The following is a 56798-nucleotide window of genomic DNA, read 5'->3' on the forward strand; positions in this document are numbered from 1 at the left end:
GTTGCTGGCGGCGCGGAACGTCCCGATGGCGGTGGCGTCGGGCTCCTCCCCTGAGGCCATCCGGGCGATCCTGGCGGGCACCGGACTGGGCGCCCTCCTGCGCACGGTGGTCTCGGCCGACGAGGTCCCGCACGGAAAGCCGGCGCCCGACGTCTTCCTGGAGGCGGCCCGCCGGCTCGGCGTGGACCCGGCCGACTGCGTGGTCCTGGAGGACGCGGCCCCCGGGGCCGCCGCCGCCCACGCGGCCGGCATGCGCTGCCTGGCCGTCCCGTACGTCCCCGCGCAGGCCGACGCGCCCGGATTCGGCACCGCGACCCTGCTGCTGCGAGGCGGCCAGGCGGAGTTCACGGCACGGTCGGCGTACGCGTGGCTGCGGGACACGGCCCGCTGAACCGCCCGCTCCGCACCGGCCCGGCCGGCCCGATCGGCCACGGCGCCGCGCCCCGTCCCCCGGACGGCGCACCCGGGGTCCGGAGCGGCGGACGCGGGTGAGCCTCGCGTCCCCGGTCTCCGCCCGGGAGGGCGCCGCGGGTCATCCGGGAGGGCACGGCCCGGGTCACCGCCCCGTTCGACGCCGTGTGGGCGGGAACGCCCTTTCGGAGCAAGGGCAGACCACTCGTCCCCGGGACGACCGCGGGCGTCCGGGCTGCCCGGGGACGGCCGGACGGCGAGACGCGGTGAGGCAACCGGTGGCCAGTAAGGCGCCGTTCGACGGGGTGCGCGCGGCCGGTCCCGGCGTGCGCGCGCGGCCATGACTGCATAGCGTGACCCCATGAGCACAGAACAGGCCCGGACCGCCCCCGACGAGCGGCGGTGGCAGGCGCTCGGGGTCTGTCTGGCAGCGGGTTTCATCTCGCTCCTCGACACCTCGATCGTGAATGTGGCGCTGCCCTCGCTGGAGCGAGGGCTCGGGGCCTCGGAGGCCACCCAGGCATGGGTGGTCTCCGGGTACGCCCTCACCTTCGGACTGGCGCTGGTCCCGGCCGGCCGGCTGGGCGACATGCGGGGCCGGCGCGAGGCCTTCCTCTTCGGGCTCGCCCTGTTCACGGTGGCCTCGGCGGCCTGCGGGTTCGCGCCCACTACCGGCTGGCTGGTGGTGTTCCGGCTGATCCAGGGCACCGCGGCGGGCATCGTCGCGCCGCAGACCTCGGGGCTGATCCAGCAGATGTTCCACAGCTCCGAGCGGGCCAAGGCCTTCGGGGTGCTCGGCACCGTCATCGGGGTGTCCACGGCGGCGGGCCCGCTGGCGGGCGGCCTGCTCATCGACGCCGCCGGCACCGACGACGGCTGGCGCTGGGTGTTCTTCGTCAATCTGCCGATCGGGGTGGCCGCCTTCGTCGCGGGCCTGCGGCTGCTGCCGCGTCTCCCGGCGACGGGGAAGCACGAGGAGTTCGACCTGTTCGGGGTCTTCCTCCTCGGGTCGGGCGTGCTCGCGCTCATGCTGCCCCTGGTCCAGGAGCAGCAGTGGACCGGCCGGGAGAAGTGGGCGCTGATGCCGCTCGCCCTCGTGCTGCTGGGCGCGTTCTGGGCGTGGGAGAGACGGCAGGGCCGGCTGGGCCGGGCCCCGCTGGTCGACCTGGCGCTGTTCTCGCTGCGCTCCTTCACGCTCGGCGCCCTGATCAGCCTCAGCTACTTCGCGGGCTTCACGACCGTCTTCTTCCTCTACGCCCTGTACCTGCAAAACGGCGTGGGGTACAGCGCGCTGGCCTCCGGACTGACGGTCCTGCCCTTCGCGGCGGCCTCGGCGGTCGGCGCGGCCATCGGCGGCCGGCTGGTGGTGCGCTTCGGCCGCAAGCTGGTCGTGATGGGGCTGGCCGGAGTGGCCCTGGGCGTGCTCGGGGTGGTCGCGGCGGTGGAGCTGGTGCCCGGCCGGAACGTGGGGTGGGCGTCGGCGCTGCCCCTGCTTGTCGGCGGTATCGGCTCCGGTCTGACGGTCTCCCCGAACACCACCCTCACCCTCACCCGCGTCCCCGTGCACCGGGCGGGTGCGGCCGGTGGCGTCCTCCAGACGGGCCAGCGCGTCGGCTCGGCGGCCGGGATCGCGGTGGTGGGCGCGGTGTACTTCGCCCACCTCGCCAATCACGGCCGCGCGGACACGGCACTCCAGCTGGGGCTCCTCACCGTCGCGGGGATCATCCTGGTCGCACTCGTGCTCGCGGTCGCCGATCTGCGTGAACGCCAGACGCGTCCGGAACCCGGGAAGGCCGGGGAGCCCGTCGGGCGGAGCTGGGAGGAAGGCGGCGCCGTCGAGGGGCTGCGGCCGGGTCCGTGAGACCTCACGACCTGCGGCGCGGCTTCCCCCGCTTGGCCGGCTTGCCCCCGCCGCCCGTACGGGCGTGTGCCGCACGGCCGCCCGGCTTGCCCGAGGACTTCGCGGACGGCTTCCCGGAGGACTTGGCCTGCGACTTGGCCCCCTGCGCCTGGCGGGTGCCGCCCTGGTCGGAGCGCTTGCGCTGCTCGTCGGCCGAGGTCCGCACCGCCGTACGGCCCCTGGTGCTGTTGACCGTGCGTCCGCGCACGATGCCGATGAACTCCTCCACCAGATCGGTGGTGGCCTCCTCCGGCCAGGACAGGGCGACGCTGGACTGCGGGGCGTCGACGACCGGGCGGTAGGTGAGGTCCCGGCGGTGGTGGAGGCGGGCCAGGGACTGCGGGACGACCAGGAGGCCGACGTTCGCCGCCACCAGCTCGATGGCGTCCGAAGTGGTGGCGGGCCGCTCGAAGGCCGGTTCACCGGGCGGGGCGTCCCAGTCGAAGACGTCGTCCAGAGGGTGGAAGAGCACCTCGTCGGCGAGGTCGGCCAGGGTCACCTCGTCCGCCGCCGTGATCAGGTGGTCCTTGGGGACGACGACCACCGTGGTCTCGGTGTAGAGCGGGATCGCGCTGAAGAACGTACGGTCGACCGGCAGCCGGACGAAGCCCGCGTCGGCCTCCCCCGCGCGCAGCGCCTCGGCCGCCTCGGTGGCCGGGACCTGGACCAGGGTGAGCGGGACGCCGGGCAGGCGCTCGTTCCAGATCCTCACCCACTTGGCGGGCGTCACTCCGGGAACGTACGCGAGCCGGAACGACGATGAATCCTCCGAGCCTGTCATCAGGCCAGGTTACCGGCCCGCCCGAACCCCTCGGCCACGGACCGCCCGCGGCTCTCCCCCGCGCCGCGGGCAGGCACCCGGCTCCGCTCCGGCACACCCTGCCGGCCAGGCGTTCGTCACCGGCCGTGGTCGGCCCTCCCCCACACGGCCGATACCCTGGACGGCATGAAGTCGCAGCAGAGCACCCAGACGATGAAGCCCGCGACCGCGGCGAAGAAGCTGGGTGTGTACCTCCCCGCCACCCCCGCCTCCTTCCAGGAGGGTGTGGTCACGCGCGCCGAGCTGAACGAGTTGCAGGCCAACCCGCCGGAGTGGCTGCGCGAGCTGCGGACCAACGGTCCCCACCCGCGTCCGGTGGTGGCCGCCAGGCTGGGCGTGTCCATCGCGGGTCTCGCCCGGGGCGGCGTCACCGAGGCGCTGACCACCGAGCAGATCGAGGCGCTCAGGCAGGAGCGGCCCGACTGGCTGGAGAAGGAGCGCGCCACCCAGGCGGAGGTCCGCAAGGAGGCCGCGCGGCTGAAGGACCTGAAGCAGGCGAAGGCGGAGAAGAGGGAGGGCGGCGCCGAGCGCGGCTGATCCCGGCGCCCGTCCCGACGCCCTCCGGCTCCGCCGGGGGGCGTTGCCCGTTGCCGGCCGGGGCACCGGTCAGGCGCGGAAGAGGCACGTGGGGGGCGACACCGGACGGGCCGCCGTTCCCCCGTGCCGGCGGCCCCTCGGACACGCCGTGTCCGAGCAGGCCGGTGTCGCCGGGTTGAAGTGTGCGACAGCCGGGGACCGCAGCGGTATGCGTAGAACTACGTACGCCGACGGGAGGGCGGGTACGCGAGGCAACCGGAGAGGAACCGTGCGGCTGGAGAAGGCCTACGAGCGCATGACGGCCGTCGCCGTCGCGGCACTGCACGAACGGGAACCCGAGCGGCTGTGGCCGATGCTGGCCGGCACGCTGGCGGACGTGTGCGGCGGCGAGGCGGTCATCCACAAGCTGGACGAGTGGAGCGAGAGCGAGGGCACGCTCGGCACGGTGCCGGATGCCGCCGCCGCTGAGCTGGCCCGGCTCGGGGAGGCCGACCTCGGCCTGCTGCGGGCCGGCTACCCCTTCGCCGGTCACTACGCGCCCGGAACGGACCGGACGCCGGTCAGCGCGCACCGGGCGGCGGGCCGCGCGTGGCGCTCCAGTCCGACGGCCCGCATGCTCCGCGAGGCACTGGACGTCGACCACGTGCTGGGCGTGCCACTCCCGGGAAGCGCCGCCCCGATCACCGGGTGCCTGGTGTACCGCGCCGGTACGGATTTCAGCGACGACCATCTGACCGTCGCCGAGCGCGCCCAGCCGCTGCTGGCGGCGGTCGAGCGGCAGCGGCAACTGCTGGTGGAGTGGCGGCGCGCGCTCGGCCCGGCCGGCGCGCCGGACGAGCGGGCGGCGGACTGCGCGCTGACCCCCCGCGAGACCGCCGTCCTGCTGCTGCTCACGGACGCGCTCACCGCCGACGCGATCGGCCGCCGTCTCGGCATCTCGGCCCGCACGGTGCACAAGCACGTGGAGAACATCTACCGCAAGCTGGGCACCCGCGACCGCGTCGGCACGGTGCTGCGGGCGCAGCGGCTCGGCCTGGTGCCGACGCCGGGCCGGGCGGAGGCCACGCGGTCTCGCCCCTTCTGAGCCGGCACCAGGCCTTCCGATGAGCCGGCGAGGCTCGCTCCGGTGAGCCGGCGGGGCTCGATGGCCGGCGGGGCTCAGCCGAGGAAGCTCAGCCGCACCTTGCGGTCGGGATTGTCCTTGTTGGTGTCCACCAGACACACCGACTGCCAGGTGCCGAGCTCCAGGCGTCCGCCGATCACCGGGAGGGTCGCGTGCGGCGGAACGATGGCGGGCAGGACGTGGTCACGGCCGTGGCCGGGGCTGCCGTGCCGGTGCTGCCAGCGGTCGTCGGCGGGGAGCAGGGTGTGCAGGGCGGCGAGGAGGTCGTCGTCGCTCCCGGCGCCCGTCTCGATCACGGCGATCCCGGCGGTGGCGTGCGGGACGAAGATGTTGAGCAGACCGTCGCGCCCGGCCGCCGCCTCCCGCAGGAATTCCTCGCAGTCGGCGGTGAGGTCGACGACGCGTTCCCGGCTGCCGGTGGAGACGTTCAGCACGCGTGTGGTGAAGGCATCGGACATGCCTTCATCCTGACCCGTACGCCGATTCCCACACCCCGGGCACCCCGCGTTCCCCCTTGCGGATCCTTAAGCGCGCAGCGCCACGAAGCTGGTCCCGGCGAAGGCCGGCCCGGCCGTGCGGCGGGGAAGATCCGCGCGCGGCTCGCTGTTGCCCAGGCGTGGACGAAGTGCGTGAGATCGAGGTCGTCGTCATCGGTGCCGGCCAGGCGGGTCTGGCCGCCGCGTATCACCTGCGGCGCACCGGCTTCGAGCCGGACCGCGGCTTCGTGGTCCTCGACCACTCCCCCGGCCCGGGCGGCGCCTGGCAGTTCCGCTGGCCCTCGCTGACCTTCGGCAAGGTGCACGGCATGCACGCGCTGCCCGGCATGGAACTGACCGACGCCGACCCGGCGCGGCCCTCGGCCGAGGTCGTCCGGGAGTACTTCGACCGGTACGAGCGCACGTTCGACCTGCGGGTGCGCCGGCCGGTGGACGTGCGCGCGGTGCGCGAGGGCCCCGGGGGGCGGCTGCTCGTGGAGACGTCCGGCGGCACCTGGTCGACACGGGCGCTGATCAATGCGACCGGCACCTGGGACCGCCCGTTCTGGCCGCGCTACCCCGGGCAGGAGACCTTCCGCGGCCGGCAGTTGCACACCGCGCAGTACGCCGGTCCGCAGGAGTTCGCCGGGCAGCGGGTCGTGGTGGTGGGCGGGGGTGCCTCGGGCACCCAGCACCTGCTGGAACTCGCTCCGTACGCCGCCGCGACCACCTGGGTCACCCGGCGGCCCCCGGTCTTCCGTGAGGGCCCGTTCGACGAGGGGGCGGGGCGCGCGGCCGTCGCGCTGGTGGAGGAGCGGGTGCGTCAAGGGCTGCCGCCGCGCAGCGTGGTCTCGGTCACCGGACTGCCGCTGAACGACGCCGTCCGGCAGGGCCTGGCGAACGGCGTCCTGGACCGGCAGCCGATGTTCGACCGGATCACACCGGACGGCGTGGCATGGCGGGACGGCCGGCAGGTGTCCGCCGATGTGATCCTGTGGGCGACCGGGTTCCGGGCCGCGCTCGACCACCTCGCTCCGCTGCGGCTGCGCGAGCCGGGTGGCGGTGTCCAGGTGGAGGGCACGCGCGTGGTCGCCGACCCGCGCGTCCACCTCGTCGGCTACGGCCCCTCGGCCAGCACCATCGGTGCCAACCGGGCCGGGCGCGCGGCCGTCCGGGACATCAGGCGGCTGCTCGCCGGGGAACCCGTCGCCGCGTGACGTCCCGCAGGCTCACCGGAGCGCGGGCTGCGGTCCGTCGGGTTCGGACGAAGGCCCCGGCGGACCCTCACCGGTCGGCTGTGCCGTCCCCGCGTTCTGGTGGAGGGCGTTGTACTCGGCCACGTTCCGCAGGTGCGTGTTGTAGTCCGCGGTGAAGCGGGTGTCCCCGGGGGCGATGGTGACGAAGTACAGCCAGTCGCCCGGCGTCGGGTTGAGCGCGGCGCGCATCGCGTCCTCGCCGGGGTTGTCGATCGGCGTGGGCGGCAGGCCCGTGCGCTGGTGGGAGTTGTACGGGTTCTCCCCCTGGGTGTCGCTCTGGCCGGCGTCGGCGGTGCCGCGGTTCAGCGCGTAGTGCAGGGTCGAGTCCATCTGCAGCGGCATTCCGCTGTTGAGCCGGTTGAAGATGACCCGGGCGACCTTGCCCATGTCCGCCTTCGTCGAGGCCTCGGCCTGGACGATGCTCGCGATGGTGACCGTCTGGTAGACGTTCATGGCGTTGCGCTGGGCCCCGGCCGCGACCGGTGCGCCGTTGAACTTGCGGTCCGCCGCGTCGATCATCAGCTGCAGCATGGACTCGGGCGTCGCTCCCTTCCGGACGGGGTACGTCGCCGGGAAGAGATAGCCCTCCGGGTTGCCCCCGGCCTCGTTCGGCAGCTTCAGGGCTGCCTTGCCGAGGGCGGCGCGGGTGCTGCCCAGGGGCAGGCTGAGGGCCTTGTCGATCGCGTCGTAGACCTGGTTCGCGCGCCAGCCCGGTGGGATGACCAGCGCGGCCGGCTTCGCCTGGTCACCGTCGGCCGCCAGTGTCAGCAGCGGCACCGCCACGGCGGTGCCGGCCATGACGGCGCCGGCCACCAGGACGGCGAGTCTGCCGCGGCGTGTCAGTCGGGTCCTGCTCCGTGACGGAGTGTTCGTCTGCATGCGGGCACGGTAATACGCATATCCTCACAAACCCGGCATATATTCAGCTTGTCGGTCACGGTCGCCTGTTCAGTTCGCGGGTTGTAGCCGCGCGTCCCGGCGCACCAGGGCCGCGTACCGGCCGTCGCGCTCCAGGAGGTCCTCGTGCGTGCCCCGTTCGGCGACCCGGCCGGATTCCAGCACCACGATCTGGTCGGCGTCGCGGATCGTGGACAGGCGGTGCGCGATGGTGATCGTGGTGCGGTCGGCCGACAGCGCGTCGATGGCCTCCTGCACGGCGGCTTCCGTGCGGGTGTCGAGCGCGCTCGTCGCCTCGTCCAGGATGAGGACCGGCGGGTCGCGCAGGATGGTGCGGGCTATCGCCAGGCGCTGTTTCTCGCCGCCGGAGAAGCGGTGACCACGTTCGCCGACGACGGTGTCGTAGCCGTCGGGCAGCGCCGCTATGTGGTCGTGGATCTGGGCCGCCCTCGCCGCCGCGTGCAACTCCTCGTCGCTGGCGTCGGGCTTGGCGAAGCGCAGGTTGTCGGCGACCGAGGCGTGGAAGAGGTACGTCTCCTGCGAGACGACGCCGACCGCGCGGGCGAGGGTGTCGAAGTCGAGGTCGCGGACGTCGACGCCGTCCAGGGTCACGCGGCCACCGGTGACGTCGTACAGGCGGGGCACCAGGTAGCCGAGCGTGGACTTGCCGGCGCCGGTCGGGCCGACGACGGCGAGGCTGCTGCCGGCCGGCACGGTGACGTCGACGCCGTCGAGGACGGGGCCGCCCTTGTCGTCGTAGCGGAACTCGACGTCCTCGAAGCGGACCTCGCCCTTGATCTGTTCGAGGCGCACCGGCCGCTCGCGCTCGGTGATGTCGACGGGCAGGTCGAGGTATTCGAAGATGCGCTGGAAGAGGGCGAGCGAGGTCTGGATCTGCACGCCGGTCGCGAGCAGGCTCACGGCCGGACGGAACAGGCCCTGCTGGAGCGAGACGAAGGCGACGATGGTGCCGAGGGAGACCTCGGGGCCGCCGAACCGGAGGGCGAGGCCGGCGGTCCAGTAGATGACGGCGGGCATCGCGGCCATGACGATCGAGATCACGGCCATGCGCCAGCGCCCGGCCATGTTCGACCGCACTTCCAGGTCGACCAGGCCCTCGGACTCCCGCGCGAAGGAAGCGGTCAGCGAGTCGGAGCGGCCCATGGTGCGGCCGAGCAGGATGCCGCTGACCGAGAGCGACTCGGTGACCGTGGCCGCCATCGCGGCCATCTGCTTCTGCCGCTGGGTGGTGATCTTCTTGCGTTCGTTGCCGACGCGGCGGCTGATCCACACGAACACCGGCAGCAGGAGCAGGGAGACGATGGTCAGCCGCCAGTCCAGGGCGACCATCGCGACGATCGTGGCCATCACGCTGGTCGCGTTGGACACCAGGGAGGTGGCGGTGGAGGTGACGGTGGCCTGCATGCCGCCGATGTCGTTGGCGATGCGGGACTGCACCTCGCCGGTGCGGGTGCGGGTGAAGAAGGCCAGGGACATGCGCTGCAGGCGGCCGTAGACCGCGGTGCGCAGGTCGTGCATGACGCGCTGGCCGACGGTGGTGGAGATCAGGGTCTGCAGCACACCGAAGACACCGCCCAGGACGGCGCTGAGGATCATGCCGAGCGCGAGCAGGCTCAGCAGGCCGGTGCGGCCCTGCGGGATGGCGACGTCGAGCGTCTCCTTCAGCAGGAACGGCGTGGCCACCGAGACCAGGGACGAGGCGCCGACGAGCAGGCCGACGACGGCAAGCCGCCCGCGGTAGGGACGGAACAGCCGCAGGATGCGGCGCACCTGCCGGGGCTGTTCGCCGGCGTCGGCAGGTGGGGTCCAGGAGGGTTCACGGTCGGGGTGCATGGGCTCCTACGGAGTGGGCGGGGCGCCGGCCGGAGGACGGCCGGCGACGACGGAACGGATCATAGCTCATTGTTACCTATACTCACAATGAACGGCATCCTGATATTGTTCCCGCATGACCACCCCCGATCCCGACGGTCTGCTCGCCGAGCAGTTGCTGCGGCTCACCCGCCGGGTGCACCGCATCCAGAAGCGCCATCTGGAACAGCGTGCCCTGGGCGTCACTCCGGCGCAGTCCAGGCTGCTGCGCACCCTCGCGCACTACGGCTCGCCGCCGCGCATGGCCGACCTCGCCGAGCGCCTGGAGGTCGTGCCCCGTGCGGTGACGACGCTGGTGGACGGGCTGGAGGCGAGCGGCAAGGTGCGGCGGGTCCCGGATCCGGCGAACCGCCGCGTGACCCGGATCGAGCTGACGGACGAGGGCCGCGCGACGCTGCGCGAACTGCGCGGCGCCCGCCGCTCGGCGGCCGAGGAGATACTGGCGCCGCTGACGGAGAAGGAGCGCCAGGTGCTCGGCGTGCTGCTGGACAGCCTGATCGACGGGGACGCCGCCCAGCGCTGCTGAACGGCGAAGGCCCCTCGCCCGCCTCGGGCGGGACGGCGCTCCCCCGTCCCGCCCGGTCCCGCGGCCCGGCCCACGGGGGACGCGCCCCGCACCACGGGGGACGCGCCCCGCACCACGCCTCTCAGCAGCGGCTGCGATCCTCCGTCAGCACCCCCTGGACCGTGGTCAGCGAACGGTCGTGGCAGCCGGCCGAGCCGAGGAGCCGGTAGCGCTCGGCCGACGTGCCGACCGCGTGCCGCTGGTCGCGCGGGACGTCGACCGTGTACGTGGCGTCGCCGCTGTAGGTGTCGTCCAGCCGTGACCACGCGGTGCGCCGGACGCCTTCGCGTGTCACCGCCGTCGCCCGGTCGCCGAGGGTCAGCACCGTGCGCAGCCGGCCGTCCGCGCCGAGTGTCGTGGCGCCGTTCATGGTGTACGTCCGGTGCGTGCGGGTCGTCCGCGCGGGGCCGTGGCCGGCGGCACCGACCGTCTCGTCGTCGGTCCAGGTCGCGCCGAGCCCGTCCACCGCCTCGCCGTCGGTCCACCGGTGGACGGAGGTGTGGGCGAGCGTCCGGGTGACCGTGGTGGTCACGCGGCCGTGCGAGGTGTCCAGGTATCCGGAGACGGTGAGCCGGTGTCCTGCCTCGGTGCGTACGCGGTTCTCCGCTCCGGGGGTGAAGGCGGAGGAGTCGGCGAGGTCGCCCGCGTCGGCCCGGGTGACCGCGCCCGGCACGTGGGCGCGGTGCGCGTCCCGCCAGACGAGCACGTTCACCGGCGTGCTCCAGCCCGGCCGGCCCGCGGGTACGCCGGCGACGGACACCTCGACGCGGTGCGGGCGGCCGTCGTTGAGGAGGCCGGCGAAGGGCGTGAGGTCGTACTCGATCGGCCGTACGTCGAAGGCGCGCGGGGCCGGCAGGACGTACCAGAGGAAGGGGTTGGACCAGCCGCCCGTCCAGACGTTCGGGAACGGCGCCGCGATACCGGCGAGCCGGCCGTCGACGCTGATCTGCACCTCGCGGTACGGGCCGCGGCCGGCCTTGCACGAGTACGGCGCCGGGTCGGCGACGGTCAGGTACCAGAACTCCTCGCAGCCGCCGCCCGAGCCGGTGGCGTACACCTCGGCGACGACGCGTTCGCTGTTGCGCGGCGTGGTGAGGGTCGTACCGGCGGGCGTGTCGGCGAGGGTGAGGACGCGGTCGGGGGCGGGTGCCGCGGGGCGTCCCGCGTAGAAGGTCAGTGTGACGTGGACGTCGATGACACCGGTGTACGTGTCGTCCACGACGTTGCCGATCAGCATCTCGACGTCCTGGGCGGTCCGGAAGGTGTCGCTGTACCGGGTGACGTCCTTCTCGACGTGCCACGCGATGCCGTCCGGCGAGGGCTCCGGCGTCGAGGTGCGCAGGATCTCGACGCCGCCGACGTGCAGATAGCCCAGCCGGTCGTACTGACGGCCCTTCACCTCGCCATCGAGGCGCAGGACCACCTTGCTCCACCGGTCACCGCAGCCCTCGGGCGGCGTGTAAGCGCCCCGGTACGGCGTGAAGTCGCGGAACCGGGCGTCGGCGAGGGTGACCTGGCAGGACGTGGTGTGCGGCCGCTCGACGGGCGGTGCCGCCGTCACGGGGTCGTGCCAGTCGGTGCCGAACTCGGCGGGTACGTCGGCCGCCCCGGCCGTCGTTGTTCCCGGGCCGAGGAGCGCGCTCACCACGAGGGTAGCCCCGGCAAGCATGGACATGACGATCCGTCTTCTCATGGCCGGTGTTCTACGGGCAGGCGGGCCGTGCCGCAATGACAGCTCGGACGGATCGGCGCGATGAGGCCGGTCACCACACGCCCCGGGGCAACCACCCAGCGTAGGAGAATATAGTGATATAAACGGATCTTGCTGGCATAGTGCGGTCATGGAGACCACCAAGGGGCCGGGCGAGGAATCCACACGTCAGGAAGCCCGGCCGGAACGTCCTCGTCATGTCCTCCGCACCCGTCGCGCGACCCTGGTCCTCGCCCTCGCCGCAGCGGGTGCGCTGACCGGTACCGCCGTCTTCACCGGCGCGCTCCCGCACGGAGACGGTTCACCGGCCCCCGGTCCGGCCGCCTCCTCGGGCCCGCCCCCGGCCCCCGGCGCACCGGGGATCGGCGACCCGCTCATGCCGCTCGCCGGCAACGGCGGCTACACCGTCCGCCGTTACACCCTCGACTTCGACTGGCGGGCGCCCCGCACCCCCTTCGAGGCCGGCACCACCATCAGCGCCACCGCGACACAGTCACTGTCCCGCTTCGACCTGGACTTCGCGGGCAACGCGCTGCACCGCGTCACCGTCGACGGGGCGCCCGCCGCCACGCGACGCGACGGCGACGAACTCGTCGTCACTCCCGCACGACCGATCCCGCGCGGCAGCACGTTCACCGTCCGCGTCGCCTACACCGCCGACCCGACGCAGACGCGGCACCGCGACGACGCGATCCAGGACTACGGCTGGGTGCCCACCTCCGACGGCACCGTCGTCTGCGCGCAGCCGGACGGCGCCCGCATGATCTTCCCGGCGAACGACCACCCGAGCCTGCGGGCCCCGGTCACGTTCCACATCACCACCCCGCCGGGGCTCGGCGCGGTGGCCAACGGCCGGCTCGTCGGCACCGTCCGGCGGCCCGACGGCCGGACCCGGTGGACGTACGACTCCGAGCACCCCCTCGCGGCACAACTGGTCCAGCTGGCGATCGGCAGGTTCACCTTCGTCGACAGCAGCGGTCCGCGTGGCCTGCCCGTGCGGGACGTGGTCCCGGACGACCTGGTCGCCGACACCGCGGAGTACCGTTCGCTCACCCCGGACCACCTGGCCTGGCTGGAACGGCGGCTCGGTCCCTACCCGTTCCGCCGCTACGGCGTGCTCGTCGGGGACACCGACCTGCCGGTGGCGCTGGAGACCCAGTCGCTCTCCGTCCTGCCGCGGGAGGATCTGCTGGGCGACCGGGTCGACGCCGAACGCAACCTCGTCCACGAGCTGACCCACCACTGGACGGGCGACAGTGTCGCCGTCCGGCGCTGGTCGGACCTGTGGCTGAGCGAGGGTCACGCCCGTTTCTACGAACGCCTGTACTCCGGCGAGCACGGCGGCGTGAGCCTGGAGTCGGTGATGCGGTCGGCGTACGAGCAGCACGACCAGTGGCGTCACGAGCAAGGGGCGCCCGCCGAGCCCGGCGAGGCGACGCTGTTCAAGGTGATGCGGTACGACGGCTCGGCGCTGGTGCTGTTCGCCCTGCGGGAGAAGGTCGGCGCGGAGACCTTCGAGCGGATCGAGCGGGCCTGGGTGACCGAGTACCGGGGCCGTACGGCCGGCACCCGGGACTTCGTCGCCCTCGCCTCCCGTGTCGCCGGCGAGGACCTGACGCCGTTTCTGGATCCGTGGCTGTACGGCCCGCACACCCCGCCCATGCCGGGCCACCCCGACTGGCAGGTGGACCCGGTCGAGGACTGAGCCGCGCCCGGTCGCCCGTGGTTGCCCCAGGCAGCCGAGCCGCTGCCGCCGACCGGGTGGCCTGGGCCGGACCGCTGGTCCACCCCGGTGACGTTCGCCACGACACGGCGCCCGTGGCACGGAAACGTACGAGGGGTGGCGCTACGGGCAACTCCTCTGTCCTGGTGCGATCGAGTGTGGTTGGGAGAGCCTCTGCGATGAGAAGAATTGTTTCTGCACATGTCCCCGGTGCCATCAGGAGGTGCCGCCTCACGGCTTGTGTGATCGCGGGGGCGGCTCTGCTGCCGCCGCTGCTGATCCTTCCGATGTCCGGTGCCGACGACGCGGACGACCGGCGTCTGCAGGACGCCTTCACGAGCGCGGCGCGCGAGTTCCACGTGCCGCGCAGTGTGCTCATGAGCGTGTCCTACATGCAGTCCCGCTGGGACTCCCATCCCGGCGCGCCCAGCGTCGCCGGCGGTTTTGGCCCCATGCACCTGGTGGACGCCGACCGCGTCCAGGCCTCGGCGGCACCGTCCGCACCGCAGGCGCCGCTCGACGGTCAGACCCCGCCCCGCACGGGCGCGGCGGGAACGCCCGCCACGGGGCCACGGGCCGTGCAGCCGGCGGACCTACGGAACGCGGCCCGCCTGATCCACGTTCCGGCCGAACGCCTGCGCACGGACGACGTCACCAACGTCCGTGGCGGAGCGGCACTCCTCGCGGCCACACAACGCCAGCTCGGCAAGCCTCTGAGCGCCGACCCGGCGGACTGGTGGGAGACGGTCGCGCGCTTCCCGGGCACCCCTGACGTCGCGTCGGCCGCGGCCTACGCCGACGACGTCTTCGCCCTGATCCGGCGGGGGGCGCACCGCACCACCGCCGAAGGACAGGACGTCGCGCTCCCCGCCACCCCCGGCCTGCAACCGCACCCCCGCACTCCCCGGGCGCAGGGCCCGCAGCGGCCGAGCCAGGTCGAGTGCCCCGCCGAACTGACCTGTGACTGGCTCGGCGCGCCGTACGAGGAGATCGGCGACGGCGACTACGGCAACCACGACCTGGCCGACCGGCCCAGGGACCAGCCGATCGAGTACATCGTCATCCACGACACCGAGGCCGTGCTGCCGAGCATGCTCCAGACGGTGCAGGACCCGACGGAGTCGTCGTGGCACTACTCGATCCGCTCCAGCGACGGCCATGTCACCCAGCACATCCGGACCAAGGACGAGGCCTGGCACTCCGGCAGCCAGTTCGTGAACGCCCGCTCGATCGGCATCGAGCACGAGGGGTTCCTCACGCAGCCCGGGACCTGGTACACGGAGCGGATGTACCAGTCCTCGGCACGCCTGGTGCGGTACCTGGCGCAGAAGTACAGCATCCCGCTCGACCGCCAGCACATCTTCGGCCATGACAACGTGCCCGCCCCGACCGCCGGCAGCATCCCCGACATGCACGACGATCCCGGTCCCTTCTGGGACTGGCGGCACTACTTCGACCTCCTCGGAGCACCGCTGAAGGCCACCGCGGGCCCGGACAGCGACATGGTGACGATCCTGCCGGACTTCGCGAAGCACAAGCCCGAGTACACGGGATGCGGCGGCAGCGGCAAGCCGTGCCCGCCGCACGGCTCCAGCGCCGTCCGCCTGCACACCGAACCGAACGAGAAGGCCCCGCTGATCCAGGACCCGGGCCGCAAGCCCAACGGCGACGATTCCACGAAGGACGTCAACGACCTGGGGTCACGCGTGTCCACCGGCCAGACCTTCGCCGTCGCCGACCGCAGGGGCGACTGGACGGCCATCTGGTTCCAGGGCCACAAGGCGTGGTTCGAGAACCCCAGGAAGCAGCCGACCGCCGTGGGTGCCAGCGGGCGCATGATCACGCCGAAGGAGGGTCTGGACGAGATCCCGGTGTACGGCCGCGCCCTCCCCGAGGAGGACGCGTACCCGCAGGACGTCGACGGGCCGGCCGAGTCGCCGCTGCCGTACCCGATCCTGGCGGGCCAGCGGTACGTGACCCAGGCCGGCGTCGGCAGCTCCTACACCGCCAAGTCCTTCAGCGACACGCCCAACCCGGTGGTGTGGGGCCGGGAACGGTACTACGAGATCCAGCTCGGCCACCGGCTCGCGTACGTCCGGGCCAGCGACGTCGACGTGGTGAACTCGTCCGGCGCGGCGGGACCGAAGGGTCAGAAGGCGGCCGTTCCGGGCGGGCGCTGACGGCAGGCGAGCCGGGACGGGTCCGGCTTCCACTCGGAAGGAGCCGCGGCGCGGCGTCTTCACCGGGCCGTGAGGTGCGCGGGCACTTCACGGCCTTCTCGCGGACACCGGCGCGGGCCGGGATCCCGCTGCCGTGGTCCCCGTGCGTCCGGGATCGTTGCAGGGCGGTCGCGGTCGACGGCGGCGACACAGCCGAGACCGTACCGGTGCACGGTGCCGGGCAGACGGGGCACTCGGCCTGACCATAACTGTCGCGATGGCCGGAAACAGGCGATTTGCGCGCGCCCCGGAGAAAACCGTTTGAAATTCACCACTCTGCGACGCGAACCTTTCACGGCTTGTCGCCGCTCCCCGCGGCGTTCCGCTCTTTCCCTGCCCTTGTCACGAGCCACTGGGACGTCATGCAGATTCAAGACCTTCCGTATCCCGATCCGGGCGTGCCCGACGCGCGTTCGGGTCCCCGATTCCTGTGGTGGCTCTGGCGCAACCAATGGGGCGGGCAGCTGAAGTCGCTCGCCTGGGGCCTGCTGCACTTCGTCTCCGTCTCGGCCCTCCCCTTCTGCGTCGGCCTCGCCGTGCAGGCGGCCGTCGACCGCTCCGGCACCCGGCTGGCCCTGACGGGTGCTCTGATGCTGCTGTGCGGAACGGGTATCGCCGTCGGCGACACCTTCCTGCACCGGACCGCCGTCACGAACTGGATCACCGCGGCCGCCCGCGTCCAGCAACTGCTCGCGCGCAAGGCAGCCCAGCTGGGCTCGGCCCTGACCCGGCGGGTGGCCGCCGGCGAGGTGGTGGCCGTCTCCACCGGCGACGTGGAGAAGATCGGCTGGTTCGTCGAGGCCGTCTCCCGGTTCACCGCCGCCGCGCTCACGGTCCTGGTCGTCTGCGTCAGCCTCCTCCTGTACCAGCCCGCGCTCGGTGGGGTCGTCGCCGTGGGCCTGCCCGTCGTCGCCCTTGCGGTACTGCCGCTGCTGCCCCGGGCGACGCGCCGCGCCGACGTGCAGCGCGAGAAGGCGGGGCGGGCCACCGAACTGGCCTCCGACACCGTCGCCGGCCTGCGGGTGCTGCGCGGCATCGGCGGCGAGGAACTGTTCCTCGACCGCTACCGCCGGGCCTCGCAGGAGGTGCGGCACGCCGCCGTGCGCAGTGCGCGGATGTGGTCGCTGATCTCCGCCGTCCAGGTGCTGCTGCCCGGCCTGCTGCTGATCGCGGTCGTCTGGCACGGCATCGGCCTGGCCCGCCAGGGCCGGATCACGGTCGGCGAACTCGTCACGGTCTACAGCGCGGTCATGATCCTGAACTATCCGCTGCGGCACTTCGAGGAGATCGCCATGGCGTACTCCTTCTCCCGCCCCTCGGCCAAGCGGGCCGCGCGCGTGCTGTCGCTGGAGCGGTCCACGGCCACCGACGGCACCCGGACGGCCGAGGTGCCGGGCGGCGACCTGTACGACCCCGCGACCGGACTGCTCGCTCCCGCCGGCCGGTTCACCGCCGTCGTCTGCGGTGACCCGGACGCGGCCGGCAGGCTCGCCGAACGGCTGGGCGGCCACCCCACGGAGCCGGGCCCATCGGTGCTGCTGGGCGGGGTCCCGCTGGACGAACTCCCCCTGGACAGCGCCCGGACCGCCGTCCTCGTCCAGGACAAGGAGCCGGTACTGCTCTCGGGCACGCTGCGCGATCTGTTCGACGTGCCCGCCTCCGGTGCCGTGCGGGCCGAGGACGCGCTGGCGGCAGCGCAGTGCGAGGACGTGCTGGACGCTCTCGTGCAGGGTTCGCTGGACGCGGCCGACCCGATGGACGCCAGGATCACCGAGCGCGGACGCTCGCTGTCCGGCGGCCAGCGCCAGCGGCTCGCCCTCGCCCGGTCGCTCCTCACCGATCCGGAGGTGCTGGTGCTGGACGAACCGACCTCCGCGGTCGACTCGCACACCGAGGCCCGGATCGCGGACGGGCTGCGCCGACTACGGTCGGGACGGACGACGGTGGTGTTCACCTCCTCCCCGCTGCTGCTCGACCGCGCGGACCGGGTCGCCCTGGTGCACGAGGGGGAGGTCGTGGCGGTCGGCGTGCACCGCGAACTCGTAGACGACGAGCCGCGGTACCGGGCCGTGGTGACCCGGGAGACCGACGGGGAACTGACCGCGACCGACGAGGGCGTCCTCCTGGAGGCACTCCAGGAGCTGGAAGAGATCGAGGAGAGCGCATGATCGGCGTTGCGCCACCGGCGTACGACCCGGCGGCCCCGACGACCGCCACCACCCTGCCCGTCGGTGCCACCGCGACCGTGCGCGCCTACGTCACCGAGCTGTTCCGCCGGCACCGGCGGGCCTTCCTGCTGCTCATCACCGTCAACACAGTGGCTGTGGTCGCCTCCATGGTGGGCCCGTACCTGCTCGGCGGCCTGGTCGAGCGGGTGACGGACGGGGCGCGCGACCTCCATCTGGGTCCGACCGCCGGGCTGTTCGTGCTCGCGCTGGCCGTGCAGGCCGGGTTCGTCCGGCAGGTGCGGCTGCGCGGCGCGATGCTGGGCGAGCGGATGCTGGCCGACCTGCGCGAGGACTTCCTCGTGCGCTCCGTCGGACTGCCGCCGGGCGTGCTGGAGCGGGCGGGCACCGGTGACCTGCTCTCCCGCATCACGACCGACATCGACCGCCTGGCCAACGCCATGCGCGAGGCCGTGCCACAGCTGGCCATCGGTTTCGTGTGGGCCCTGCTGCTGCTCGGCGGACTGGTCGTGACGGCCCCGCCGCTGGCCGCCGCCGTGCTGCTCGCCGTCCCGGTCCTCGTGGTCGGCTGCCGCTGGTACTTCAAGCGGGCACCGTCCGGCTACCGTTCGGAAGCCGCCGGGTACGCCGCCGTCGCCGCCGCTCTCGCCGAGACCGTGGACGCGGGCCGCACCATCGAGGCACACCGGCTCGGCGCCCGCCGCGTGGCCCTGTCGGAGCAGAGGATCTCGCAGTGGGTCGCGTGGGAGCGCTACACCCTCTGGCTCCGCTCCGTGCTCTTCCCGGTCATCAACACTGTCCACCTGCTCGTGCTCGGCTCGGTCCTGATGGTCGGCGGCGTCTTCGTCCTGCACGGCTGGATCGGCGTGGGCCAGCTGACCACGGGCGCGCTCATCGCCCAGATGCTGGTCGATCCGGTGAACCTGATCCTGCGCTGGTACGACGAGGTGCAGGTCGCCCAGGTGTCGCTTGCCCGGCTGGTCGGCGTGCGGGACATCGAGCCCGAGGCCGGGGAGGCCGCACTGGTCCCCGACGGGCGGGACGTGCACGCCGACCGGGTGCGCTTCGGCTACCGCGAGGGCGTCGACGTGCTGCGGAAGGTCTCCCTGGAGGTCGCGCCGGGCACCCGGCTCGCCCTGGTCGGGCCGTCCGGCGCGGGCAAGTCCACGCTGGGCCGGCTGCTCGCCGGGATCTACGCGCCCCGGGACGGCCGGGTCACGCTGGGCGGGGCGGAGCTGTCCCGGATGCCCGCGGAACGCGTCCGCTGCCACGTCGCCCTCGTCAACCAGGAGCACCACGTCTTCGTGGGCTCCCTGCGCGACAACCTCCTGCTGGCCCGCACCGGCGCGACGGACGCCGAGCTGTGGGCGGCCCTGGGCGCGGTCGACGCCGACGGATGGGCACGGGCACTGGACGACGGCCTGGACACCGAGGTGGGCTCCGGCGGCTCGGCGCTGACCCCGGCGCAGGCCCAGCAGATCGCGCTGGCCCGGCTGGTCCTGGCCGACCCGCACACGCTGGTCCTGGACGAAGCCACCTCGCTGCTCGACCCGCGCGCGGCCCGCCACCTGGAACGCTCCCTGGCGCGTGTCCTCGACGGCCGCACCGTGGTCGCCATCGCCCACCGTCTGCACACCGCCCACGACGCCGACGTGATCGCCGTCGTCGAGGACGGCCGCATCAGCGAGCTGGGCAGCCACGAGGAGCTGGTCACGGCGGAGGGTGCCTACGCGGCGCTGTGGCGGTCGTGGCACGGGTGAGATCCGTGGCGCGCCGGGGGCCGGCCCGGTGGGTCTGGTCGGTCCGGCCGCCTTGGCCGGTCCGGCTGACTCGGCGCACTCGAGGTCCGCACGGTCCGCACGACCCACCCGGTCCGTCCGGGGCGACTGATCGGCTGCGCCCAGTGGCTCGCCTCGGTCGGCTCGGACGGTGGCGAAGCCCGCCTCACCGGTGTGGCACCCGTACCCGGCCGGGGCCCCGGACGCCGGGTCCCGCAGCCGTCGGTCGCCGTGACCGGGTCCCTGTGGGTCCGGCCGGGCCCCGGCACGGGCGCGGCCCCGCCGGGACTCGTGCCGTTGCGCGGTGCCGAGCAGGGGTGGAAGTCTGGAAAGCGGCACCGGCTCGGGGTGTCTCCGGGAACCTGGCGGTTCCCGGTGCGTCCCCGCGTCCGGCGTGCCGGCGGTCCGCCGCCCACTGGGACGGCACCGGACCGTGCTGACCACCTGGAGGTAGTCGTGGACACGGACGGCTGGGGGGACGACGTCTACCAGCCCGATCCCTCGGAGATCCCGGAGGATTCGGGGGTGCTCGACGTCGAGGACACCCTGGATTTCGACGGCGTCGCCGAACCTCTCGACCGCGGCTGGTCCCCTCCGGAGCGCCCGTGGGCGGTCGAGCACATCGGCGTGACGGCGGCCGAGCGCCAGGCGGGCGAGACCCTCGACCAACGGCTCGCCGAGGAGCAGCCGGACCTCGCCGCCCCGGACGGCGACGGCATCGGTGACGTCGACGGCACGGACGGCGAGCCGCTGGACAACGAGGTCGGCAACTTCCGCTCCGGCCGGCTGGTGGCCCCCGACGAGGGTGCGCACGAGGACGAGGAGGCCGCCCTCGTCGCGACCGACGTCGGCATCGACGGTGCCGCCGCCTCCGCCGAGGAAGCCGCGATGCACATCGTCGACGAGGACTCCCTGCCCGGCTGAGCACGGCCCTTCGGCCCTCCCCGCCCCGAGCGTCCCGCACCAGGAGCCGCCATGCAGCAGGACAAGCACCCCGACTACCACCCCGTGGTCTTCCGGGACCGCGCCGCCGGATACGCCTTCCTGACCCGGTCCACCGCGCGGAGCGAGCAGACCATCGAGTGGGACGACGGCCAGACCTACCCGGTGATCGACGTGGAGATCTCCTCGGAGAGCCACCCCTTCTACACGGGCAGGGCCCGCACGGTCGACACCGAGGGCCGCATCGCCCGCTTCGAGCGCCGGTACGGTGCGGCGGACGCGGGCGAGGCCACCTGACAAGGCGGGCCTTCCCACTCCTCGGGGCCCCCTCAGATCAGGTTGAGGGCGGCGGCGCAGCCCGCTCCCCCGAGCAGCATGAACGCCGGCATCAGCACCTTCAGCTCCACCCAGCTGCCCGCCCGGAACCGCATCGCCTTCGGCGGCCCCAGCGGGTACCAGCGCTTGCGCCCGACCGGGATCGGCCACAGGATCGGGCAGCCGGACACGGTCAGCGCGTCCCCGATGTCGTGCACCAGCGCGCCCAGCACGATCGGCAGTCCCAGCCAGAGGTACTCCTGGCCGGGCTCGGTGAACAGCCAGTCCGAGCCGTTGCCCGGCTTGTCCAGCACGCCCGCCAGGATCCACGCGCTGGTCGCCGCCAGCAACCAGACCAGGACATCGCTGCTGGAACCCCGCGCCGCCCGCCACAGCAGACCTTCGATGGCGAGCACCATGTGAGCGAACAGGATCGCCAGGACCGCCCAGCGGCCCCCGGTGATCGCTGCGGCAGAGCAGCCGGCGCCGATCAGGACGGCCCACAGCCAGGTGTGCGTCAGTGTGCGGTGCCCGCCGGAGCGACGCGGGTCGCCCTGCTTCCTGGTCGCCTTGTAGACGGCGTACGACAGCTTGTCCACGATCTCGCAGAGCCAGCGGGAGAGCGGGCCGAAGGCCCGGGAGATGGTGGCGGCCTTGTGGTCGAGGTCCGGGGCGAGTGCGGCACCGGCGCAGATCAGGGCACCGGAAAGGAGGACCGGCCAGGGCATCGGATGTCCCGCCGCCGCGGTGGCGGCTCCGACGCCGAGCCAGGCCGCGGCCCCCGACAGTGAGTGTGCTGGTCCCATCATGGCCGCTTCCCGCCCCATTCCTCATGTGCCGCTGACCAGTTGACCTGGTGCGCTGACGCCGCGTCGGCGACACAGCGTAGCGTTCATGATCTTCGCATCCCCAGCCGATTCCCCGGTCGGGCTCGAGGCCAGGCAAGATGGGGGCGTGACCCTCATCGATCAGCTGCCGCCGACCGCCGACCCCGACGCCCTGTACGAAGCCTTCGAGTCGTGGGCGCAGGAGCGCGGCCTCACCCTCTACCCCCACCAGGAGGAGGCGCTGATCGAGGTGGTCTCCGGGGCGAACGTGATCGTCTCGACGCCCACCGGCTCCGGCAAGAGCATGATCGCCGCCGGCGCGCACTTCGCCGCGCTGGCCCGGGACGAGGTCACCTTCTACACGGCACCGATCAAGGCGCTGGTGTCGGAGAAGTTCTTCGAGCTGTGCAAGATCTTCGGCACCGAGAACGTCGGCATGCTCACCGGCGACGCCTCCGTGAACGCCGACGCGCCCGTCATCTGCTGCACCGCCGAGGTGCTGGCGTCGATCGCGCTGCGTGACGGCAAGGACGCGGACGTCGGCCAGGTCGTCATGGACGAGTTCCACTTCTACGCGGAGGGTGATCGCGGCTGGGCCTGGCAGATCCCGCTGCTGGAACTGCCGCAGGCGCAGTTCATCCTGATGTCGGCCACTCTGGGCGACGTGTCCTTCTTCGAGAAGGACCTCACCCGCCGCACCGGCCGCCCCACCTCGGTGGTCCGTTCGGCGACCCGCCCGGTGCCCCTCTCCTACGAGTACAGGCTGACCCCGCTCACCGAGACGCTCACCGACCTGCTGGAGACCAAGCAGGCGCCGGTGTACATCGTGCACTTCACACAGGCGCAGGCCGTGGAGCGGGCGCAGGCGCTCATGAGCATCAACATGTGCTCCCGTGAGGAGAAGGACCGGATCGCCGAGTTGATCGGCAACTTCCGCTTCACGACCAAGTTCGGCCGTAACCTCTCCCGTTACGTCCGGCACGGCATCGGTGTGCACCACGCCGGCATGCTGCCCAAGTACCGGCGCCTGGTGGAGAAGCTCGCCCAGGCCGGTCTGCTCAAGGTCATCTGCGGCACGGACACGCTCGGTGTGGGCGTCAACGTGCCGATCCGCACGGTGCTCTTCACCGCGCTGACCAAGTACGACGGCAGCCGGGTGCGCACGCTGCGGGCCCGTGAGTTCCACCAGATCGCGGGCCGGGCCGGCCGGGCCGGCTTCGACACGGCGGGGCTCGTGGTCGCGCAGGCGCCGGAGCACGTCATCGAGAACGAGAAGGCGCTGGCGAAGGCGGGCGACGACCCGAAGAAGCGGCGCAAGGTGGTCCGCAAGAAGGCGCCGGAGGGCTTCGTCGGCTGGACGGAGAACACCTTCCAGAAGCTGATCGAGTCGGAGCCGGAGCCTCTGACGTCGCGGTTCCGGGTGACGCACACGATGCTGCTCTCCGTGATCGCCCGGCCGGGCAACGCCTTCGAGGCGATGCGTCATCTCCTGGAGGACAACCACGAGCCGCGCCGGCAGCAGTTGCGGCACATCCGCCGGGCGATCGCGATCTACCGGTCGCTGCTGGACGGCGGAATCGTGGAGAAGCTGGACAAGCCGGATGCCGAGGGCCGCATCGTGCGGCTCACGGTCGACCTCCAGCAGGACTTCGCGCTGAACCAGCCGCTGTCCACGTTCGCCCTGGCCGCGTTCGAACTCCTCGACCCGGAGTCGCCGTCCTACGCGCTGGACATGGTCTCCGTCGTCGAATCCACTCTGGACGACCCCCGGCAGATCCTCGTCGCCCAGCAGAACAAGGCGCGCGGCGAGGCCGTGGCGGCGATGAAGGCGGACGGCGTCGAGTACGAGGAGCGCATGGAGCGCCTCCAGGACGTCACGTACCCGAAGCCGCTGGAAGAGCTGCTCTTCCACGCGTACAACACCTACCGCAAGAGCCACCCGTGGGTAGGCGACCACCCGCTGTCGCCCAAGTCGGTGGTCCGGGACATGTACGAGCGGGCGCTGTCCTTCACCGAGCTGGTGTCCTTCTACGAGCTGGCCCGCACCGAGGGCATCGTGCTGCGCTACCTCGCCAGCGCCTACAAGACCCTGGACCACACCATCCCGGACGACCTGAAGTCCGAGGATCTCCAGGATCTGATCGAGTGGCTGGGCGAGATGGTGCGCCAGGTGGACTCCAGCCTGCTGGACGAGTGGGAGCAGCTCGCCAACCCGGAGGAGATGACCGCCGAGGAGGCCCAGGAGAAGGCGGACGAGGTCAAGCCGGTCACCACCAACGCCCGCGCCTTCCGCGTCCTGGTCCGCAACGCCATGTTCCGCCGCGTGGAGCTGGCCGCCCTGGACCAGGTCGAGGAACTGGGCGAGCTGGACGCCGAGTCCGGATGGGACGCCGAGGCGTGGGGCGAGGCGATGGACAGGTACTGGGACGAGTACGACGACCTCGGCACCGGGCCCGACGCCCGGGGCCCCAAGCTGCTGGTCATCAAGGAGGAGCCGGAGAACGGCCTCTGGCGGGTACGGCAGATCTTCGACGACCCGAACGGCGACCACGACTGGGGCATCAGCGCCGAGATCGACCTCGCGGCTTCCGACGCCGAGGGGCGTGCGGTCGTCCGCGTCACCGACGTCGGCCAGCTGTGAGCCGTCCCCGGCCCGTGGCATGCCAAGGAGAATCCCACTGATGACGAATCCGGCCGAGAGACTGGTCGACCTCCTCGACCTGGAGCAGATAGAGGTCAACATCTTCCGTGGCCGCAGCCCGCAGGAGTCCCTGCAACGGGTCTTCGGCGGACAGGTGGCCGGACAGGCGCTGGTCGCCGCCGGCCGCACCACGGACGGCGAGCGCCCGGTGCACTCGCTGCACGCGTACTTCCTGCGCCCGGGCCGGCCGGGCGTGCCGATCGTGTACCAGGTGGAGCGGGTCCGCGACGGACGCTCCTTCACGACGCGCCGGGTCACGGCCGTGCAGCAGGGCCGCACGATCTTCAATCTGACCGCCTCCTTTCACAAGCCTGAGGAAGGACCGTTCGAGCACCAGCTGCCGCCGGCCCGCGAGGTGCCGGACCCCGAGTCGCTGCCGACGGTGTCCGAGGAGATCCGCAAGCACCTGGGGGCCTTGCCGGAGCAGCTGGAGCGGATGGCGCGCCGCCAGCCGTTCGACATCCGGTACGTCGACCGGCTGCGCTGGAACGCCGAGGAGATCGAGGGCGCCGAGCCGCGCAGCGCCGTGTGGATGCGCGCGGTCGGCCCGCTCGGTGACGACCCGCTGGTCCACACGTGCGCGCTGACCTACGCGAGCGACATGACCCTCCTGGACGCGGTGCGCCTGCCGGTGGAGCCCCTGTGGGGGCCGCGGAACTTCGACATGGCCTCGCTAGACCACGCCATGTGGTTCCACCGGCCGTTCCGCGCGGACGAGTGGTTCCTGTACGACCAGGAGTCGCCGATCGCCACCGGCGGCCGTGGGCTGGCCCGTGGGCGCATCTACGACCTGGAGGGCCGACTGCTCGTCTCGGTCGTGCAGGAGGGACTGTTCCGGGCCCTGTAGCAGCGGGCGACAGCCGTGCCTGGCTGTTCAGACTCGCGCGGGCGGTGCCGGCCGTGCGTTTCTGCGCCGTAGCCAGGACCGCAGACCGCGGGACGAGGGCGGCGGAAGGGGCTGCGCCGGCTCGTGCTCGCGAGGGGGCGGTGGCACCGTCGGCCGCGCGGCCGGCTCCCGCGGAACGGCGTACCGGCGGGGCAGCACCCGCGGCCCGGGGTGCCGCACGGCCGACTCCGTGGGTGCCGTCGCCGCCGCCATGAGCTGTGCCGCCACCGACTCGGGAAGCCGCGTCCGCATCCGCAGGACGCGGGGTCCCGACTCCGCTGGGCGCGCCGCCGGCTGCGGATGCCGTACCTCCGGCTCCGGGACCGGTGCCGCCGTTTCCCGAGACGGTGGGGTCTCACGCACGGAGTCCGGACCCTGTGCGGCGGACTTCGAAGACGGCGCCGCCAACTTGGCGAGCGCAGCTGTTGAATCGAGAGAGGGTGCCGCAGGCTCCCGCGACCTCGTCGCCTCTTCCGTGTGCCGGGTGACCGTCCGTGCCATCGGCGGGATGGGGCGTGCCACCGCTCGCATCGCCGGTGGTACCCGGTGGATGGTCGGGCGCGGGGCCGGCGAGATGTCCCGGGCCTCCTCGACCGAGCGCGCCAACTCGCATCGCAGCCAGCCAACCTCGTCCGCGTCCTGTGCCGTCGTGATCCGCTCGGTAAGACGAGCGGAAGGAGACCCCGGCGCACCGGGCCCTGGTGACACGGGCCGAAACCGCTCCAGGTGGGCACGCTCGTAGGGATGCTTGACGACATCGGCGACCTCGACCGGCGCCAGGAACGCGGCCACGGCTGCGGCGCGGGCCCACGGGTCCTCGGCCTGCCGCAGCAGGAATCCGACCTGTCGTGCGCGCCAGTTGCGTGCCCGCAGATCCGTCCCCGTCGCCAGCTGGCCCCGGAGGGTCTCGGGCGTACGCCCCTTGAGCAGGTGTGCGTGCTCTGGGCTCGTCGTGAACTGGCGGAGTTCTTCCGCGAGATAGAGCCAGACCACGGCGCGGTAACGGTTGAGGTAGTACTTCACGGGCACGAGCAGGCCCAGGCGGGCGAGCCGGGTGAACCGGCCGGCCGGGATCTCCATGAGGGCGGCGCCCTCCGCCGTACCCACGACTCGCACCCGTTCGCGGAGGGACTCGGGGAAGCCGTCCTGAGTCCGCAGGCGCTCGATCTCCGCCTGCTCCACACGCCGGCCTCCTCCACCGCCCTCGTCGGGCACGGTGCGGATGCGGCCGAGTTGGACGGCGAGGTCGAACTCGACTCGCTTGAGCCCCAGTTCACGAGCGGCACGGCTCGGCGTGCAGGTACCGGGGCGGGTGGGGTCGAAGGTGCTTGCCGACATGGTGTACTCCCCCGTGGAGTCGGTGGCTCACGCCCTGTACGTGCGCCGTGCACCCACCGTAACCGCTTCGACGCGCTTCGTGGCGAGCCTGTGGATAACTCCACGGGACAGGGAAAGCAGCAGGTCACAGGTCTGTGGTGGGAGGCCTCTCAGGTTTTCTGGCGTCGATGCCGAGGTGTTCGCCGACCCGGTTGACGAGCAGCGTCATCTCGTAGGCGATCTGGCCGATGTCGACCTGGGCCCCGCTGAGTACGCACAGACAGCTCCCGGCGCCGGCCGCGGTCACGAACAGCACGGCGTCGTCATACTCGATCATCGTCTGCCGCACCCTGCCCGCGCCGAAGTGGCGTCCCGAGCCCTTGGCCAGGCTGTGCAGCCCGGATGCCACGGCTGCGAGGTGTTCCGCGTCCTCGCGGCGTAAGCCCGTGCTCGCCGCGGTGACCAGTCCGTCGTTCGACAGGACGAGCGCGTGACGTACGTGGTCCACCCGCTCGGTCAGATCGTCCAGGAGCCAGCCGAGACCCTGGTTCTGCGCCATGTCCGTCTCCCCGTGTGATGTCTCCCCCTGGCTGGAGGAACTCCCCGCCAGCCTTCCCCACGACCGGCACGCGGGCAAGGAGGATGGGCCCATGGCAGAGAAGATGACCGATGAGGAATGGCGGGCGTTCGTCCTGGACGGCACGCGCACCGCCAAGCTCTCCACCGTCCGCGCCGACGGGAGCCCGCACGTGGCTCCGATCTGGTTCCTGCTGGACGGGGACGAGTTGGTGTTCAACACCGGCAAGGACACGGCGAAGGGGCGCAATCTGGCCCGTGACGGAAGGGTGGCCCTGTGCGTGGACGACGACCGTCCGCCGTTCCACTTCGTGGTGCTGAACGGCCGCGCCCGGTTGTCGGAGGATCTGGCCGAGGTGCGTCTGTGGGCGACCCGGATCGCCGCCCGGTACATGGGTGAGGACCGCGCCGAGGAGTACGGTGCCCGCAACGGCGTACCGGGGGAGCTGCTGGTCCGCGTGACCATCGACAAGGTACTGGCCATGCGGGACGTCGCGGGTTGAGCGGCGGGCTCAGCCGACCGAGTCCAGGAGCCGGGCGGTGTGCATCCGCCCGGCGTACTCGACGAGCCTGATCAGCACCTCCTTGCCGGAGTCGCGGTCGCGCGCGTCGCACAGCACCACGGGTGTGCCGCGGTCGAGATCGAGTGCCCTGGAGACGTCGGGGGCACCGTAGGAGCGGGCTCCCGTGAAGCAGTTGACGGCCACCACGAACGGGATGCGCCGGTGCTCGAAGTAGTCGACGGCCGGGAAGCAGTCCTCCAGACGCCGGGTGTCGGCGAGGACCACGGCGCCGAGGGCGCCCTGGGCCAGTTCGTCCCACAGGAACCAGAAGCGGTCCTGTCCCGGTGTGCCGAACAGGTAGAGCGAGAGGCCGGAACGGATGGTGATGCGGCCGAAGTCCATGGCCACGGTGGTGGTGACCTTGTGGTCCACGCCGTCGGTGTCGTCGACCAGTTGGCCCGCTTCGCTGAGCAGTTCCTCGGTGCGCAGCGGCCGGATCTCGCTGACGGCCCCCACCAGGGTCGTCTTGCCGACGCCGAAGCCACCGGCGACCAGTATCTTCAGTGCCAGGGCGGAGGTGTCGCCGACGGTGTCGGTGTGCTCGGAGACCATGATCACTTCTCTCGGGAGGGCCGGCCGCGGCCGGCGTCCGCGTGGTCCGGGGGTGAAGGCAGCATCATGACAACGGGGACGCGGGTCGGGGCGATGGGACCGAAGTACACCTGATATGAGCGGCTCGCGCCCGATCGTTGACGCAATGCGCTCGGATCGGACGGACCGCGACGCGGCCGGGCGTACGGATGCCGGCACGGCGCGGCCGACGGAGGTGTCCGGACGCTCGTCCGCGGTGCTCGCGGTCCCTCGGTCACAGCGCTCGCAATCCCTCGATGACCTCGCGCAGGATCCGCTCGTCGGGCAGGTGCGCGGGTGGCACGGGGCGGCTGACGGTCACGCAGCCGAGTTCCAGGAGGTCCCCGAGCAGCACCCTGACCACGCCGACCGGAAGGTCCGCGTCCGCGGCGAGTTCGGCGACGGACTGGGTCTCCGGGCGGCACAGGTCGATCAGGGTCCGGTGCTCGGGGCCGAGCGCGGTGTCGTCGTCGAGCGCCGGTGCGGCGGGGTCGAGGGTGACCAGTGCGATCAGGTCGAAGCGCACTCCGGTCGGCCCCGGCTGGGTGCGGCCACCCGTCATGGCGTACGGGCGGACCAGGGGTCCGGCCTCGCCGTCGTACCACTGGCTGCCCGGCTCCCGGGGCTCGCCGGCAGGGTTCTCGGTCATCGGTGCCGCCTTCCCGGCTCAGCCGGCGGCGGGGGGTTGCGTCGCGACGCGCGGCGCCGTGTGGAGGTGCTCGCCGACCTGTTTGACCAGGCGGGCCATCTCGTAGGCGACCAGCCCGATGTCGGCGGTGACCGCGGTGAGCAGGGCGAGGCAGGAACCGTCGCCGGCCGCGGCCACGAAGAGGAACGCGTCGTCCATCTCCACCATGGTCTGGCGCACTCCCCCCGCTCCGAAGTGCCGCCCCGCGCCCTTGGCGAGGCTGTTGAAGCCGGAGGCCACGGCGGCGAGGTGCTCGGCGTCCTCCCGCGCGAGGTCGGTGGAGGCGCCGACCGCCAGGCCGTCGTTGGAGAGCACGACGGCGTGCCGTACCTCGCGCACGCGTGTCACCAGGTCGTCGAGCAGCCAGTCCAGTTCGCCGGACCGCCGGCCGGTCCTCGGTGTCGGGTCCTGGATCATGCCGGGTCTCCTTCGCTGCTGTGACTGCCCGTCTGCGGTTCCGGTGCGGCGCCACGGCCGGGCTGCCTGCCACCGCCTCGCGTCCATCCGTCGCGGTACGCCGCCATGCGGTCCCGTACGAGTTCGGGGGTGCGCCGGTCGTCGCCGTGCCGGGCGGGCTGCTGGGGCGGCTCCTCGCGGCGCTGGTGGCGTAGTTGCGGGGCGAGGCTCGCCTGGCGCACGCGGCGCGGGAGGTCGTCGGAGGGCTCTGCGTCGTCCGGCGAGCGGTGCAGTCTCAAGGTGGTGACGCCGGGGGGCGGGGGCTCGTGGGCCGCGTCGTGGGAGCGGGCTGCCGCGCCGGTGCCGTCCGGGCCTGGTTCCGGCCGCGTGCCGTGGGGGTCCGCCGCCTTCCCGGTGCCGCGGGGTTCCGGTGTCCGGGCGGTGCCGTGGGATCCCGGTGTCCGGGCGGTGCCGTGCGGACCGGGCCCGGTGGCCGCCAGGGCGGGACGGTCCGGCCACTGGGTGACGGCGGCCTCCTGGGGCGAGGTCGCGCCGGGCACGCGCGCGTAGCCGCCTTCTTCGCCTGGCCGGGCCTGTGCGCCCTGGTGGGTGGACGGCTCCGCCGAGCCGCTGTGCAGCAGGGCCTTCGGCAGCAGGACCACGGCGGTGGTGCCTCCGTACGGGGAGGTCCGCAGATGCACCTTGATGTCGTGCCGGGAGGCGAGCCTGCTGACCACGAAGAGTCCGAGGCGGTCGCTGTCGAAGAGGTCCAGCGCCTCTGACTGTTCGATGCGGCGGTTGGCCTCGGCCAGGGTCTCGGCGCCCATGCCGAGCCCCCGGTCCTCGATCTCCAGGGCGTAGCCGTTGCCGACCGGTTCGCCGGTGACCCGCACGCGCGTGTGCGGCGGTGAGAACTGGGCCGCGTTCTCGACGACCTCGGCGAGCAGATGGGTGAGGTCGGCGACCGCCGCGCCGGTGACGTACGCCTCGGGGAACTGGCGTACCTCCACGCGCGCGTAGTCCTCGATCTCCGAGACGGCGGCGCGTACGACGTTGGTCAGGGACACCGGCATCCGCCAGGCGCGGCCGGGCGCCGCGCCCGACAGGATGATCAGGCTCTCGGCGTGGCGCCGCATCCGGGTCGTGAGGTGGTCCAGGCGGAACAGGTCACTGAGTTCGTCCGGGTCGTCGGAGCGCCGTTCCATGCTGTCCAGGAGGCTGAGCTGGCGGTGGACCAGGACCTGGCTCCTGCGGGCCAGGTTGACGAAGACTCCGGAGATGCCGCTGGCGAGTTCGGCGCGCTCCACGGCGGCGCGCAGCGCGGCGCGGTGCACGGTGGTCAGGGCTTCCGCCACCTGACCGGTCTCGTCCTCGGCCGGCGGTCCGGAGGGTGCCTCGGCCTGGATGTCGATCTCCTCGCCCGCGCGCAGCTTCCGCATCGCTTCCGGGAGTTTGCGGCGGGCGATCTCCAGGGCGTCGTTGCGCAGGCTCACGAGTTCGACCACGAGGGCCCGTCCGATGCGGACGGAGATGACGAGGGAGGCGGCGACGGCGGCGAGTCCCAGGAGCACGGCGGCTCCGGCGGGACTGAGCAGGCCGTGGGTGACCGGGTCGGCGCGGCCGGCGACGGCCCGGTCCGCGGCTGCCGCGATGGTCCGCATGCCGTCCTGTACGCGCGCGTGCGCGGCGTTCCACGTGGCCTGCGGTGCCTCGTCGGCGACCCGGACGTCCGGTCCCGCGGCGAGCAGGTTGTTCTCGGCGGTGCCCAGGGTCGTGTAGGAGCCGCTCGCGGTCAGATCGCGCCAGGCGGCCCGTTGGGCGGTGGGGAGATCGGTGACGGCGGTGTCGGTGAGGGCTCGGCGCGTGGCGACGGCGGCGCCGAAGAGCCGCAGTCGTTCTCCGCGCAGGGTTCCGGCGGTCGGTGCGCTGCTCAGCAGGGCGTCCTCCTGGGCCAGGGCTTCGGCGGCGCGGGAGAATTCGAGCAGCACGCGCGCGTCGGAGGCGACGTCGGCCTGCTGGATGCCGGTGAGGGCTCCGTCGACCGCGAAGGCGGCGCCGATGGTCTTCGTGTACCGCGTGTACGTGTCGTCCCAGCCTGCCTTGTGGCCCCGTACGGCCGTTCTCAGTGTGGGCAGGCGCTCGGCGCCGGTGACGAAGGCGGCGAGGCGCCTGGAGACGCCGGCGGGCAGTTCCTGGCTGTCGGCGACGGTGCTGTCCCGGCCGAGCCGCAGCCGGTCCACTGCACGGTCGGTGCGGGCCGCGAGGTCCTGGAGATCACCGTCGTCGCCGGCGCGGGGGTCGGTGGCGTAGCGGACGGCCGCGGTGCGCTCGGCCTGCAACGCGGTGACGGCCGCGGCGAGCGGGCTGCGCAGTTCCGCGTCCACCCGTTGCGACTGGCGCAGCCGGGCGACGTCCTGAGCGGTGCTGACGGTGGCGTACGCCCAGAGGGCGAGCAGGGAGACGACGGGCACCATCAGGAGGCTGACCACCTTGGCACGCACGGTGCGGGGGCGCAGGTGCCGGCGGCTTCCACGCGCGCGTGCGGCGAACGGCGGTGCGCCGGGCGTGCGGCGGCCCTCGTCGGCGGGCGGTCCGGCGTGTGCGCGGCGTCCGCGCGGACGGTGCGCCGCGGCGGCGGCGTTGTCGGGTGTACGGGGTGGGCGCATGGCCTCCTCGCTCGGGACGTGGTCGGTGCGCTCGGGCCGGGGGGCCGGCTAGCGGGCGACGCTTTCGACGGGCCGTTGGGCGGAGGCGGAGGCCTGGCGCTCGTCGGCCGTGGGCGAGAGGGCCACGAAGGCCGAGGTGATGAACAGGTAGGACCCGAGGCCGACGGCGAGGGGGAAGATGAACTGCATCGCCGTGGCCCCGGGAAGAGCGTCGCCGGACGGGTCCACACGCACGCTCACGGCGAACATCCCGGTGTAGTGCATGCTGCTGACGGCCGCTCCCATGACGAGGGAGGCGACGGTGACCGCGAGGGGCGATCTGATGTTCAGCCCGGCCCACAGGGCCGCGGTGGCCGCGACCACGGCGATCAGTACCGACAGTCCGACGAGGACCGGGTCGTAGGTGACGTCGCCGTGCAGTCGGACGGCCGCCATGCCCAGGTAGTGCATGCTGGCGACGCCCAGGCCGGTGGTGAGACCGCCGAGGAGGAGCGCGCGGTTGCGGTCGCGGCTGTAGCCGACGGCGAAGACGCCGGCGCAGACGACGACCATGGCGACGAGGAGGCTGAGGATGGTCAGCGGCACGTCGTAGCGGATGTCGCTGCCGCTGACGCGGAAGCCGAGCATGGCCACGAAGTGCATGGTCCAGATGCCCGTCCCGATGGAAGAGGCGGCGGTGACGAGCCAGTTGCGGCGCGCGCGGCCGGTGGTGGCGAGCGCGCGGACGGTGCAGCGCAGTCCGAGTGCGGCGCCTATGCAGGCCATCGCGTACGACAGCACGGGGGTCAGCCAGCCGAAGGCGGCGTGGTCCAGGTGTCCCATGGCCCCGGGACGCTAGCCGGGGCAGGGGCGCACAAAGGGGGCGCATTTCGAAAGGTGCCGGAATATGACGCACAGTTGTGCCGGAACGATCGAGTCCCGCTCGAACATGCGCACAAGGACTTCCCTCGTGACGGTGAGGAATCATGCGGAACATGAACGACGACCACACACACGTCCAGGACTTCTTCACCGCCCGCGCCGCCGACTGGGACAGCCGGTTCCCGGACGACGGGCCGGCCTACGCGGCGGCCGTCGCCGACCTCGGGCTGCGGGAGGGGGACCGCGTGCTGGACGCGGGCTGCGGCACCGGGCGGGCCCTGCCGCCCCTGCGGGCCGCCGTGGGTCCCTCCGGGGTGGTGCTGGGCGTGGATCTGACCCCGGCGATGCTCCAGGCAGCCGTACGAGCGGGCAGGCACCGCGACGGGCGGCTGGTGCTCGCCGACGTCGCCGCGCTCCCGCTGGCCTCGGGCTGCCTGGACGCCGTGTTCGCCGCGGGCCTGATCGCCCACCTCCCGCGTCCGGTGGACAACCTGCGGGAGCTGGCCCGTTGCGTACGGCCCGGCGGCACGCTCGCGCTGTTCCATCCCATCGGCCGCGCGGCGCTGGCGGCGCGGCAGGGGCGCCGGCTCACCCCCGACGACCTGCGCGCCGAGACCAATCTCCGGCCGCTCCTCGCGCGCTCGGGCTGGCGGATGACGTCGTACACCGACGAGGACGCCCGCTTCCTGGCGCTCGCGGTGCGCGAGGACTGAGGGACGGACCGGGTCAGCCCGTTCCGGTGACGGCTGCCACGAAGGCGTCGGGGTTGTCGAACATGACGTTGTGCCCGGCGCCCGGCACCGTCACCACGCGCACCCCGGCGGCTTCCAGGTCCTCCCGGCCCACGAGTTCGCCGCTGTGCTCGCCCTGGAGGAAGACGCGGTCGATGGGCAGCCGTTCCAGGAGCGTCCGCATCACGGGGTCGGAGCCTGTGCGCAGGCCGACGGCACTGCGGTGCAGCGCGCGCGGGTCGGCCAGCCGCATGGTCGCCGCCCACAGCGGGCCGACCGTCTCCAGCACGCGCGCGTACCCCCCTTCGACGAAGTCGTCCTCCCCGTAGGCGGCGATCCCGCTGCTGCCGGCGGTCGGCGGCGGAAAGGCGTCCAGGTTGGCCTCCGTCAGGACCAGCCGGGAGACCAGGTCGGGCCGCCGGTGGGCGAGGACGACGGCTACGGCGCCGCCCATGCTGTGCGCGATCAGTTCGGCTCCGGCGGCCCCGGCGGCGTCGAGCGCGGCGGCCACCGCGTCGGCGTGGTCCTCCAGCGTGTACCCGAAGTCCTGGGGGCGGTCGCTCGTGCCGTGCCCCGGCAGGTCCACGAACAGGCTGCGCCGACCCGCGAGTTCGGGCCGCGCCGCGATGTGCGCGTGGTAGACGGCGGACATCGCACCGAGTCCGTGCAGATACACCCGGGCGGGCTCCGCCCCCGGCACCTCGGTCCACCGTATCCGGCTTCCTCTGCTGTCGAACGTGGCCTGCTGCACCGTGTCCCTCCCTGTGGTCCGCTACGTCGGAACAATACCTCGGTGACGATGTATTACGTCAAGGCGGTATTGGCTCAGCGATGTATCCCTGCGGGAGAATGCGGCCATGCTCGAACTCGCCATCCTCGGATTCCTGTACGGCGCTCCCCTGCACGGATACGTGCTGCGCCGCCACATCGCGGCGCTCACCGGCCATGTGCGGCCCGTCGCCGAGAGCACGCTGTACCCGGCGATCAAGCGCCTGGAGAAGGCCGGTCTGCTGGTGCGGGCCACCGAGCCCGGCGCCGTCGCCGCGCCACGCCATGTGCTGAGCCTGACCGAGGAAGGCGGGCGCGAGCTGAAGCGCCGGCTCGCCGAGCCCGCCCAGCGCGAGATCACCGACGAGAACCACTGGTTCACGCTGCTCGCGTTCCTGCGGCACCTGGAGGACCCCGCCGCCCAGGCGGCCGTACTGCGGCGCCGGCTGGCCTTCCTGGAGGAGCCGGCGAGCTTCTTCTACGACGGCGACCGGCCGCTGCGCGCCGAGGAACTGGACGATCCGTTCCGGCGCGGCGTTCTCACCATCGCGCGTGCCACGAGCCGGGCCGAGCTGGCCTGGCTGCGTGAGACGCTGGCCTCACTCGACGGGCCCGGCCGCTGAACTGCCCTGGTGCCGCACCGGGCAGCCACGCAGACCGGGGACCGGGCGCGTGCCCAGGTCAGCGATGCGATAGCCGTTCGGGTAGCCCTTGACCTCCCGGTTCTGGCGCGCGAAGTGGGGGCCGCGGCGCGGCGGCAGCAGCCGGACCAACCGGCCGCGCGTCCGTACCGCGCGGCGCACCAGCGCGGACGTGGCGGCGCCGGGTCGCGGGTAGCGGAACGCTCGCAGCAGGGGCTCGTCGAGCAGCGCGAGCGTGGCCGTGCGCAGCAGCGGTGCCAGGGGGCTCGGGTACCAGGACGCCATCAGGGCGAGGGTGGCGTCGGAGACCCGGCGGGCCTCTTCGTCCCAGCCGAAGTGGGTTTCCTCGTAGGAGTCGAGGAGGGCCTCGAACTCCTCATGGGTCCGGGGGATGTCAGGGATGCCCATGTGCCGGCCGAGGGTGCGGTAATACTCGGTGGTGGCGACGATCTCGTGCCGGGACAGCCGCCGCCAGCCGTAGGCGTCGATCCAGCGCCGGGGCATCACCACGAAGGTGCTCAGCACGTACCGCATGTCGTCGTCGCCGATGTCGTAGCTGCGGTGCATCTGGTTGATGCGGCGGATCGCCGTGCGCCCCTCCTCCGCCGCGAAGCCGTGTTCCACGATGGTGTCCAGGAGCAGCACGGTGTCGTCGTACCGCTTCTGCGTGCGCTCGGTCAGCTCCGCCGTCCGCGCGAGCAGCCGCCCGATGCCGGGCACCGCGTAGGTGCGGTACAGAGCCAGTTCGAGAGCGCGGGTGTAGTCCCAGGGGAACTCGTACGTGACGCTGATCCGGTAGATCTCCAGCGCGTCCGCCACCGGGTCCAGTCGGCGGATCTGCGCGAGCCGCTCGAACCGCTTCACCGCGTCGTCCCCCTTCTGCCGCCGAACCTCCAACTCTACGTTGAGGAGCGGTAGATGGGCGACGGTACTGACTCCGTTCAGGGAAGGGTGGTCCGCGTGTTCGACAGGATCCGCAGGTACGCCGGCCGGCTCGGCACCTCCACGCAGGGGTGGCCGGCAAGTGCCCGGGAGAGGCGCGCGCACAACTTGTTCGAAGCGGCGGCCGTCTATGTGGCGGCCCGCGCGGAGGACGACCAGGACCGGATCGAGGAAGCGGCGGCGTGGGTGTCCCCGGAGGCTCTGTCCTTCGGGGTGAGCGAACTGGCCTGCCGGGCGGTCGTCGCGCTGGCCCGGGAACGCGCCGAGACACCCGCGGCGGTGGCCCGCGACCTGCTCGGACTGCCCGCGGCCTGAACGGAACTTCCTTCTCCGCATCTGGCCGTTTCGCCCCTGTCCAGGCGGAAACCTGCAGCTCCGCGTGGTGCGCGGAGTCGTGACAAGCGGCTTCCGATCGCACTAGGGTGCGCGCCGATGGACGAACCACTGGGGAGGCAGGGATGGCCGGGACGGACACTGAGCCCGTCGCCGCCGCGGACGATGCGCTGTACGTGCTGACGGCGGTACTGCTCACGCCGGCACAGTTTCCGAGCGTGCTGGGCGACGACTACCCGGAGGCGTGTGCGGCGCTGGACCTCGCGCCGCGCGCCGACGGGTACGGCCTGGTGCTGGGCCAGGACGGGCACGGCGCTCGCTGGACGGTCGTCATCGACGACGTCTCGCTGGTCGCCGTGGCGATCGCGTCCTGGGACTGCGGCATGGAGTACGAGCTGTCGCCGGACGAGCGTGCGGTCGTGACCGCCCTGCCGGGATGGCCCCTGGCCGTCGCCGTGGCGGCACCCGGCGTGCCCGCTCCCCACGACCCGCCCGCCGAGGAGGCCGGACGATCGGCGCTGTGCCCGCCGGACACCGCCTCCTGGGGGCCCGCGCAGCGCCGGCTGGGTGCCGACGAGATAGCACTGCAGTGGGCCGCCTGGCGCGAGCAGATCAACGACGCCGACTTCCCCGCACCCGGCGAGCGCACGCCGGATGTGCGGTCCGCGCGGGAGGACGAGGGCGCCGGAGCCGGCGGTCACGCCGGTGTCCGCCGGGTGCTCGCGGAAGCGCGCGCCTACGTCGACTCGCCACCGCCGCTCGGCCGCGTGCGCTCGTCCTTCGCTCCCGGCGAGGCGCGTACGCTCCGCGCCGACGGCCCCGGCTGGTCGATCGTGGCCCGCACCGACGACATCGCGTTCGTCCTGCTCGACGAGGAACCCGGCGAGGTGCTCCCGGTGGGCCGGGGCCCCGAGCTGCCCGGTCTGCTGGAGGCGCTCGACAAGATGGCCGTACGGCCCCTGTGAGCCGGGGCTGCCGGACGAGACCTCCCGGTCGCTCCCCCGGCAGCCGCGCCGCCCCTGGGCGACGCGGCTCCCCATGGCCCGGCCGGCCCGTCCGGACGGCTCGCCGGGTGAGGTCTTGCCGCGCACCGGCGCCTCAGCGCCCGAGCTCCTTGCGGGTGACCCTGCGCAGCCTGCGCCGCTGTGAGGGGTCCAGGGCGAGGTAGGCGGCCGCCGGAACTCCCACGACGATCAGGAACGCCACCCACCAGGGCAGCCATATGAGCAGGATCAGCCCGATCGCCACGCCCCCTGCGGCGATCTTCGCGTTCATGGACATGAGCGTCGCCTCCTTCGCGGCCACCGCCGCTCTCTGATCTGAGAACGGCCCCCCGCTCCCCGCGGTTCCACGACCCGACCCTGAGACATCCCTGAGCCGCACCCCCTAGTGGTCCGCGACAGGGCGGAAGCCTGTTGGCAGTGGCCGGGACGCGGCGGGCCGTTCTCGGCGGGCTGTCGGCAGCGGGCAGGACGCGGTGAGGCCGGCGGGGCACGGCGAGGACGCCGACGACCGGCAGGACGCGGTGAGGCCGGCGGGGCCGGGCGCGACGCGGCCAGGACGCCGGCGGTCCGCCGGCACGCCGCCTCAAGCCCGCCGGATCAGCGCCTCATAGCCCTCGACGTTCCAGCGGGCCTGATGCGGCGGCCTCCCCCGCGGCAGGGTGCGGGTGCCCGCCGCGACCGTCACATGACGCTCCGCGGACAGGCAGAACACCACGAAGACCTTCCGATGGGTGAGTTCAAGGGTCTCCTCGTAGTACCAGTCCGCGACGAGCCCGTGGTCGTCCGACAGGAACGGGCGCTGGACGAACTCCTGCACCTCGGGGGGAAAGTTCCCGAGAACGCCCGCGGCGGCAGGGGCCAGGTCCAGCGGGCGCACGGCTGCGGACGGCTGCGCGGCACGGGTGGCCGCGGCCCCTCCCCAGGGCTCGGTCGCCGTCGAGGGTCTCCTCCCGGCGCCGGTCACCGCGAACGACCGCCGTCGCACCGATCCGGGCTCCACTCTCAGGCGCTCGCCCTGGAAGACGGTCCGGCCGTCGCGGACGACGCGGCCGACCTGACACAGTCCGCGGGGGCCGAACACGAACGCCTTAGGGTGGCCCTCGTGGTCAGGTCGCGCCCACCACTCCCAGACACCACCGGCCTTGTGCGCCAGTTTCTCCCGCACGCCCGGTTCCAGCATGTCCCAGCACTGCTGCCGGCTCGGGACCGAGGCGTCGACCTCGAAGCCTCCGGGCCGGTGGATCCCCGGAACCATCCCGGCGGATTCCGTGTGCGCCTGTTCGGCACGGCGCAGTTCCATGGCCGCGTGCTCCTCGCGCAGGGGCGACGGCACGCGGTCCCGTCCGCCCGGCCCCGGTTCCCCTCCGCGCTCCGGGATCTCCGCCGGCCCCGCGTCCCTCGGGCTTTCCCCCATGCCGTCCCCCTCACTCGACCGCAGCACTCGACAGCGGTAGCGGACATTGTCCCCGCGGGCGCGCGTTTGCCGCCCGCACTCACGACGAACCCAGGCCCTTCGAACAGGTTGTGGAGTTTCCTGCCTCACATTGAAGGCCGGACGCGCATGCCGCGGCGGTCCTGTACCCTCGGCGACTCCGTCAAGTAGTCAAATTTGAGGAGTACGACAGAGCTGTGCGGACCATCCCTGCGGTGCCACCCTCCGAACTGACCGAACTGACCGAATGCTGCGTCGTGTTCCTGCCGTCCGATCCCCCGCGCGCGGGCCGCATCGGCTTCTGGCGACCGGACGGCGGGGTTCCGCCCGGACACGCGGAGGGCTCGCCGGCAGAAGTGGACCTCGTCCTGCCCTCGGCCGACGGCAGCGTCGAACGCGTGCCGCTGCCCGTCCTGGTGCTTCCCGTCGGCACCGCCCTTCCGGTGCTCGCACGCGCGCGTGCGCTGCCGCGGGAGCACCCGGCCGCGTTCTGGCGGACCGCGTACGAACTGGCCCTCGGCTTCCTGGCGCGCGGTCTGCTCCTGCCGGGCCTGACCGCCGGCGACCACGACGCCTGGCGCGTGGGACCCCTGTCCGCGCGCGATGCGGAACTGGTCCGTGAACTGGCCGCCGCCATGCCCCCGCAGGCGCACGCCGTGCCGGTCGCGGACGACGGGCCCGCGCTGTTGCCCGACCCGGAACGGCTGCTGCGCGCCTTCCTCGACGCGGTCGCCGACGTGCTGCCGCGCTCCCCCGCCGCCCCGCTGGTGACCGGCGGCCCCGCGTACACGGCTCCGGAGCCGCGGCGTCTGCCGGCGCTGCGGGAGTGGGCGGACGACATCGCCGCCTCCCAGGACGCCGGGGTGCGGCTGTCGCTGCGCGTGGAGGCGTCCGGTCTCGACGAGGCCGCCTTGCAGGACGGCGCTCCGGTCCGCTTCCGAGCGGTCCTCCAGGTGCACGGCCACGGCGGACCGGCGGACGTCATGGATGCCGCCGGACTGTGGACCGCTGCGGACACCGGGCGCCCGAAGTCCGCCCCCCGCGCGCGTACGGACGCGTTGCTGGCGCTTCGCCGGGCGGCGCGGGCCTGGCCGCCGCTGACGCCGCTGCTCTCCGCCGCCGTGCCGGACACGGTCGACCTCGCCGACGACGAGATCGCAGAGCTGCTGGGCGAGGGCGCGCGGGCGCTGGCCGCCGTAGGGGTCGACGTGCACTGGCCCCGGCACCTGACACGCGGCCTCACCGCGCACGCGGCGATCGGTCCGCCGGACGACGGCACCGCGCCGTCCGGGACCGCCACCGCTGCGTCGTTCCTCAGTGCGGACGAGAGGGTCACGTTCGGATGGTGGTTCGACCTGGGCGGGCGGGAGCTGTCCCGGGAGGAGCTGGACCGGCTGGCGGAGGCAAAGCGTCCACTGGTGCGGCTGCGCGACGGCTGGGCGCTGGTCGATCCGCGGGAGGCGGAGCGGGCCCGGAGCGAACGGAACCGTTCCGTCACCCCCGTCGAGGCGCTGGCCGCGGCTCTGACGGGCGCGGCGGAGGTCGACGGCCGGCAGGTCGACGTAAGGCCCACGGGATGGCTGGAGGGGCTCCGGGAGCGGCTGACGGCCCAGGACCCGGCCCTCACCGTCGGACAGCCGCCGGGCCTGGCCGCGACCCTGCGGGACTATCAGCTGCGCGGCCTCGACTGGCTGGCCCGTACGACATCGCTCGGGCTGGGCTGCTGTCTGGCCGACGACATGGGGCTCGGCAAGACGGTCACGCTGATCGCCCTGCACCTGCACCGGCGGACGGATCCGGCGGCGGCCGGCCCCACGCTCGTGGTCTGCCCGGCCTCCCTGCTGGGCAACTGGCAGCGCGAGATCGAGCGGTTCGCTCCCGGGGTGCCGGTGCGCCGGTTCCACCGGCCCGGACGCGATCTGGCGACCGTGACGGACGGCGAGTTCGTGCTGACCACGTACGGCACGCTGCGCCTGGACGCCGTCCGGCTCGCCGGGCTTTCGTGGGGCATGGTGGTGGCCGACGAGGCGCAGCATGTGAAGAACCCTTACTCCGCGACCGCGCGGGCGCTGCGCACGATCGGCGCACGCGCGCGCGTGGCGCTCACCGGCACTCCGGTGGAGAACAACCTCACGGAACTGTGGGCGATCCTCGACTGGACGGCCCCCGGCCTGCTCGGCAGCCTGGGCGGCTTCCGCGCGCGCTACGCGCAGCCCGTCGAGGGCGGCCGGGACCCCGCGGCCGCACGACGGCTCGCCCGGCTCGTCGGACCGTTCCTGCTGCGGCGGCGCAAATCCGATCCCGGCGTCGCCCCCGAACTCCCGCCGAAGACCGAGACGGATCACCCGGTGCCGCTCACGGCCGAACAGGCGGGGCTGTACGAGGCGTTGGTGCGCGAGACCCTGGACCGCATCGCGGCCGCCGACGACATGACGCGCCGGGGCCTGATCATGCGGCTGCTCACCGGCCTGAAGCAGATCTGCAATCATCCGGCGCAGTTCCTCAAGGAGGACGATCCGCGGCTCGCCGGACGCTCGGGGAAGCTGGAGCTGCTGGACGAACTGCTCGGCACCGTCCTCGCCGCGGACTCGGGTGTGCTGGTCTTCACGCAGTACGTGGGCATGGCCCGGCTGCTCGAACGGCACCTGGCGGCCCGCGGGGTGTCCTCGCTGCTGCTGCACGGCGGGACGCCGGTCGCCGCGCGTGAGGAGCTGGTACGGCGCTTCCAGGCGGGTGAGGCCCCGGTGTTCCTGCTGTCCCTCAAGGCCGCCGGGACGGGGCTGAACCTCACCCGGGCCGAGCACGTCGTGCACTACGACCGCTGGTGGAACCCGGCGGTGGAGGCACAGGCCACCGACCGGGCGTACCGCATCGGGCAGACCCGTCCGGTGCAGGTGCACCGGCTGATCGCCGAGGGAACCCTGGAGGACCGCATCGCCGAGATGCTGGGCCGCAAACGGGAGCTGGCCGACGCCGTGCTCGGTTCCGGTGAGGCGGCCCTGACGGAACTGTCGGACGAGGAACTGGCCGCACTGGTGGAACTGCGCGGGGAGGCGCGATGAGCCGCTACGACGACCACGGACGGGACACGGGACGGACGTTCGCCGCGCTGCCGCCCGCGCGCGGGCGTGCCTTCGCCCGGAGCTGGTGGGGGCGGGCCTGGCTGCGGGCCCTGGAGGAAACGGCCCTGGAGGCCGCGGCGGTCACGGCCGGACGCAGGCTCGCGCGCGCGGGCGGCGTGGGAGCGGTGACCGTACGGCCGGGCCGGGTCACCGCCGTCGTCCGTGACCCCAAGGGTGCGGCGTGCCGGGCCGACGTCGTGCTGCCACGGCTGTCCGACGAGGAGTGGGCACGGTTCGAGGATCTCGCCGTGGAGCAGGCCGGCCACATGGCCGCGCTCCTCGAACGGGAACTTCCGCCGCTTCTGCTCGAAGACGCGGCGGTGGCGGGGATCGAACTCCTGCCGGGTCTGGGTGATCTGGATCCCGCGTGCGACTGCGGCGCCTGGGACCATTGCGGGCACACCGCCGCCCTGTGTCACCAGGTGGCGCGGCTGCTGGACGAGGATCCGTTCCTGCTCCTGCTGATGCGCGGGCGGGACAAGGACGCCTTCCTGGCGGAGCTGCACGTCCGCGGCACGGCGGAACCGTCCGGAGCGACGCCCCCGGCCGCGGGCGTGGACGCGGCGGAGGCATGGGCGGCTGCCGGCAGCTTGCCGCCGCTGCCCGAGTTGCCCGGGCTCCCCGCGGCACCCGGCGCACCACCGTCCTTCGCCACCGGGGCGCCGGCCGCGCCGGAGGTGGACCCGGCGGCGCTGGAGCACCTGGCCGCTCGCACCGCCGTGGAGGCGTACCGGCTGCTGGCGGCGCTACGCGGTCGGACACGGGCCGGCGCGGACCTGACGGCCGCCCAGGACGCCGTACGCCTGGCGTGCGGGCCGGCCCCCGTCGCCGTCACCGAGCGGCTCGCCACGGGGTCGGGGCGCGGACACGACGGGCTCGTGACAGCGGTCCGCGCCTGGCTGACCGGTGGTGCGGCGGCCTTGAGGGTGCTCGACGAGGACCGGGACGTCGAGGGTGCGGCGCTGGCACGCGCGCGTGCGGCTCTGGACGCGGCCTGGGAGGCGGACGAGCGGCCGGTGTTCCACAGGAGCGGCAACCGGTGGACCGTTCAGGAGGAAGGCGTTCAGCTGCGACTCGGGCGCGAGGGCCGCTGGTGGCCGTACCGTGACGAGGGGGGACGCTGGGTCCCGGCGGGCGGGGCCGATCCCGACCCCGCGACGGCACTGGCCTCCGCGCGACTGGAGGGCGAGGTTCCGGCACCGCAGGATCTCTGACGGGCGATCAGGGGTGTTGCCCGCGCGGTCCGATGAGCGGTGGACGGCGGCCGTTCACCGCACGGTCGTGCGGCGTTCCTCCGGGAGCCCGAGGGTGTCGGCAGCCCATGACCTTGCTCCAGGAGGCCCGATGTCCTCGCATGCCGCCGGCCCGCGCCGCGTTCACCGTTCCCTCGCCACGGGTCTGCCCCTGGCTCTGGCCGCCGTCCTCGTCGCGGCGGGGACGGCCACCGCGGCGCCGTCCGGGGACGCCCGTGTGATCCGCACGGCGACGCTCGGCGAGATCCCGCTCGGCGCGTTCAGCGACGCGCTGCTGCCCGGCAGCGTGGCCGACGACCACGGGATCAAGCTCGGGGGCATCGGCAGCGACATCTACCCGGCCGGCCGCCAGGGTGAGTACTGGACGGTGACCGACCGCGGTCCCAACGGTCAGATCAAGGTGGACGGCAAGAAGCGCCGCACCTTCCCGGTGCCGGGATTCGATCCCGCGATCGTGAAGATCCGGGTCTCCGGGGACACGATCAAGGTGATCGACGCGATACCGCTGACCACCTCCTCCGGGAAGGCCGTCACCGGACTGCCGAACCAGAAGAGCCGGGACGAGGCGCCGTACACCTACGACGCGCGGACGCCGCTGTCCTACGACCCGAACGGCCTCGACACCGAGGGCATCGTTCGGGCCGGTGACGGCAGTTTCTGGCTCGTGGACGAGTACGGGCCGTCCCTCGTGCACGTCTCCGCGCGCGGGAAGGTCCTCGCGCGCTACGTGCCCAAGGGGCTCGGTCTGACGGGTGCGGACTACCCGGTGGTGGAGGCGCTGCCGTCGATCCTGTTGCACCGCAAGACCAACCGCGGGTTCGAGGGGCTGGCGCAGCTTCCCGGCGGTGATCTGGTGATGGCCCTCCAGAGCCCGTTGTCGCTGCCGGACGCGGACGCCGGGGACGCCTCGCGCACCACCCGCCTGCTGCGCTTCTCACCCCGCGAGAAGGCCGTCACGGCCGAGTACGCCTACCGCTTCGACCCGGTGGACGTGGTGGACCCGAGCGAGGACGACACCTCCGAGCTGAAGATCTCCTCGGTGGTCGCGGTCGGCGGTGACCGGCTGCTGGTCGAGGAGCGCACGGACAAGGCCGCCCGGCTCCAGCTGGTCAGCCTCCGGCGCACGTCGGACATCCTCGGCGGGCCCTGGGACGACGACACCACGGCTCCGTCGCTGGAGCAGCTGGACGACCCCGCGGCGCAGGGCGTGCCGGTGCTGGCCAAGCGCCTGGTGGTCGACCTGGGCAAGGTCGCGGGGGTGCCGGGGAAGATCGAGGGCATCGCGCGCGTGGATCACGACACGCTCGCGCTCGTCAACGACAACGACTTCGGGATGACCGACGGGACGGGCGCGTTCGACTCCCAGGGCCGCCTGGTCGACAGCGGGATCAGGACGACCGTGACGTACGTACGGCTGCCGAAGGGCCGCTGACACCGGCCTCACGGCCGGGGGCCGGGGTGAGCGTCCGGCGCTCGCCCCGGCCCTCCTCCGTTCAGCCCCGCGCTCCCAGCAGGTGGTCCATCGCCAGCTGGTCGAGGCGTTCGAAGGCCATGCCGCGCGCTGCGGCCGCCTCCACGTCGAACTCCTCGAAGGCCGCGCGGTCGGCGAGCAGCGCCTGCAGGCCGTCGGCCGCGGTCGGCTGGGCCAGCTCGTCCAGGCGCGAGGCGCGCAGGGCCTCCTGCACCTCGGGGTCGGCGCGGAAGGCGGCCGCGCGCTCCTTCAGGATGAGGTAGTTGCGCATGCAGCCCGCCGCCGAGGCCCACACGCCGTCGAGGTCCTCGGTCCGCGGCGGCTTGAAGTCGAAGTGGCGGGGGCCTTCGTAACCGGCGCTCTCCAGGAGGTCGACCAGCCAGAAGGCGGACCGCAGGTCGCCCGCCCCGAACCGCAGGTCCTGGTCGTACTTGATGCCGGACTGGCCGTTGAGGTCGATGTGGAAGAGCTTCCCGGCCCACAGGGCCTGCGCGATGCCGTGCGGGAAGTTCAGGCCGGCCATCTGCTCGTGGCCGACCTCGGGGTTGACGCCGTAGAGCTCGGGCCGCTCCAGGCGCTCGATGAAGGCCAGCGCGTGACCGACGGTGGGCAGCAGGATGTCGCCGCGGGGCTCGTTCGGCTTGGGCTCGATGGCGAAGCGGAGGTCGTAGCCCTGCGAGGTGACGTACTCCCCGAGGAGGTCGAAGGCCTCCTTCATGCGGTCCAGGGCCGACCGCACGTCCTTGGCGGCGCCGGACTCGGCGCCCTCGCGGCCACCCCAGGCGACGTACGTCTTCGCACCCAGCTCGGCCGCCAGGTCGATGTTGCGGATCGTCTTGCGCAGGGCGTAGCGGCGGACGTCGCGGTCGTTCGCGGTGAAGGCGCCGTCCTTGAAGACGGGGTGCGTGAAGAGGTTCGTGGTGGCCATCGGGACGGTCATGCCGGTGGCGTCCAGGGCCTGGCGGAACCGCTTGATGTGGGACTCGCGCTCGGTGTCCGAGGAACCGAAGGGGATCAGGTCGTCGTCGTGGAAGGTCACTCCGGAGGCACCCAGTTCCGCCAGGCGCTGCACCGTCTCGACCGGGTCGAGGGCGCGGCGGGTGGCGTCGCCGAACGGGTCCCTCCCCTGCCAGCCGACGGTCCAGAGTCCGAACGTGAACCTGTCCTCGGGGGTGGGCTGGTAGCTCATGCCGCGGCTCCTTGCTCTGTTGCGACTATTTCGTCATGGCGGTTTACAAATTAGTATGCCGACGCACCTCTGGGAAGAGACAAGATGTCTTCGACAGCAAGGTGTCTTCGAAACCACACACCCGCACGTCCCGCGGAGCCGCGGAAGAGGGAGAGCCCGATGTCAGCAGCCGAGGGTCCGCTCGTCGTCGGAGTGGACACGTCCACCCAGTCCACGAAGGCACTGGTCGTCGACGCGGCCACCGGTCAGGTGGTGGCGAGCGGCCAGGCACCGCACACGGTGACGTCGGGCGCCGGCCGGGAGAGCGACCCGCGCCAGTGGTGGGACGCGCTGTGCGAGGCGCTGCGCCAGTGCGGTGACGCGGCACACGAGGCGGCCGCGGTGTCGATCGGCGGCCAGCAGCACGGCCTGGTCACCCTGGACGAGCGCGGCGAGCCGGTGCGTCCCGCGCTGCTGTGGAACGACGTCCGCTCGGCGCCGCAGGCCGTGCGTCTGGTGGAGGAGCTCGGCGGGCCGAAGGCCTGGGCGGAGCGCACCGGCAGCGTGCCCGGCGCGTCCTTCACGGTCACCAAGTGGGCGTGGCTCGCCGAGCACGAGCCGGAGGCGGTCCGCGCGACCCGGGCGGTACGGCTCCCCCACGACTACCTCACCGAGCGCCTGACCGGGCAGGGCACGACCGACCGCGGCGACGCCTCCGGCACCGGCTGGTGGGCGTCCGGGACGGAGGCGTACGACGAGGAGACCCTCGCGCACGTCGGCCTGGACCCGGCGCTGCTGCCCCGGGTGGTACGCCCCGGCGAGGTGGCCGGCACCGTGCGCGACAGCCACGATCTGCCGTTCTCGAAGGGCACGCTGGTGGCCCCGGGCACCGGCGACAACGCGGCGGCGGCCCTGGGCCTCGGGCTGCGTCCCGGCACGCCCGTGCTGAGCCTCGGGACGTCCGGGACGGTGTACGCCGTCTCCCGGCGCCGTCCCACCGATCCGACCGGGACGGTGGCGGGCTTCGCCGACGCGCGCGGGGACTGGCTTCCCCTGGCCTGCACCCTGAACTGCACCCTCGCGGTGGACCGCGTCGCGGCCCTGCTGGGCCTGGACCGCGAAGCGGTGGAGTCCGGCGGCTCCGTGACCCTGCTGCCGTACCTGGACGGCGAGCGCACGCCGAACCTGCCGCACGCCTCCGGAGTGCTGCACGGTCTGCGGCACGACACCACCGCGGGACAGCTGTTGCAGGCCGCGTACGACGGCGCGGTGCACGCGCTGCTCGGGGCGCTCGACCTGGTCCTCGACGAGGACGCGGACCGCGACACCCCGCTGCTCCTGATCGGCGGCGGGGCCCGCGGGACGGCCTGGCAGCAGACCGTGCGCCGGCTCTCGGGGCGGCCGGTGCAGGTCCCGGAGGCCAGGGAACTGGTCGCCCTGGGTGCGGCGGCCCAGGCGGCCGGGCTGCTGACCGGCGAGGATCCCGCTGCGGTCGCTCGCCGCTGGAACACGGCCGCGGGCCCCGTCCTCGAGGCCGTGGAACGGGACCGGGCGACGCTGGACCGGATCACCGGGGTACTCTCCGACGCGGCCCCGCTGCTGGAGCGGGGGACGGACACCGAGTGACGATCCGCCCGCGACCAGCCGGGCGGCAGACACCGAGGATCGACGGAGGCATGACCGCACCGCTGCACGAGGCGCGCCCATCGGGCGCCGGGCGCGCCCTGCCGGACACCCAGCAGGGCATGCGCCGGCGCAACCTGGCCCGGGTACTGCACGCCGTGAGCGCCGAGGGCTCGCTGTCCCGGGCGGCGGTCGCCTCCCGGATCGGACTGACGCGGGCCGCGGTGTCGACCCTCGTGGACGAGTTGATCCGCTGGGGTCTGCTGGAGGAGCTCGGCCCCGAGCGGCCGGGGCGGGTGGGCCGCCCCGGGTCGGCGCTCGCGGTGAGCGGGCGGGGGCCCGCGGGGATAGGGGCCGAGATCGGCGTCGACCACCTCGCGGTGTGCGCGGTCGACCTGCGCGGCGAGGTCCGCGCGCGGGCGGTGCGGCGCGGTGTCAACCGGGGCCGGGCGCCGCAACCGGTGATCGAGGAGCTGACGGCACTGATCCAGCAGGTCGTCGCAGAGGCGGAACGCGCGGAACTCTGGCCCGCCGGGCTCGCGGTCGCCGTTCCCGGCCTGGTGGCGAGGGACGGGCGGACGGTCGTACGGGCCCCCAACCTCGACTGGCACGACACCGACCTCGGCCCCCTGCTGCCCGCGCACGGGCCGCTGACCGTGGACAACGAGGCGAACTTCGGCGCGCTGGCCGAGCTGTGGCTCGGTGCCGGTACGCCGGGCGACTTCCTGCACGTGTCGGCCGAGATCGGCATCGGCGCGGCGATCGTCGTGGACGGCCGGCTGCTGCGTGGCACCCGGGGCTTCGCGGGCGAGCTGGGCCACGTGCCCGTACGACCGGACGGTCCCCCCTGCCCGTGCGGCAGCCGGGGGTGCCTGGAGCAGTACGCGGGTGAGGATGCGGTCCTGCGCGCGGCCGGGCTGGAACCGCGGGACGACCGGGTGGGCCTGCTCGCGGAACGCGCCGAGGCGGGTGACGAGAGGGTGCGGTCCGCGCTGCGGGACGCCGGTACGGCTCTCGGCATCGCCCTGACCGGAGCGGTGAACCTGCTCGACCCCGAGACGGTGGTCCTGGGCGGCGCCCTGGCCGATCTGTCCCCGTGGCTGCTGCCGGCGCTGGACACGGAGCTGACGGGCCGCACGGCCGGCCCGGCCTGCCCGGTGACGGTCTCCCCACTGGGCCCGCAGGGCCCGCTGCTGGGTGCCGCGCACTCGGTCGTCCGGGCGGTACTGGACGATCCGGCGGTGGTGGCGGAACGGTCCTGACGCGGCTCCGCGCGCCGGGGAACCCGACCCGTGGAGGCCGGATGACGGACCGGGTCCCCCGCGGATCACGTCTCGGCCGCGGGGCGCCGGCCGCCCGGCCGGTGGTGCCCCGGGGCGACGCCGGACCGCGGGGAGGCTCCTCGGTCGGCTGCGGGCGGGGGGCCTCCGTGGTGCCCGGGGTGTCCGGCACATCGCAGCCGACGCCTTGCCAGACTTCACCCGATCGAGTGAGTAAGTTGTCCACAAGCCGTGACTCGCCCACGGAACCGTGGCACCCCCTTCTGCCCAACCCGCCCGAGTCGTACCGTGATTCACGCGAGGCGCAGCCGACGGATCGTCACCGGGCGGCAGGCGCAGGCGGGATCAGGAATGCGCGGGCGGCGGTGGCAGCGGACTGAGACGTATCGGGGGACACATGCACGGGGAGACGAAGGGGACGCTGCGGCACGACGCCATCGGATTGCGCGAGGTCCTGTTCCAGAGCGTCACGGCGATGGCGCCGGCCGCCGCGGTGGCGGCTTCGATTCCGTCGGGCGCCGCCTTCGCGGGCGGCAGCCTCCCGCTCTCGGTGCTCGTGGCCCTGGTGGCCTGTCTGTTCACCGCCTCCTGCGTGGCCGAGCTCGCGCGGGAGCTGCCCGCGGCCGGCTCGGTGGCGACGTACGCGGCACAGGGTCTGCACCCGGCCGTCGGCTTCCTCGTCGGGTGGGCCTACGTCTTCGTGGAGATGCTGGTGCCGCCCCTGCTTCTCCTCCAGCTGGGTTTCACGGTGGCGGACACGCTGCACGAGGAATGGCCCGCGTACCCGGCGGACCTGTGGTGGCCGTGGGCGCTGGCGGGTGCCGCAGTGATCGCCGTCTCGGGCTATCTGGGCGTCCGTGCCTCCGCCCGCTTCGGCACCGTCCTCGGCGTCTTCGAGATCCTCGTCCTCCTCGTGTTCGCCGTACTGCTCATCGGCAAGGCAGGCAGCGCCAACACCCTGTCGGTGTTCGGTACGTCCCACACCGCCGACGGGTACACGGGAGCCGCCGGGGTGTTGGCCGGGTCCGTGTACACGGTGCTGGCCTTCGCCGGGTTCGAGGCGGCCGCGCCGCTCGCCGAGGAGACCCGTGACCCGCGGCGGACCATGCACCGCGCGGTCCTCGGAGCGGCCGTGGGCATCGGCCTGTTCTACGTCCTCACGACGTACGCGATGACGGTCTACTTCGGCCCCGACCGCTTCGCGGAGTTCGGTGCCTCGGGCGAGGCGTCCTGGGAGGGCGTCGCCCGCGCCTCGTTCGGTCTCTTCTGGGTGCTGGTGTTCCTCGCGGTGGTCAACTCGGCCATCGCGAACGCCAACGCGAGCGCGAACGTCTCGACCCGCACGGCCTTCGCCCTCGCGCGCGTCCGCGTCCTGCCCGGCCTGCTCGCCACGCTCCATCCCCGGCACCGCTCCCCCGTGGTCGGCATCGCCCTGCAGACCGTGGTCGCGGTCGCAGCGGTGCTGGGGCTCGGCTTCGCCTACGACCCGGTGACCGCGTTCCTGTTGCTCGCCACGGTGATCGTCACGGTCGTCGTCGGCGTCTACATCGTCGTGAACCTCTCCTGCGCCGGCCATTTCCTGCGCTCCGGCCGGGCTGCCTTCGCACCGGTACGGCACCTGGTGTTCCCGCTGCTGGGCATCGCCGCGTTCGTGCCCGCCCTGCTGACGGCGGCCGGGCTCCCGGTGTTCGACTTCGTGACGGAACTGACGGCACCGGTGTCCTACGCCGGTCCGGTCGTCGGCGCGTGGATGGCCGTGGGTGCGGTCGTGCTGGTCGTGCTCATACGGCGGCACCCCGAGCGGATAGCGCAGACCGCGCGGGTGCACCTCGACGCGTACGACCCCGGCGCCGGCCGCATGGACGGATCCCTGCCGGGCTGACCGCCCCTCACGTGGGGCACCGCCCACGCCCCTCCGCATCCCCGCCCCGGGGATTGCCCACAGAAGGGAGTCACCCCACGATGACCGACCCCCGGATCCTCACCGTGCGCCCCGAACCGGACCAGTACGCGTGGACGTTCGGCGGAGCGGCGCCCTTGGCGCGGATCGCGCCCGGTACGGTCCTCGACCTGTACACGGAGGACTGCTTCGCGGGCCGGGTCCGCTCCGAGAAGGACCTCGTGTCCGAGGTGTGCGAGTTCCCCTTCCTCAATCCGCAGACCGGGCCCTTCCACATCGAGGGCGCCGAGCCCGGTGACACCGTGGCCGTGCACTTCGTGTCGATCGAACCGGCCCGCGACTGGGCGGCGTCCACGACGGTCCCCCTCTTCGGCGCGCTGACCTCCACGCACACGACGGCCACTCTTCAGCCACCGCTGCCGGAGCGGGTGTGGATCTGGCAGCTGGACCGGGCCCGCGGAACGGCGCTGTTCCAGGCACGGGACAACGACTTCCAGGTGGAGCTGCCCCTGGACCCGATGCACGGCACGGTGGGTGTGGCACCCGCCAGCCTGGAGGTGCGCTCGGCCCTCGTGCCCGACGCCCACGGCGGCAACATGGACACGCCGGAGATGCGGGCGGGCGTCACCTGCTACCTGGGTGTCAACGTCGAGGGTGCCCTGCTCAGCCTCGGCGACGGGCACGCCCGGCAGGGCGAGGGCGAGACCTGTGGCGTGGCCGTGGAGTGCGCGATGAACACGGTGGTGGTCGTCGATCTCCTCAAGGACGTCGCCACACCGTGGCCCCGGCTGGAGTCGGACACGCACATCATCTCGACCGGTTCGGCCCGGCCGCTGGAGGACGCCTTCCAGATATCCCAGCTCAACCTGGTGCAGTGGCTGGTGCGCGACTACGGGTTCAGTGAGCTGGACGCGTACCAGTTCGCAACCCAGACCGTCGAATCACCGTTGGCCAACGTGTGCGACACGAACTACACGTGCGTGGCCAAACTCCGCAAACAGTGGCTGCCCGCACGGGAGACGTACCGCGGCGTGCACGCCCGGCTGCGGGAGACCGCGCGGGCCCTGAGCCGCTGACGTCCCCTCGTGCCCCCGACGGCCAAAAGCCCACCGAACGGCATTCCCCGAGGCATCCCGGAAGGCATCCCGCCATGGACATGGACCGAGCCAGACCCCGGCTCAGCCGGCGCCGGCTGCTCAAGGGCGCGGCACTCGCCGCCGTCCCCTACGCACTGCTTCCCGACCCACGGGCCGGCGCCCAGGGCGCGGCTGTCGACTACCCGCCCGCCGAGTGGCAGGCGGCCAGCGGCTCCAACTACACGGTGTCCGTCCGCCCCGGCGACTACACCATCGACCGAGTGATCATCCACGTCACGCAGGAGACCTACACCGACACGTTGGCGATCTTCGGCAACCCGCAGAAGAAGGTCTCCGCGCACTACCTGGTCCGCTCGGCGGACGGGCACGTCGCCCAGTGCGTCCACGAGACCGACATCGCCTGGCACGCGGGCAACTGGAGCTACAACACGCGCAGCATCGGCATCGAGCACGAGGGCTGGATCGACCGGCCCGCCTACTTCACCGACGCCCTCTACGAGGAGTCGGCGAAGCTCACGGCGGCGATCTGCGCCAAGTACCGCATCCCCCGGGACAGGGAGCACATCATCGGCCACTCCCAGGTGCCCGGAACGGACCACACCGACCCGGGGCCGAACTGGGACTGGGCGCGGTACATCAGAATGGTCAACTTCGCCTAGCCGGGGGCGGAGCCGCCGTCGCACCGGTTGTCCGCGCGAACGCCCGGAGCGACGATGGTCCCAGCCGCCGTGGCCGCCGTTGTGCCACCGCTGAGCCCGCCGCATCACCGCCCGGAGCCGCCGTAGGCCGTATCACCGTCCCTTACCGCACCGCACCACCACCGTTCCACTGTCCGGGGAGGCCGAGTTGAGCGATCCGTGGGTTGCCCTGGAACCCGGGGCCGACCCCGCCGAGCGGGTCCGGTTGCTGCGCCGGGCGCACGAGACGTTCACCACGGCGGGCACGGTGCCGCGGCCGGTGCGCTCGGTGGTGGCGGAGTCATGGCGGCGCAGCGCGCGGGCCGGGGTCGGGCCGGACGGCGCCGCCAGCGTGGAGCTGACCGACGGCGATCTCGGCGCCTACCGCGCGGAGCATCCGCTGTCCCGGGTGATGCCCCTGTTCCGGGAGTTGATGGGCACCTTCGCGGCCGATGGCGAGCATCTGCTGGCGGTGTGCGACGCGCACGGCAGGCTGCTGTGGGTGGAGGGACATGCGGCGACCCGGCGGCGCGCTGACCGGATGAACTTCGTGCCCGGTGCCCGGTGGTCGGAGAGCGCGGTCGGCACCAACGCGCCGGGCACCGCGGTCGCCGTGGACCGGCCCGTGCAGGTGTTCGCCGCGGAGCACTTCATACGGCAGGTGCAGCCGTGGACCTGCGCCGCCGCTCCGGTGCACGATCCACGCACCGGTCGGGTCCTGGGGGCCGTGGACATCACCGGCGGAGACGGGCTCGCCCATCCGCACAGCCTCGGCTTCGTGCGGGCGGTGGCGCGGGCCGCGGAGGCGCAGCTCGCCCTGCTCGCCCCGCCGCGCGCCGCCGGGGAGGGGCCGCTGCTGAGCGCGCTCGGCCGGGACGAGGCCGAACTCGCGGTGGGCGAACGGCGGATCAGGCTCAGCCGTCGGCACAGCGAGATCCTGGTGCTGCTGTCACGGCATCCCGAGGGCCTGAGCGGCGACGAGCTGCTGTGCGCGCTGTACGCGGACGAGTCGGTGACCCCGGTGACGCTGCGGGCCGAGCTGGCGCGGCTGCGCAGACTCCTCGGTCCGGGGCTGCTCGCCTCGCGGCCGTACCGGCTGACGGCGGCGGTGGAGGCGGACGCCACCGTGGTCGAGCGGCGGCTGGAGACGGGGGCGCTGACCGCGGCGGCGGAGGCGTACACCGGCCCGCTGCTGCCCGGTTCCCAGGCCCCGGCGATCGTCCGGCTGCGGGAGCGGCTCGCCCGCGGGCTGCGCTCCGCGCTGATCGCGCACGGCGACCCCGATCTGCTGGCGGACTGGGCGCACGCGCCGTGGGGTGAGGACGACCCGGAGGTGTGGCGGGCGCTCGCCGCCGTACGCCCGACGGCACCGGTCCGGGCCCGGCTCGCCGCGCTGGAGGCCGAACTGGCGGCGCCGGCCGGCCGGGCACGGGCACGCAGCCGCGACGCAACGTACTTGCAACGTCCGCGTCCCTAACCTCGCGCCGAGAGCTGTCCAACGGCGGGCAGCGCAGCACCGGGAGGCAACCAGGATGACTCGTTACGCGGCGCCGGGCACCGAAGGCGCGATCGTCTCCTACCAGTCGCGCTACGACCACTACATCGGTGGCGACTATGTGCCGCCGGCGCGCGGGCAGTACTTCGAGAACCCGTCACCGGTCAACGGTCAGCCGTTCACGGAGATCGCGCGCGGTACCGCGGAGGACGTCGAGCGGGCGCTGGACGCGGCCCACGAGGCCGCGCCCGGGTGGGGTCGTACCCCGGTCGCGGAGCGCTCCGACATCCTGCTGAGGATCGCCGACCGGATGGAGGCCCACCTGGAGCCGCTGGCGGTGGCCGAGAGCTGGGAGAACGGCAAGCCGGTCCGGGAGACGCTGGCCGCCGACATCCCCCTCGCGATCGACCACTTCCGCTACTTCGCCGGGGCGATCCGGGCGCAGGAGGGTTCGCTGGGCGAGCTGGACGACGACACGGTGGCGTACCACTTCCACGAGCCGCTCGGAGTCGTCGCGCAGATCATCCCGTGGAACTTCCCGATCCTGATGGCGGCCTGGAAGCTGGCGCCGGCGCTCGCCGCGGGCAACGCGGTCGTGCTCAAGCCGGCCGAGCAGACCCCGGCCTCCATCCACTACTGGCTGAGCCTGGTCGCGGACCTGCTGCCGCCGGGTGTGCTCAACATCGTCAACGGGTTCGGTGCGGAGGCGGGCAAGCCGCTGGCGTCGAGCCCGCGGGTGGCGAAGGTCGCGTTCACCGGGGAGACCACCACGGGGCGGCTGATCATGCAGTACGCCTCGGAGAACATCAAGCCGGTCACCCTGGAACTCGGCGGGAAGTCGCCGAACATCTTCTTCGACGACGTGTGGGCGCACGACGACGACTTCCGGGACAAGGCGCTCGAGGGCTTCACGATGTTCGCGCTCAACCAGGGCGAGGTCTGCACGTGCCCGTCCCGGGCGCTGGTCCAGCGCGGTCACTACGCGGAGTTCCTGGAGGCGGCCGTCGAACGCACCCGGCGCATCAAGCCGGGTCACCCGCTGGACACCGAGACCATGATCGGCGCGCAGGCCTCCAACGACCAGCTGGAGAAGATCCTCTCCTACCTGGACATCGGCCGCCAGGAGGGCGCGAAGATCCTCACCGGTGGTGAACGTGTCGATGCCGAGGGCGAGTTGAAGGGCGGGTACTACGTCCAGCCAACCATCTTCGAGGGCGACAACCGCATGCGGATCTTCCAGGAGGAGATCTTCGGCCCCGTCGTCTCGGTGGCTTCCTTCGACGACTTCGACGACGCGGTCAAAATCGCCAACGACACGCTGTACGGCCTGGGCGCGGGTGTGTGGACCCGCGACATCAACACCGCCTACCGCGCGGGGCGCGCGATCCAGGCCGGCCGTGTGTGGACCAACTGCTACCACGCCTATCCCGCGCACGCGGCGTTCGGCGGCTACAAGCAGTCGGGGATCGGCCGTGAGACGCACAAGATGATGCTGGAGCACTACCAGCAGACGAAGAACCTCCTGGTGTCGTACTCACCGAAGAAGCTGGGCTTCTTCTAGGCCCGGGGAGCGGGCGCCTGACCGGGGCAGACGCCCGTCAGGCGCCCTTTTCCAGGAGTCCGGACCGGACGCCGACCGCCTCAGCCCGCGACCTTCTCCCACACGGACACGTGCTGCCGGCTCTCGCTGGTGAACGGCTCGCGCGTCCACCCGTCCCACCGCTCCCGCAGCCGCATTCCGGCCAGCCGGGCCATGAGGTCCAGCTCGGCGGGCCAGACGTAGCGGAACGGAACGGCCAGGTGGCTGCCGCGGCCGTCCTGGACGGAGACGTGGTGCGAGGTGACGGACTGGGTGGCCACCTCGTACAGGTCGAACCCGAGCCGCCCCTCATCCACCCGGAACGGCACGGCGTTCTGCCCGGGAGGCAGGCGCCGCAGATCGGGCACGCCGACCTCGATGACGAAACAACCGCCGGGCTCGAGATGAGCGGCGGCGTTGCGGAAGCAGTCCACCTGGGCGTCCTGCGAGGTCAGGTTCATGATCGTGTTGTAGACGAGGTAGGCGACCGAGAAGGTCCCCTCGACCTCGGTGGTCGCGAAGTCCCCGATCGTGACACCGATCCCGTCGCCGCCGGGCTTGGCCCGCAGCCGCCCGACCATCGCCCGGGACACGTCGATGCCGTGCACCTGGACACCACGCGCCGCGAGCGGCAGTGCGACCCGCCCGGTCCCGATCCCGAACTCCAGCGCCCGCCCTCCGTCCCCGGCCAGCTCCGCCAGCAGATCCACGGCAGGCTCCACGACCCGCCGGTCGAACATCTCCGCCGACGACTCGTCGTACGACGCGGCGACGGACTCCCCGAAATAACCGTCCTCATCGAGCATGCCGCTACGGTACGGCGGTCGTCCGAGCGAAGCCCGGTATTTTCCGGCGCGGCCGGCACCGGGCACCGAGCGAACCGCCGGCCGGTCAGGCGGGTTCGGGACGGACCCGTGACAGCCCGGTCCGCTGGGCACACCCGGCTTCCAGCCTCCACGGGCCCGCGTCCCCCGGCGGCTCACCCGCGCCCTCGCATCCGGACGGCGAGGCATGCGAAGGGGTCCGCGGCGGACTCCGTCCGGGCCTCGCGGTGACCGGTTCCGGCCCACAGACGGATCGGTCGGGTGTCGCCGGCCGCGGTCGCGGCCTTGCGGAGGGGCGCTGAGGTGGTGCGGGGCCGGGTAGCCGGCCGGGGCGAGGCGTCGAAGCGGTCGGTGAAGTGGTCGCCGAGGGCGCGGGCGGGCCGTCCCGTGAAGGCGCGGGTGACGGTCGTGGTGGTGAAGGCGCGGGTGACGGTCGTGGCGGTGAAGGCCGAATCGGCCAGGGCCGCCTTGTGCGCGCGGACGCCCCGCTCTCGTGCGTGCGCAGCGCAGCAGCACGGTGCCCACCTTGGCGGCCCTGGCGCCCGCGCGCGTGACCTCCCTCACGCCGGCGGCGGCCGCTGCCGGTGCCGCCCGTGGCGATGACGGGCAGGGTGACCGCTCCGGCGCCCTCCGCCCGGCCCGGACCCTCACGCCA

The 56798-nt window shown here is 73.0% G+C and carries 48 protein-coding genes and 1 pseudogene (1 of these 49 cut by a window edge); 29 read left to right on the forward strand and 20 right to left on the reverse strand.

The genetic code is table 11. The features are described 5' to 3' along the window. Positions 1 to 391, forward strand: the 3' portion of a protein-coding gene (locus tag LG395_RS21405; RefSeq protein ID WP_171158724.1) for an HAD family hydrolase. Its footprint begins 299 nt before the window's first position; only the last 391 of its 690 coding nucleotides appear in the window; its start codon lies off the left edge, out of view; it ends in the stop codon at positions 389 to 391. A gap of 381 nt (positions 392 to 772) precedes the next feature. Next, positions 773 to 2272 carry an MFS transporter gene (locus LG395_RS21410; protein WP_225810875.1) on the forward strand — a complete coding sequence of 500 codons (1500 nt, stop codon included), beginning with the start codon at positions 773 to 775 and terminating at the stop codon, positions 2270 to 2272. Positions 2273 to 2276: 4 nt separating this feature from the next. Here the strand turns inward: LG395_RS21410 and LG395_RS21415 are convergent, their stop codons facing one another. Further along, complete coding sequence (locus LG395_RS21415; protein WP_225810876.1) at positions 2277 to 3092, reverse strand: LysR family substrate-binding domain-containing protein; 816 nt, start codon at positions 3090 to 3092, stop codon at positions 2277 to 2279. A gap of 165 nt (positions 3093 to 3257) precedes the next feature. Here LG395_RS21415 and LG395_RS21420 point away from each other — a divergent pair, with 165 nt between their 5' ends. Both LG395_RS21420 and LG395_RS21425 read left to right on the forward strand, forming a co-directional pair. Then, positions 3258 to 3668 (forward strand): DUF5997 family protein, encoded by a 411-nt coding sequence (locus tag LG395_RS21420; protein WP_171158721.1) that lies wholly within the window; start codon positions 3258 to 3260, stop codon positions 3666 to 3668. Between the two features lie 268 nt (positions 3669 to 3936). Next, positions 3937 to 4752, forward strand: a complete 816-nt coding sequence (locus LG395_RS21425; RefSeq protein ID WP_225810877.1) for a helix-turn-helix transcriptional regulator — start codon at positions 3937 to 3939, stop codon at positions 4750 to 4752. 74 nt (positions 4753 to 4826) lie between these two features. Here LG395_RS21425 and LG395_RS21430 read toward each other — a convergent pair whose 3' ends face one another. Continuing rightward, positions 4827 to 5249, reverse strand: a complete 423-nt coding sequence (locus LG395_RS21430) for a secondary thiamine-phosphate synthase enzyme YjbQ (protein ID WP_171158720.1) — start codon at positions 5247 to 5249, stop codon at positions 4827 to 4829. A 158-nt stretch (positions 5250 to 5407) separates the two neighbouring features. Here LG395_RS21430 and LG395_RS21435 point away from each other — a divergent pair, with 158 nt between their 5' ends. Then, positions 5408 to 6484, forward strand: a complete 1077-nt coding sequence (locus LG395_RS21435) for an NAD(P)-binding domain-containing protein (RefSeq protein ID WP_225810878.1) — start codon at positions 5408 to 5410, stop codon at positions 6482 to 6484. Positions 6485 to 6496: 12 nt separating this feature from the next. Here LG395_RS21435 and mltG read toward each other — a convergent pair whose 3' ends face one another. Both mltG and LG395_RS21445 read right to left on the reverse strand, forming a co-directional pair. Continuing rightward, positions 6497 to 7402 carry an endolytic transglycosylase MltG gene (mltG, locus tag LG395_RS21440; protein WP_225810879.1) on the reverse strand — a complete coding sequence of 302 codons (906 nt, stop codon included), beginning with the start codon at positions 7400 to 7402 and terminating at the stop codon, positions 6497 to 6499. Between the two features lie 69 nt (positions 7403 to 7471). Then, positions 7472 to 9274: an ABC transporter ATP-binding protein gene (locus LG395_RS21445; RefSeq protein WP_225810880.1), complete on the reverse strand. Its 1803-nt coding sequence runs from the start codon at positions 9272 to 9274 to the stop codon at positions 7472 to 7474. A gap of 115 nt (positions 9275 to 9389) precedes the next feature. Between LG395_RS21445 and LG395_RS21450 the strand changes: the two genes are divergently transcribed. Further along, the gene (locus LG395_RS21450; RefSeq protein WP_171158716.1) at positions 9390 to 9839 is read left to right on the forward strand and encodes a MarR family winged helix-turn-helix transcriptional regulator; all 450 of its coding nucleotides are present in this window, start codon (positions 9390 to 9392) and stop codon (positions 9837 to 9839) included. Positions 9840 to 9960: 121 nt separating this feature from the next. On the opposite strand, the gene LG395_RS21455 is transcribed toward LG395_RS21450, so the two are convergent. Beyond that, positions 9961 to 11571, reverse strand: a complete 1611-nt coding sequence (locus LG395_RS21455; RefSeq protein WP_308071281.1) for a peptide-N4-asparagine amidase — start codon at positions 11569 to 11571, stop codon at positions 9961 to 9963. Between the two features lie 148 nt (positions 11572 to 11719). Between LG395_RS21455 and LG395_RS21460 the strand changes: the two genes are divergently transcribed. The 6 genes from LG395_RS21460 to LG395_RS21485 all read left to right on the forward strand — a co-directional run bounded on the left by LG395_RS21460 (position 11720) and on the right by LG395_RS21485 (position 20734). After that, positions 11720 to 13294: a M1 family metallopeptidase gene (locus tag LG395_RS21460; RefSeq protein ID WP_225810882.1), complete on the forward strand. Its 1575-nt coding sequence runs from the start codon at positions 11720 to 11722 to the stop codon at positions 13292 to 13294. Positions 13295 to 13599: 305 nt separating this feature from the next. Further along, the gene (locus tag LG395_RS21465; protein WP_225810883.1) at positions 13600 to 15492 is read left to right on the forward strand and encodes an N-acetylmuramoyl-L-alanine amidase; all 1893 of its coding nucleotides are present in this window, start codon (positions 13600 to 13602) and stop codon (positions 15490 to 15492) included. A 401-nt stretch (positions 15493 to 15893) separates the two neighbouring features. Continuing rightward, positions 15894 to 17699 carry an ABC transporter ATP-binding protein gene (locus LG395_RS21470; RefSeq protein ID WP_225810884.1) on the forward strand — a complete coding sequence of 602 codons (1806 nt, stop codon included), beginning with the start codon at positions 15894 to 15896 and terminating at the stop codon, positions 17697 to 17699. After that, a complete protein-coding gene (locus tag LG395_RS21475; protein ID WP_225810885.1) occupies positions 17696 to 19477 on the forward strand; it encodes an ABC transporter ATP-binding protein in 1782 nt (593 codons plus the stop codon). The genes LG395_RS21470 and LG395_RS21475 overlap by 4 nt, the downstream gene beginning before the upstream one ends. A gap of 474 nt (positions 19478 to 19951) precedes the next feature. Next, on the forward strand, positions 19952 to 20419 hold the full coding sequence (locus LG395_RS21480) for a DUF5709 domain-containing protein (RefSeq protein WP_225810886.1): 468 nt from the start codon (positions 19952 to 19954) through the stop codon (positions 20417 to 20419). 51 nt (positions 20420 to 20470) lie between these two features. Continuing rightward, entirely contained in the window at positions 20471 to 20734 is a 264-nt protein-coding gene (locus LG395_RS21485) for a type B 50S ribosomal protein L31 (protein ID WP_225810887.1), read from the forward strand. Between the two features lie 32 nt (positions 20735 to 20766). Here the strand turns inward: LG395_RS21485 and LG395_RS21490 are convergent, their stop codons facing one another. Continuing rightward, entirely contained in the window at positions 20767 to 21561 is a 795-nt protein-coding gene (locus tag LG395_RS21490) for a metal-dependent hydrolase (protein WP_171158710.1), read from the reverse strand. Positions 21562 to 21706: 145 nt separating this feature from the next. On the opposite strand from LG395_RS21490, the gene LG395_RS21495 reads away from it, so the two are divergent. Further along, positions 21707 to 24220, forward strand: coding sequence for a DEAD/DEAH box helicase (locus tag LG395_RS21495; RefSeq protein ID WP_225810888.1), 2514 nt, complete (start codon positions 21707 to 21709; stop codon positions 24218 to 24220). A 40-nt stretch (positions 24221 to 24260) separates the two neighbouring features. Further along, complete coding sequence (locus LG395_RS21500; RefSeq protein ID WP_171158708.1) at positions 24261 to 25127, forward strand: acyl-CoA thioesterase; 867 nt, start codon at positions 24261 to 24263, stop codon at positions 25125 to 25127. Positions 25128 to 25667: 540 nt separating this feature from the next. Here LG395_RS21500 and LG395_RS21505 read toward each other — a convergent pair. Together LG395_RS21505 and LG395_RS21510 are read right to left on the reverse strand one after the other, a co-directional pair. Next, positions 25668 to 26504: pseudogene (locus LG395_RS21505) on the reverse strand (DUF6397 family protein); the annotation flags it as partial. 124 nt (positions 26505 to 26628) lie between these two features. Beyond that, complete coding sequence (locus tag LG395_RS21510) at positions 26629 to 27042, reverse strand: roadblock/LC7 domain-containing protein (protein ID WP_171158707.1); 414 nt, start codon at positions 27040 to 27042, stop codon at positions 26629 to 26631. Between the two features lie 91 nt (positions 27043 to 27133). Here LG395_RS21510 and LG395_RS21515 point away from each other — a divergent pair, with 91 nt between their 5' ends. Continuing rightward, the gene (locus tag LG395_RS21515; protein WP_171158706.1) at positions 27134 to 27562 is read left to right on the forward strand and encodes a PPOX class F420-dependent oxidoreductase; all 429 of its coding nucleotides are present in this window, start codon (positions 27134 to 27136) and stop codon (positions 27560 to 27562) included. A 9-nt stretch (positions 27563 to 27571) separates the two neighbouring features. On the opposite strand, the gene LG395_RS21520 is transcribed toward LG395_RS21515, so the two are convergent. From LG395_RS21520 to LG395_RS21540, 5 genes are all read right to left on the reverse strand, one after another. Next, entirely contained in the window at positions 27572 to 28174 is a 603-nt protein-coding gene (locus LG395_RS21520) for a GTP-binding protein (RefSeq protein WP_171158705.1), read from the reverse strand. A 253-nt stretch (positions 28175 to 28427) separates the two neighbouring features. Next, on the reverse strand, positions 28428 to 28841 hold the full coding sequence (locus LG395_RS21525) for a DUF742 domain-containing protein (protein ID WP_171158704.1): 414 nt from the start codon (positions 28839 to 28841) through the stop codon (positions 28428 to 28430). 18 nt (positions 28842 to 28859) lie between these two features. Then, complete coding sequence (locus LG395_RS21530) at positions 28860 to 29297, reverse strand: roadblock/LC7 domain-containing protein (protein ID WP_171158703.1); 438 nt, start codon at positions 29295 to 29297, stop codon at positions 28860 to 28862. Further along, complete coding sequence (locus tag LG395_RS21535) at positions 29294 to 31942, reverse strand: sensor histidine kinase (protein ID WP_225810889.1); 2649 nt, start codon at positions 31940 to 31942, stop codon at positions 29294 to 29296. Before LG395_RS21535 ends, LG395_RS21530 begins: the two co-directional genes overlap by 4 nt. Positions 31943 to 31990: 48 nt before the next feature. Beyond that, positions 31991 to 32764, reverse strand: a complete 774-nt coding sequence (locus LG395_RS21540; protein ID WP_171158701.1) for an MHYT domain-containing protein — start codon at positions 32762 to 32764, stop codon at positions 31991 to 31993. A 152-nt stretch (positions 32765 to 32916) separates the two neighbouring features. Here LG395_RS21540 and LG395_RS21545 point away from each other — a divergent pair, with 152 nt between their 5' ends. Continuing rightward, positions 32917 to 33516: a class I SAM-dependent methyltransferase gene (locus LG395_RS21545; protein WP_225810890.1), complete on the forward strand. Its 600-nt coding sequence runs from the start codon at positions 32917 to 32919 to the stop codon at positions 33514 to 33516. A gap of 13 nt (positions 33517 to 33529) precedes the next feature. Here LG395_RS21545 and LG395_RS21550 read toward each other — a convergent pair whose 3' ends face one another. Next, the gene (locus tag LG395_RS21550) at positions 33530 to 34285 is read right to left on the reverse strand and encodes an alpha/beta fold hydrolase (RefSeq protein WP_225810891.1); all 756 of its coding nucleotides are present in this window, start codon (positions 34283 to 34285) and stop codon (positions 33530 to 33532) included. Between the two features lie 106 nt (positions 34286 to 34391). Here LG395_RS21550 and LG395_RS21555 point away from each other — a divergent pair, with 106 nt between their 5' ends. Beyond that, complete coding sequence (locus LG395_RS21555) at positions 34392 to 34925, forward strand: PadR family transcriptional regulator (RefSeq protein ID WP_171158698.1); 534 nt, start codon at positions 34392 to 34394, stop codon at positions 34923 to 34925. On the opposite strand, the gene LG395_RS21560 is transcribed toward LG395_RS21555, so the two are convergent. Further along, entirely contained in the window at positions 34902 to 35807 is a 906-nt protein-coding gene (locus LG395_RS21560) for an oxygenase MpaB family protein (protein WP_225810892.1), read from the reverse strand. The two genes, LG395_RS21555 and LG395_RS21560, sit on opposite strands and share 24 nt — an antisense overlap. 96 nt (positions 35808 to 35903) lie before the next feature. Between LG395_RS21560 and LG395_RS21565 the strand changes: the two genes are divergently transcribed. Together LG395_RS21565 and LG395_RS21570 are read left to right on the forward strand one after the other, a co-directional pair. Then, on the forward strand, positions 35904 to 36200 hold the full coding sequence (locus LG395_RS21565; protein WP_225810893.1) for a hypothetical protein: 297 nt from the start codon (positions 35904 to 35906) through the stop codon (positions 36198 to 36200). 143 nt (positions 36201 to 36343) lie between these two features. Then, positions 36344 to 37183 carry a hypothetical protein gene (locus LG395_RS21570; RefSeq protein ID WP_171158695.1) on the forward strand — a complete coding sequence of 280 codons (840 nt, stop codon included), beginning with the start codon at positions 36344 to 36346 and terminating at the stop codon, positions 37181 to 37183. 133 nt (positions 37184 to 37316) lie between these two features. Here LG395_RS21570 and LG395_RS21575 read toward each other — a convergent pair whose 3' ends face one another. Together LG395_RS21575 and LG395_RS21580 are read right to left on the reverse strand one after the other, a co-directional pair. Further along, positions 37317 to 37499 (reverse strand): tail-anchor membrane protein, encoded by a 183-nt coding sequence (locus LG395_RS21575; protein WP_225810894.1) that lies wholly within the window; start codon positions 37497 to 37499, stop codon positions 37317 to 37319. A 306-nt stretch (positions 37500 to 37805) separates the two neighbouring features. Beyond that, positions 37806 to 38636, reverse strand: coding sequence for a hypothetical protein (locus tag LG395_RS21580; protein WP_225810895.1), 831 nt, complete (start codon positions 38634 to 38636; stop codon positions 37806 to 37808). Positions 38637 to 38851: 215 nt separating this feature from the next. On the opposite strand from LG395_RS21580, the gene LG395_RS21585 reads away from it, so the two are divergent. The 3 genes from LG395_RS21585 (at position 38852) to LG395_RS21595 (ending at position 44461) form a co-directional block, all read left to right on the forward strand. After that, a complete protein-coding gene (locus tag LG395_RS21585; protein WP_505016509.1) occupies positions 38852 to 41716 on the forward strand; it encodes an SCO1167/SCO6262 family helicase in 2865 nt (954 codons plus the stop codon). Beyond that, entirely contained in the window at positions 41713 to 42990 is a 1278-nt protein-coding gene (locus tag LG395_RS21590) for an SWIM zinc finger family protein (protein WP_225810896.1), read from the forward strand. The genes LG395_RS21585 and LG395_RS21590 overlap by 4 nt, the downstream gene beginning before the upstream one ends. Before the next feature lie 130 nt (positions 42991 to 43120). Then, entirely contained in the window at positions 43121 to 44461 is a 1341-nt protein-coding gene (locus LG395_RS21595) for an esterase-like activity of phytase family protein (RefSeq protein WP_225810897.1), read from the forward strand. A 61-nt stretch (positions 44462 to 44522) separates the two neighbouring features. Here LG395_RS21595 and xylA read toward each other — a convergent pair whose 3' ends face one another. After that, positions 44523 to 45689, reverse strand: a complete 1167-nt coding sequence (gene xylA, locus LG395_RS21600) for a xylose isomerase (protein WP_225810898.1) — start codon at positions 45687 to 45689, stop codon at positions 44523 to 44525. A 159-nt stretch (positions 45690 to 45848) separates the two neighbouring features. On the opposite strand from xylA, the gene xylB reads away from it, so the two are divergent. The 7 genes from xylB to exaC all read left to right on the forward strand — a co-directional run bounded on the left by xylB (position 45849) and on the right by exaC (position 55301). Next, complete coding sequence (xylB, locus tag LG395_RS21605; protein ID WP_225810899.1) at positions 45849 to 47294, forward strand: xylulokinase; 1446 nt, start codon at positions 45849 to 45851, stop codon at positions 47292 to 47294. A gap of 50 nt (positions 47295 to 47344) precedes the next feature. Continuing rightward, positions 47345 to 48553, forward strand: a complete 1209-nt coding sequence (locus tag LG395_RS21610) for an ROK family transcriptional regulator (protein ID WP_225810900.1) — start codon at positions 47345 to 47347, stop codon at positions 48551 to 48553. Between the two features lie 415 nt (positions 48554 to 48968). Then, a complete protein-coding gene (locus LG395_RS21615) occupies positions 48969 to 50453 on the forward strand; it encodes an APC family permease (RefSeq protein WP_225810901.1) in 1485 nt (494 codons plus the stop codon). Positions 50454 to 50533: 80 nt separating this feature from the next. Beyond that, a complete protein-coding gene (locus LG395_RS21620; protein WP_225810902.1) occupies positions 50534 to 51547 on the forward strand; it encodes an acetamidase/formamidase family protein in 1014 nt (337 codons plus the stop codon). Between the two features lie 80 nt (positions 51548 to 51627). Further along, on the forward strand, positions 51628 to 52227 hold the full coding sequence (locus LG395_RS21625; RefSeq protein WP_225811009.1) for an N-acetylmuramoyl-L-alanine amidase: 600 nt from the start codon (positions 51628 to 51630) through the stop codon (positions 52225 to 52227). Positions 52228 to 52414: 187 nt separating this feature from the next. After that, positions 52415 to 53722 (forward strand): GAF domain-containing protein, encoded by a 1308-nt coding sequence (locus LG395_RS21630; protein ID WP_225810903.1) that lies wholly within the window; start codon positions 52415 to 52417, stop codon positions 53720 to 53722. A gap of 55 nt (positions 53723 to 53777) precedes the next feature. After that, the gene (exaC, locus tag LG395_RS21635) at positions 53778 to 55301 is read left to right on the forward strand and encodes an acetaldehyde dehydrogenase ExaC (protein WP_225810904.1); all 1524 of its coding nucleotides are present in this window, start codon (positions 53778 to 53780) and stop codon (positions 55299 to 55301) included. Between the two features lie 80 nt (positions 55302 to 55381). On the opposite strand, the gene LG395_RS21640 is transcribed toward exaC, so the two are convergent. Beyond that, positions 55382 to 56125 (reverse strand): class I SAM-dependent methyltransferase, encoded by a 744-nt coding sequence (locus LG395_RS21640; RefSeq protein WP_171158681.1) that lies wholly within the window; start codon positions 56123 to 56125, stop codon positions 55382 to 55384. A 173-nt stretch (positions 56126 to 56298) separates the two neighbouring features. After that, complete coding sequence (locus LG395_RS41690; protein ID WP_225811010.1) at positions 56299 to 56604, reverse strand: nitronate monooxygenase; 306 nt, start codon at positions 56602 to 56604, stop codon at positions 56299 to 56301. Positions 56605 to 56798: the final 194 nt, after the last annotated feature.

This window comes from Streptomyces spinosus (assembly GCF_020400655.1).
GTDB classification, from domain to species: Bacteria; Actinomycetota; Actinomycetes; order Streptomycetales; family Streptomycetaceae; genus Streptomyces; species Streptomyces argyrophylli.

What these genes read in the sequence shown, in the direction of transcription:
- LG395_RS21410 (WP_225810875.1), top strand. Translation starts at nt 773, where the DNA reads ATGAGCACAGAACAGGCCCGGACCGCCCCCGACGAGCGGCGGTGGCAG.
- LG395_RS21415 (WP_225810876.1), bottom strand. Translation starts at nt 3,092, where the DNA reads ATGACAGGCTCGGAGGATTCATCGTCGTTCCGGCTCGCGTACGTTCCC.
- LG395_RS21420 (WP_171158721.1), top strand. Translation starts at nt 3,258, where the DNA reads ATGAAGTCGCAGCAGAGCACCCAGACGATGAAGCCCGCGACCGCGGCG.
- LG395_RS21430 (WP_171158720.1), bottom strand. Translation starts at nt 5,249, where the DNA reads ATGTCCGATGCCTTCACCACACGCGTGCTGAACGTCTCCACCGGCAGC.
- mltG (WP_225810879.1), bottom strand. Translation starts at nt 7,402, where the DNA reads ATGCAGACGAACACTCCGTCACGGAGCAGGACCCGACTGACACGCCGC.
- LG395_RS21445 (WP_225810880.1), bottom strand. Translation starts at nt 9,274, where the DNA reads ATGCACCCCGACCGTGAACCCTCCTGGACCCCACCTGCCGACGCCGGC.
- LG395_RS21450 (WP_171158716.1), top strand. Translation starts at nt 9,390, where the DNA reads ATGACCACCCCCGATCCCGACGGTCTGCTCGCCGAGCAGTTGCTGCGG.
- LG395_RS21455 (WP_308071281.1), bottom strand. Translation starts at nt 11,571, where the DNA reads ATGAGAAGACGGATCGTCATGTCCATGCTTGCCGGGGCTACCCTCGTG.
- LG395_RS21460 (WP_225810882.1), top strand. Translation starts at nt 11,720, where the DNA reads ATGGAGACCACCAAGGGGCCGGGCGAGGAATCCACACGTCAGGAAGCC.
- LG395_RS21465 (WP_225810883.1), top strand. Translation starts at nt 13,600, where the DNA reads ATGTCCGGTGCCGACGACGCGGACGACCGGCGTCTGCAGGACGCCTTC.
- LG395_RS21470 (WP_225810884.1), top strand. Translation starts at nt 15,894, where the DNA reads ATGCAGATTCAAGACCTTCCGTATCCCGATCCGGGCGTGCCCGACGCG.
- LG395_RS21475 (WP_225810885.1), top strand. Translation starts at nt 17,696, where the DNA reads ATGATCGGCGTTGCGCCACCGGCGTACGACCCGGCGGCCCCGACGACC.
- LG395_RS21485 (WP_225810887.1), top strand. Translation starts at nt 20,471, where the DNA reads ATGCAGCAGGACAAGCACCCCGACTACCACCCCGTGGTCTTCCGGGAC.
- LG395_RS21490 (WP_171158710.1), bottom strand. Translation starts at nt 21,561, where the DNA reads ATGATGGGACCAGCACACTCACTGTCGGGGGCCGCGGCCTGGCTCGGC.
- LG395_RS21500 (WP_171158708.1), top strand. Translation starts at nt 24,261, where the DNA reads ATGACGAATCCGGCCGAGAGACTGGTCGACCTCCTCGACCTGGAGCAG.
- LG395_RS21510 (WP_171158707.1), bottom strand. Translation starts at nt 27,042, where the DNA reads ATGGCGCAGAACCAGGGTCTCGGCTGGCTCCTGGACGATCTGACCGAG.
- LG395_RS21515 (WP_171158706.1), top strand. Translation starts at nt 27,134, where the DNA reads ATGGCAGAGAAGATGACCGATGAGGAATGGCGGGCGTTCGTCCTGGAC.
- LG395_RS21520 (WP_171158705.1), bottom strand. Translation starts at nt 28,174, where the DNA reads ATGGTCTCCGAGCACACCGACACCGTCGGCGACACCTCCGCCCTGGCA.
- LG395_RS21525 (WP_171158704.1), bottom strand. Translation starts at nt 28,841, where the DNA reads ATGACCGAGAACCCTGCCGGCGAGCCCCGGGAGCCGGGCAGCCAGTGG.
- LG395_RS21530 (WP_171158703.1), bottom strand. Translation starts at nt 29,297, where the DNA reads ATGATCCAGGACCCGACACCGAGGACCGGCCGGCGGTCCGGCGAACTG.
- LG395_RS21535 (WP_225810889.1), bottom strand. Translation starts at nt 31,942, where the DNA reads ATGCGCCCACCCCGTACACCCGACAACGCCGCCGCCGCGGCGCACCGT.
- LG395_RS21540 (WP_171158701.1), bottom strand. Translation starts at nt 32,764, where the DNA reads ATGGGACACCTGGACCACGCCGCCTTCGGCTGGCTGACCCCCGTGCTG.
- LG395_RS21545 (WP_225810890.1), top strand. Translation starts at nt 32,917, where the DNA reads ATGAACGACGACCACACACACGTCCAGGACTTCTTCACCGCCCGCGCC.
- LG395_RS21555 (WP_171158698.1), top strand. Translation starts at nt 34,392, where the DNA reads ATGCTCGAACTCGCCATCCTCGGATTCCTGTACGGCGCTCCCCTGCAC.
- LG395_RS21570 (WP_171158695.1), top strand. Translation starts at nt 36,344, where the DNA reads ATGGCCGGGACGGACACTGAGCCCGTCGCCGCCGCGGACGATGCGCTG.
- LG395_RS21575 (WP_225810894.1), bottom strand. Translation starts at nt 37,499, where the DNA reads ATGTCCATGAACGCGAAGATCGCCGCAGGGGGCGTGGCGATCGGGCTG.
- LG395_RS21580 (WP_225810895.1), bottom strand. Translation starts at nt 38,636, where the DNA reads ATGGGGGAAAGCCCGAGGGACGCGGGGCCGGCGGAGATCCCGGAGCGC.
- LG395_RS21590 (WP_225810896.1), top strand. Translation starts at nt 41,713, where the DNA reads ATGAGCCGCTACGACGACCACGGACGGGACACGGGACGGACGTTCGCC.
- LG395_RS21595 (WP_225810897.1), top strand. Translation starts at nt 43,121, where the DNA reads ATGTCCTCGCATGCCGCCGGCCCGCGCCGCGTTCACCGTTCCCTCGCC.
- xylA (WP_225810898.1), bottom strand. Translation starts at nt 45,689, where the DNA reads ATGAGCTACCAGCCCACCCCCGAGGACAGGTTCACGTTCGGACTCTGG.
- xylB (WP_225810899.1), top strand. Translation starts at nt 45,849, where the DNA reads ATGTCAGCAGCCGAGGGTCCGCTCGTCGTCGGAGTGGACACGTCCACC.
- LG395_RS21610 (WP_225810900.1), top strand. Translation starts at nt 47,345, where the DNA reads ATGACCGCACCGCTGCACGAGGCGCGCCCATCGGGCGCCGGGCGCGCC.
- LG395_RS21615 (WP_225810901.1), top strand. Translation starts at nt 48,969, where the DNA reads ATGCACGGGGAGACGAAGGGGACGCTGCGGCACGACGCCATCGGATTG.
- LG395_RS21620 (WP_225810902.1), top strand. Translation starts at nt 50,534, where the DNA reads ATGACCGACCCCCGGATCCTCACCGTGCGCCCCGAACCGGACCAGTAC.
- LG395_RS21625 (WP_225811009.1), top strand. Translation starts at nt 51,628, where the DNA reads ATGGACCGAGCCAGACCCCGGCTCAGCCGGCGCCGGCTGCTCAAGGGC.
- exaC (WP_225810904.1), top strand. Translation starts at nt 53,778, where the DNA reads ATGACTCGTTACGCGGCGCCGGGCACCGAAGGCGCGATCGTCTCCTAC.
- LG395_RS21640 (WP_171158681.1), bottom strand. Translation starts at nt 56,125, where the DNA reads ATGCTCGATGAGGACGGTTATTTCGGGGAGTCCGTCGCCGCGTCGTAC.